This is a genomic window from Geothermobacter ehrlichii (assembly GCF_008124615.1).
Lineage (GTDB): Bacteria > Desulfobacterota > Desulfuromonadia > Desulfuromonadales > Geothermobacteraceae > Geothermobacter > Geothermobacter ehrlichii.
Genome location: NZ_VNIB01000004.1, coordinates 55,977 through 110,891, shown reverse-complemented (window position 1 = coordinate 110,891; position 54,915 = coordinate 55,977). Strand labels below are relative to the sequence as shown.

Genomic DNA, 54,915 nt, shown 5'->3' with positions numbered 1-54,915 from the left:
TCGCCAGATCGAAGGAGTCGGGACAGCCGTAGCCGTTGCAGTAGACCAGAATCGGCCTGTCCGGCGCCACCTCGGCCTGCAGTTCGGGCAGACGCCGGTCCGCTTCCGACAGCGGCAGCGAGACGGCATGCGGCAGGTGTCCCTGCTCGTAGAGCTCGCCGATGCGGGCATCGACGATCAGGGCCGCTTTGTCGGCGATCAGCTGCTTCGTCTGCTGCAGGCTGACCGGTTCCGGGTAGCTGTCGTTTCGTTCCGCCGTTTCGCTTTCGGACAGCAGCGGCACGCCCTGGCCGCTCAGCACCCGCTGCAGCAGGCCGACGTTGGCGCTCAGGCCCACGACAACACCCAGGGCGACGATCAGCACCAGCTCGCACAGGATGCGCTTGATGTCCGAGTAGTCGAGGCTGAGCATGGCTATTCGTCCGGCGAGTGGGGAGATTCCGGCTCCAGTCGCTGCAGCATCTGGCGCAGGATGCGCACTTCCCGCTGCAGCTCGGCCAGCCGGCGGTTGTCGTCGAGAATGACCTCGTTCAGCTCGTCGATCAGGCGCTGCTGGTGGGTGAAGCGGATTTCGAGTTCGGTAAGACGTTCTTCCAGTTCGTTCATGGCGCGGCCATGCTAGCAGAAGCCGGGTTCGGCGACAAGAAAGGCGCGAATCGCGAGCCTCGAATCGAGAATCGAGGCTCGCGATTCGATGAGTTATACCCCGCAACGGGAACGGCCGCGGATGGCAGGCCATCCGCGGCCGGGGGGACTGCTCGGGTCGCGTTCCCGGTTGCGGTTCAGACGACCTTGACCTCGACGGTGCCTTCCCAGACTCCGTGCAGGTTGCAGCGCTCGAAGGCGCGCAGGGTCAGTTTGTCGATGCCGTGCGGGATGGTGACCGGAATCTTCAGCGTCGGCTGGGTGGTGACGGCACTCAGGTCGAGGCGGGCCAGAAAGACCCAGTTTGCGTAGAGATCGATCCACTCGATGAAATGCCCGGGCTCGTTCGGGTGGGCCAGCAGCTTGCCGACCTCGACCGTGACCTCGACGGTTTCGCCGGCCCTGATTTCGCTCGGTACGCTGATCACCGGGGTGTGCTTCTTTTCGAGATCGGTCATGTTGGCGGGGTCTTTGGCCTTGTTGACCTGGCAGAAAAGACTCGGTTCCTGACTCATGGGGTCCACTCCTTTGCATGCGTCGAATTGATTTCACCGGCTGTGGTCGGATTGACTTTATCCATGATTTAACACCCGGCGGGAAGATTGCAAGAAAAAAAATGATAAAAATGGTCATTAATTCGTCCGGGTGACGAGGGCACGGGTTCCGGTCGTGATTTCCGCCGGTTGCGGTTTTCCGGCGGCAGGATATGCTTGAGAGCATCATGGCTGGATTGCACTGGATCATCCTGTTGTGGCTGGTGGCCGCAAGCGGAGCGTCGGTTGTCCGGGCGTCCACCTCCGGGGAGCCGCGAAGGCCGCCGAAGGTCGGCATCGAGGAGCGGCTCGGCGAGCAGGTGCCGCCCGATATTATGGTGCGCGACGAACTCGGCCGGCAGCTGCGGCTCGGCGACCTGTTCGACCGGCCGGTCCTGCTGGCGCCGGTCTACTATCGCTGCAGCAATGTCTGCAACGCCCTGCAGGCGAGCCTGGCCCAGTCGCTGCCGAAACTGGGTCGGGAGTTGCGGCGGGAAATCCGGGTTCTTTCCTTCAGCTTCGACCCGGATGAGACGCCGGCGGTGGCGCGGGGGAGCAAGAAGATCTATCGCGCCGCGGTGCGGGAGCGGTTTCCCATGGACAGCTGGCTTTTTCTGACCGCCGACGCCGGGGCCATCCGCCGGCTGACGACGGCCATCGGTTACCGTTTCTACAAGGAGGGCAGCGAATTCGTTCATCCGGTGGCCGTGGTGGTCCTGGCGCCGGGCGGCCGGATCGTCCGCTACCTCGAAGGAACCCGTTTTCTCGCAACCGACCTGTCGCTGGCGCTGCTGGAGGCCTCGGAAGGGCGCATCGGCAGCACCATCAGCCGCTTGGCCAGTCTCTGCTACAGTTACGACCCCGAACGGCGGGGCTATGTGTTCAATATCCTTCGCGTCACCGGCATCGTCGTTTTCCTGTGCGCCGTCATCCTCTTTCTGGTGCTGATGTTCGGCGGACGCGGGCGGCGGAAGAAGAATTGAGGCGTTTATGAACCAGGCGGCATCGGTCAGTGGGCAACGCGGCTTCTGGGACGCTTCGGGCGGGCGGCGCGGCATCGGCACCTGGGTCTTCTCCACCGACCACAAGCGGATCGGCCTGCTCTATTTCTATTCCACCCTGGCATTCTTCTGCGTCGGGGTGCTGCTCGGCCTGGCCCTGCGGCTCGAATTGTTTGCGCCGGGGGCCGACCTCTTCACTCCCCAGCAGTACAACGCGCTGTTCACCCTGCACGGGGTGGTGATGATCTTCCTCTTCATCATTCCCGGTATTCCGGCCGCCTTCGGCAACCTGGTGATGCCGATCCAGATCGGTGCCGAGGATGTCGCCTTTCCCCGGCTGAACCTGCTCTCCTGGTGGCTCTACGCCATCGGCGCGATCATGGCGCTGACATCGCTCTTTACCGCCGGCGGGGCGCCGGACACCGGCTGGACCTTCTACGTTCCCTTTTCGGTGCGGACCACCACCAACGTCTCGCTGGCCACCCTGGCGGTCTTCATCATCGGTTTTTCCGGCATCCTCACCGGCCTGAACTTTCTGGTCACCATCCACCGCCTGCGCGCCCCGGGGATGACCTGGATGCGCATTCCGCTGTTCACCTGGGCGCTCTATGCCACCGCCTGGGTGCAGGTGCTGGCGACTCCGGTGCTCGGCATCACCGTACTGCTGATCTTTGCCGAGCGGGTGATCGGCACCGGCCTGTTCGATCCGACCCGCGGCGGCGATCCGATCATGTACCAGCACCTGTTCTGGATCTACTCCCACCCCGCGGTCTACATCATGATCCTGCCGGCGATGGGGGTGGTTACCGACATCATTCCGGTCTTCGCCCGCAAGCCGGTGTTCGGCTACAAGGCGATCGCCATCTCCTCGCTGGCGATCGCCGGCGCCGGTTCGGTGGTCTGGGCGCACCACATGGTCACCAGCGGCATGTCCGACACTGCGGTGATGGTTTTCTCGCTGCTGACCTTTCTGGTCGCCATCCCCTCGGCGATCAAGGTCTTCAACTGGGTGGCGACCCTCTACAAGGGGTCGATCGCCCTCGATCCGCCGCTGCTGTTCGCCCTCTCCTTCATCTTTCTCTTCTCCATTGGCGGCCTGACCGGGCTGGTGCTCGGCGCGGCGGCGACCGACGTGCACGTGCACGACACCTATTTCGTGGTCGGACATTTCCATTTCGTCATGTTCGGCGGCACCGGCTTCGCCTATTTCGCCGCCATGCACTACTGGCTGCCGAAGATCTACGGCCGGATGTATAGCAGGAAGGCGGCGGTCTGGGGCTGGGCATTGCTGACCTTCGGTTTCATCGTGCTCTACATGTCGATGATGATCGTCGGCGTCGAAGGGATGCCGCGCCGCTACTACGACTATCTGCCGAAGTTCACCTTCTGGAACCAGCTTTCGACCATCGGTTCCTGGATTCTGGTGCTGGGGCTGGTCATCATGTTCGTCAACATCTTCCGCGGTCTGCTGCGCGGCGAGCCGGCCGGCGCCAATCCCTGGGGCGGCGCCAGTCTCGAATGGCAGACCAGTTCGCCGCCGCCGCTGGAGAATTTCGACCATGAGCCGGAAGTGACCCACGGGCCCTATGACTTCAGGAAGGCGGGGTTGTAGATGAGTGAATCGTCACCTGCGACGCAGGCCGCGCATCCGAAGGACTACACCGGCGCCAAGCTCGGCATGTGGCTGTTTCTGTTCACCGAGGTGCTGCTGTTCGGTGGCCTGTTCATCCTCTACGCCGTCTATCTGCAGCGCTACCCGGAGGGATTCCGGCTAGGTGGCGAGCAGCTCAATGTCTGGTTCGGCGGCGGTAACACCCTGGTACTGCTGACCAGCAGCCTGAGCGTGGCGATGGCGATCACCGCCCTGCAGCGCGGCCGGGTCCGCCAGACGATGGGCCTGGTCGGGGTGACCGTCGCCATGGCCTTCTGTTTTCTGGTCAACAAGTATTTCGAATGGAGTGCCAAGATCCACCACGGCATCTACCCCAGCTCGCCGCAGCTGAAGGAGCTGCCGGCCGGCGAGCAGGTCTTTTTCAGCATCTACTACCTGACCACCGGTCTGCACGGCATTCACGTACTGGTCGGGATGGTGATGATGGGCTGGGTGCTGCTGCTGATCCGCCGGGGCAAGGTCAATCCCGAGGACTACGTCACTCTGGAGAACGCCGGGCTCTACTGGCATCTGGTCGATCTGATCTGGATTTTCATCTTTCCACTCTACTATCTCATCCTTTGATGAGGCCGGGAGCGGGAGAAAGATGTGGCGATGAACGAACATGACAAGGGACATATTGTCCCCTATGCGACTCTGGTGGCCGTCTGGGCGGCGCTGCTGACCCTGACCATCATGACGGTGGCCGCTTCGCGCATTGATCTCGGCGCTCTGAATATCTGGGTGGCGCTGGTGATCGCCTGCAGCAAGTCGGTGCTGGTGATCGGGTTCTTCATGCACATGAAATACGAGAACCGGCTGTTCAGGCTCTTTCTGCTGGTCGCCGTCGTCACCCTGACCGTGTTCATCGGCTTTACCTTTTTCGATGTGTTGTACCGCTAGCCGGAGAAGCTGGATTTCTGTGGCCGGAACTCAGTATTCAGAATTTCCGGAATTGATCCATCTTCACGCAAAGGGACGAGAAACGTGAATCCGGCCTTGATCACGACCCAGGAAGCCGTCGATCCCGTGTTCTGGTTCATACTCGGGATTTCCGCAGTGATGCTGCTGGGTATTACCGCGACCATGATCTGGTTCGTCATCCGCTACCGGCGTTCGCGCTGTCCCGAGCCGACTTCGCAGGTCGACAGCAACCTGACCCTCGAAGTCATCTGGATCGTGGTGCCGACCGTCATCGTCATGGCGATGTTCTATTTCGGCTGGGCCGGCTATCTGGCCCTGCGCAATGTGCCGCCGGACGCCATGGAGGTGACCGCCACCGCCCGCATGTGGTCCTGGGATTTCGAATATCCCGGTGGCCGGCACAGCGACCGTCTGTTCGTTCCGGCGGGCAGGCCGGTCAAGGTCAGGCTGCTCTCTGCCGATGTGCTGCACGCCTTCTATGTCCCGGCCTTCCGCATCAAGCGCGACACGGTGCCGGGGATGGAAAACTACGTCTGGTTCGTTGCCGGGGAGGAGGGCTCCTACGACATCTTCTGCGCCGAATACTGCGGCATCGGCCATGCCGACATGCACACTACAGTTGAGGCGGTGTCGCCGGCCGAATTCGAGGAGTGGCTGGCCGGCATGGACGGGGCGAAGGAGACGGAGAAGGGGCGCGAGCTGCTGGCCCGGTACGGCTGCCTCAGCTGTCACAGCCTCGATGGCAGCAAGCTGGTCGGGCCGAGTTTCAAGGGGATCGGCGGCCGGCAGGTGAGGGTGATCACCGAGGGCAAGGAGCGGACTCTGACCAGTGACGACGGCTACCTGGAGCGGTCGATCCTCACACCCGGCGCCGATGTCGTTGTCGGCTATCCGCCGGTGATGCCCGGCTACGAAGGGAAGATATCCGCGCGGGAGCTGCGGGAGATCATCGGCTACCTGTCGCGCATCGGCCGGCCGGGCAATCCCCCGGCCGACTCCGGAACGAAGCCCCGCCTCGACGGGGCCGCAATCGTCCGCCGGCAGGGGTGTCTCGGCTGTCATTCGACGGACGGCAGCCGCAAGGTCGGACCGAGCTTCAAGGGGCTTTACGGTAGCGAACGCCGGCTCGAGGGCGGGCGGACCCTGCGGGCCGACGAGGACTATGTCACCCGCGCCCTGAGAGAACCGAATGCCGATGTCGCCGAGGGCTATCCGCCGGTGATGCCGCCCTATCCGCGGCTCTCGGCCGAAGAGATCGAGGCGATTGTCGAATGGCTCGAAAACCTGCAATGAGCGAAAAAAGCAGAGCGCAGCCGGAGACGGCACCTGTCGGTCTCTTTCGTCTTACGGCGGCCGAATGGCGTTTGCTGCTGCGGCCGCGGCTGCTGGCGATGGTCTGTGCCTCGGCCCTGACCGGAGCCCTGCTGGCGCCGGGAGTGCAGCAGGCGGCGCCGGTGCTGTGGGCGAGCCTGGCGGTGGGGCTGCTCGGCATCGCCGGCACCCTGCTCAACCAGGTCCAGGAACGTCATCTCGACGCGAGGATGGAGCGGACCCGCGACAGGCCCTTGGCGACGGGACGGGTGACCCCGGCGCCGGCTCTGCTGCTGGCGGTTCTTGCGCTGCTGGCCGGCGTGTCGCTCCTGCTGCCGTCGCCTGCGGCTCTGGGGTTGGGGTTGCTGGCACTTCTGCTCTACAACGGCATCTACACTCCCCTGAAGCCGAAAACCGCGTTCGCTATCCTTCCGGGCGCCCTGTGCGGCGCCCTGCCACCGCTGATCGGCTGGCTGGTTGCCGGCGGATCACTCGAACAGGGCGGCATACTGTTGCTGGCGGCCCTGCTGGCCATCTGGCAGATTCCGCACTTTCTGCTTCTGTCCCTCCGTTGCCGGCAGGACTATCGCCGGGCGGGACTGCCCGTGCTGGCCGACCGGCTCGACGCGGCCGGGATGCGACGGGTTGTCGCCGCCTGGGTTCTTGCCGCCACCGTCGGAACGGCCATCCTTGCCGGGTTCGGTCCCGTCCGGGGGGCTTTGGTCCGGGCGCTGCTGCCGGTTCTCGGCAGCTGGCTGCTGTACGGTCTCTGGCGTCAGATCCGGCGTGGCGAGCTGAGGCCGCTCTTTGTGCGGGTGAACATGTTCATGGCGCTGGTTTTGGCCTGCCTGCTGGCCGATCGGCTGTTTGGCTGATCTCTGTTTGGTAATTTGCCCTGATCCGGTTGCGTCATATGGCGTTGATCACTTCCTTTCATGCCGCCGTCGGCCCGGAGAGTCCGGCAAAAAGGGGGCGTATATGGAAATTTCCGTGACGATACCGCTCTTTCTTCTCTTGGCCCGTTTACTGCAAGCCGGCAGAGCGGAGGGGGGATGAGGAATCGCATGTCGGAACAGCAGAATTTCCAGGATTATCTCAAGGGCGCTCTGGCCGGTACCTTCATCGGTCGGGGGAGCAGGCCTCTCGACCAGGGCGACCCCTTCACCGACAGCCGGTGGGCGCCGGTACTCGAACTGAACGTTCCGCTGCAGCTGCCGGTGAAGGGAACCGTCGATCTCTGCGTGCGGCTGCGCAACATCGGCGGCAAAAGCGGCCAGGGTATGCTGCTGCTGCGGGGGGAGGATGTTCGCAGCGGCATGACCTATGAGTTCGAGGCGCCCGTCAGGTCCGATCTCGGCGAAAAGGGTTGCCTCTTTGTCTTCAGCTGGAAGGCTCCGGCCAGCGCTACCCGCATCGAGTGGTCGGCGACGGTGCAGATGGAGGGGCGCATGGGCATCAGCATCCCTGCCTGTTGCGCCGCGACCATTGTCACCGCCTCTACTTCCGAATCGACCAATAGGCAGGTCTGAATCTCCCACCAGCTTCGATCGCGACAGTTACCGGACCTGTATCCTTTTCAGCCTTCGGCAGGCACGGCTGCTGGCAATTGACCTGCCGGCATGCTAGAAAGGGACAGCAGAAGCATGTCCGGGCGACCGGAGCCGTCCGGCCGATTCTTCATGATCCCTTTTGCCGCACAGGAGGAGTCCGATGCATCACTTTGCCCTGACCATTATTGGCCGGGACCGTCCCGGCATCGTTTCCCGCGTCACCGAAATCCTCTATCACATGGGTTGCAACATCGCCGATTCGAGCTGTTCCATCCTCGGTGGCCAGTTCGCCATGCAGCTGATCATCTCCCACCCGGAATACGATCGTGGCGAGCAGCTTCGTGGCTTTTTTTCACCACTTGAAGAGGAGAACCTGTCGGTTTTTCTGCGCACCCTGCGCCCCGGTGGCGAAAAACGCTCCGAGCTGAAGGGCGATCTGTGCATGGTTTCGGTCTACGGCTCGGACCGGCCGGGGATCGTCTACCGGGTGGCCCGCGAGCTCGGAGAGCGCGGCATCAACATCACCGACCTGAACACCAAGCTGATCGGCAGCGAGCAGCGGCCGGTCTACGTGATGATGCTGGAAGCGACCTTGCCGCCCGAGATCAGCGTCGAGGAACTAGACCGGATCATGGCCCGGGTCAGGGAGGACCTCGGGGTCGACGTCTCCGTGCGCAGCATCAATCCGGTGGAGCTCTGATCCATGGCGGTCAGAGAGATTCTGCTCTACCCGGACCCGCGGCTGAAGCAGGTCTGCCGATCGGTCGAACGTCTCGACGACGAGGTCAGGGGGCTGGTTCGCGATCTGCTCGACACCATGTACGATGCCGGCCATTCGGTCGGGGTGGCGGCCCCTCAGATCGGCGTCGATCTGAGGGTGGTGGTGGTCGACGTGTCGCACAGCAAGCTGGGGCGTGACGACAACCACGGCTGTCTGGTGATGATCAATCCGGTGATTCTCGAAACCGAGGGGTCGAAAACCATGCGCGAGGGGTGCATGAGCGTCCCCGATTACACCGGCAACGTCACCCGCGCCGAGAAGATTCTGGTGCAGTTCACCGATGGTGGCGGCACCGACCGGGTCGTGCGGGCCCGCGGCTTCGAGGCGGTCGCCATCCAGCATGAAATCGACCATCTCGACGGTCTGCTCTTTCTCGACCGGGTATCGAGCCTGAAGACCGACGTCTTCAGGCGCAAGAACCGCTGACGCCGCCGTCAGCGCGGCGCCCGGTAGCCGCCGGGGATGCCGTTCTTGCTCAGCACGATCTGCCAGAGCTGGTTGGAGCGGGCCCGGAAGGCGCCGGCGCTGATGAGGAGATAGTAGCGCCACATGCGACGGAAGCGTTCGTCGTAGGTTGCCTTCAGCTCCGGCCAGGCGGCTTCGAAATTCCGGTGCCAGGCCATCAGGGTGCGGTCGTAGTCGGGGCCGAAGTTGTGCCAGTCCTCGAGGATCAGCAGCCCCTCCCAGGCTTCGCTGACCTGGCGGGCGGAGGGAAGCATGCCGTTGGGAAAGATGTAACGTTCGATCCAGGGGTCGGTCTTGACGGCGGCGGTGTTGCCGGCGATGGTATGCAGCAGGAAAATGCCGTCTTCGGTGAGCAGTTCGCGGACCTTGCGGAAATAGGTGCGGTAGTTCTTGTAGCCGACATGCTCGAACATGCCGATGGAGATGATCCGGTCGAAGGTCCCCTCAACGTTGCGGTAGTCGCAAACCCGGATATCGACCGGCAGGCCGCGGCACATCTCGCGGGCCAGTTCGGCCTGGGCGGTGGAGACGGTGATGCCGACCACTTCAACCCCGTAGCGTTCGGCCATGAACCGGGCCGTTCCGCCCCAGCCGCAGCCGATGTCGAGAACCCGCATCCCCCTGTGCAGCTGCAGCTTGCGGCACGAAAGGTCGAGCTTGTTCTCCTGGGCCTGCTCCAGGGTTTCGGCGCTGTTCCAGTAGCCGCAGGAGTAGATCATCCGCGAGTCGAGCATCCGGCAGTAGAGATCGTTGCCGATGTTGTAGTGGTGCTCCCCCACCTGGAAGGCGCGGCGGCGGGATTGCCGGTTGAGCAGGCGGGCCTTCAGGCTGTCGATGACGGCTGCAGGAGAGGTCACCTTCTCATCGAGGTGAGCCCGCAGCAGGTGGCAGATCAGCTCGTCAATCGCCTCGCAGTCCCACCAGCCGTCCATGTACGATTCGCCCAGACCCAGCGATCCGTCGGCAAGCAGTCGGCGGAAGAAGCGTTCGTCGTGGACCCGGATGTCCCAGGGCCGATCGCCGTCGATCCTGACGTCGGCCAGTTCGAGAAGATCACAGACGGTCTTGCGAAAACCTTCCTTGGTCATGACGATCCCTCCCCCTGAAGGATGTCCCGGACCGCGGAGTTGTCAGCCGTGCCGGGATGTTCTCAGCCGTGACTGCGGGACTTGAGCCATTGGACGATACGGTCGGCAACCTGGTTGCCGGCATGGACGCAATCGTTCAGTCCGACGCCGTAAAAGGCGTTGCCGCTGACAAAGAGGCCCGGCAGCTCCGTCAGGCGCTCCTCCAGCGCCGCCACCCGCCGGCGGTGCTCCAGCAGGTACATGGGAATCGCCCGCCGGTGCCGGAAGACCCGGATGAAGTCCGGTTCGGCCTTGATGCCCATGATGCGTTCGAGATCGGCCCGTACTGCCGCCACCACCTGGTTTTCGGACAGCTCGATCGCTTCGGTAAAAGTGGCGCCGCCCATCATCGAACGCAGAAGGACCATTCCTTCCGGCGCCCGGTGGGTGAAAATGCTCGAATCCCAGAGGGTGCCAAGGATGTGGCAGCCCTCGTTGCGGGGAATCAGATAGCCGAAGCCGTTCAGATCCAGCGGGATTTTCTCCCGCTGGTAGCCGAAGCAGACGACGTTCATCGGCGAGTAGGGGATCTGTTCGAGCAGCTCATCGATGTCGGCCCCCAGGGGCTCGGCCATTGTTTTCAGGGCCCAGGCGGGGGCGCAGCTGAGGACGACCTCGGCCTCGAGGCTGTCGCCGTCGGCCAGCTCGACGCGGAAGCCGTCGGCCAGTTTCCGGATGGCGGTTACCTCGATTCCCAGCCGGATGTCGCCGCGTACGGCCCCGCCCAGAGAGTCGGTCAGCTCCTGGATGCCGCCGGCGAAGGAGGTCAGAATGCCTCCCGGACCGGCGGCGCCGGCCACCTGCTTGCCCTCTTTGCGCTCCTGCCGCTTCTTGCGGGCCAGCTTGATCATGGCCTTGAGCAGACCGCCGAATTCCCGTTCCAGTTCGCAGATCCGGGGGAAGCAGCTCTGCAGGCTCATCTGCTCGGGGTCGCCGGCGAAAATGCCGGAAACCATGGGGGCGATCAGCTTGTCGAGAGCCTCGCGGCCCAGCCGCCGGCGGGCGAAATCGGCCAGGCTCTCGTCATCGTCGCTGCGGCGGCGCGGCACGAAGAGTTCTCCGGCCAGCCGGAACTTGCCCGGCCAGCTGATCAGTTGCGAACGGAGAAAGGCCGGACCCGATTCCGGCAGCCGGTGCAGCCGGCCTTCGCTGTAGATGAAGCGCTTGCGGGCGTTGTCACTCGAACGCAGCAGTCGCTCGCCGATGCCGATGTTCTCGCACAGTTCGAGGGTCATCGGCTTGTTGTCGAGAAAACCGTTCGGTCCCCATTCGCAGAGGAAGCCCTGGTCCCGGATACTCCAGATCTTGCCGCCCAGACGCTGTTCCTTTTCGAGGACTGTCGTCGTGATCTTCAGACCGGCCTTTTCGGCCTGCTGCTCTATGGCATGGGCGGCTGCCAGTCCGGAAATGCCGCCCCCGATGACGATGACGTTGGTCATGCAGGTATCCTGTTCGTTTCGAGGCTGTTCCGATGTTAGCCCGAGGATTGTGGATCAGGCAAGTAAAGAACCGCTCAGGGAACGCAGGCGGGCAAAAAAGTCGGGATCGGTGCGCTTCATCTCCGCGACGCTGGCCGCCAGCCCTTCTTCGAGGGTCGGATAGCGCAACCGGACGCCGAGCCGTTCACGCATTCTGCTGTTGTCCATGCGGCGGGATTCCTGAAAATAGGAGAGCATCAGCGGATTCATCGATTTTTTCGCTTCTTCCATCGATACCTGGGGCGGCCGTGGCAGTCCGAAGGCGTCGGCCACGGCGTTGAAATAGTGGGTCATGGTGCTTTCCTGGCCGTCGCAGACATTGAAAATCTCGCCATCCTTTCCCTTTTCCAGGGCGGCCAGGCAGACCTGCGCCAGGTCGTCGGCGTGAATGCGGTTGGTGCAGGGGGCTTCCCGTTCATCGAGCAGGGGGTGCCCCTCGACAATCCGGTGCAGGGCGAAGCGGAAGGGGCCGTAGATGCCGGTCACCCTAAGAATGACGGTCGGAACGCTTCTTTCCTCGCCAAAGCGGCGAATCGTCGTTTCGGCGTCGAATCGCCGCCTGGCCCTGGCCGTCTGCGGGTTGACGGGGGTCTCTTCCGTCACTCGGGCTCCGCCGCAGTCGCCATAGACGCCGCTGGTGCTCAGGTAGACCAGTTTGGTTGGCTCTTCGCCGCTTGTTACGGCCTGGCAGAAATGGCGGACCTTGGGATCTGTCATGCCGCCGCCGGGGGGAGGGGCGGCGTAGAGAACCAGGCTTCCGGCCGTCGGCAGACCGTCCAGACTGTCGCTGTCCATGAGATCGGCGACGATCGGACGGATGCCCATGGCTTCGGCCAGCCGGGCGCTTTTTTCGCTGCGCACCACGCCGGTGACACTCATGCCCTGTTCCATGGCCAGCCGGGCTGTCCGGCGGCCGATGTCGCCGCAACCGACGATAAACAGATGTTTCAAGTTGCTCTCTCCTTGCCGTGGCAGATACGTCATCCTGTTATACCCTCGCCGCGCCGAAGCCGCAACTTTTGTCGGCTGCACATTCGCACAGTCGTACGGCGGACAAACGCCCTCCAAAGGGTACGTAAATTCACGTGGTGAGGTTCCGTTGCCTGCGCTAGGCTGCAGACAACATCGGAAATGTTGTGGCAGGCATTTCCGATACGAGTTCCCAACTCGTTTCCTTACCCACCTTGCAAGCAACACCAGCGTCACAACCCTTCTGTTTGGCGCGCCGCGTTTCCCTCCTGTGCGGCGCGTCTTTTTTTTCACATCTCCCTAAAGTTCTTTCGGCCGGTGTCGATAAGAAAGGCAAAGGCAACGGACAGGGCGCCGTTGCCGACAATTCACCTCCATTGGCGCGCCGCGTTCTCCCTCCTGACCGGCGCGTCTTTTTTATTTTTGTCTCCGCTGTCGATGGTTGTCAGCTGTCGCCGGACGCTTCGCGATCGGCCGCGGGCGAGCTTTTGCCGAGCCATTTGCGAAAGACCTGCTGCAGCTGGCTCTGCTTGAACGGCTTGGCCAGGTAGTCGTCCATGCCGGCGGCGAGACACTGCTCGGCATCTCCCTTCAGGGCCTTCGCCGTCAGGGCGATGATCGGGCGGGCATAGCCGCGCTGCCGCAATCTTCGGGTCGTTTCGAAACCGTCCATGATCGGCATCTGGCAGTCCATGAAGATGATGTCGTAATCGATTCCCTCCGTCAGGGTCAGGGCCGCTTCGCCGTTCTGGGCGACCCTGACCTGGCAGCCGTGGGCTTCCAGCATCATCTTGATCAGATTCTGGGTCTGAAGATTGTCTTCCACCAGCAGAACCCTGCCGGAGAACTGGGGCATGTCGCTGAATTCGGTCGGGGAGGGTTTGGGGGTGGCAGGCCGTTCGGGCAGCAGCGACGACAGCAGGGCGGCCAGCCGGCTGGACGGGACCGGCTTGCGCAGGCGGTTGACATGAAGGGCCGCATTCGCTGCCGTCGCCTGTTTTTCGGGCCCGGTGAGCAGTACGACCCGGGTGTCACGGAAGGCCGGATCGTTCTTGATCACCGCGAGAAGGTTGTCGCCGGTCGTGGCGAGCAGGCTGTCGGCGATCAGCGCTACCCTGTAGGGCCTGTTGTCGCCGGCCGCTGTTCTCAGCAGATCGAGGGCCGTTTCGGCGTCGGCGGCGATGGAAGCCCGCAGCCCCATGGTGATGAACTGCTCGTTCATGGCTTCCCGGACTTCAGGTTGCGGTTCGACCAGCAGGGTTTTCAGTCCGGCCAGGGTGCCGTCCCGCACCGGCAGCGCCGACAGGTCGGAGGTCTTGCCCAGGGGGAGGCAGACACTGAAGGTGCTCCCCTTGCCGGGTGTGCTTTCCAGGGAAATGTCGCCGCCCATGGAGAGGACCAGCTGGCGGACGATGGTCAGGCCGAGGCCGGTTCCGTCGTATTTGCGGGTGTTCGAGTCGTCGACCTGGGTGAAAGGCTCGAAGATGATCTTCTGATCCTCTTCCGGGATGCCGATGCCGGTGTCGCTGACGCTGATCGCGAGCCATATCCGGTTGTCCTTTTCTTTCTTCCGTACCGCCCTGAGTATGACCTTGCCCTCGGAAGTGAACTTGACGGCGTTGCCGACCAGGTTGAGGACGATCTGGCGTAATCTGCCGGGATCACCTTTGAGGCGGGGCTCGATATGGCGGTCGATGTGGCAGCTCAGTTCGATGTTTTTCCTGTGGGCCTTTTCCGCCAGCAGGAAGACGGCGTCTTCGATGATCTCTCGGGGATCGATCTCTTCCTGTGCCAGAGTCAGTTTGCCGGCCTCGATGCGGGAAAAATCGAGCAGTTCGTCGAGAATCTTCAGCAGGGCCTCGGACGAGTTGCGGATCGCTTCGGCCATCGACCGCTGCTGCTCGTCGAGACGGCTGGCCAGCAGCAGGTCGTTCATGCCGAGAATGCCGACCATGGGGGTGCGGATTTCGTGGCTCATGTTGGCCAGGAACTGGCTCTTGGCCCGGCTGGCGATTTCGGCCTGCTGCTTGGCCTTCTCCAGTTCCCGGACGGTGCGTTCGAGCCTGCTGTTGGCGGTTTCGAGTTCGGTGGTGCGCCGGCGGACCTCGTCTTCCAGGTTGTTGCGGTGGGCTTCGAGCTGCCGGTCCCTTTCCTCGATCTGGTCGAGCATGTCGTTGAAGCCGGCGACCAGCTCGGAGAACTCGTCGTCCGACTCGATGGCGGCCCGTCGTGAATAGTTCTGCTGGCTGCCGACGGCGCGCATGGTTGCCAGCAGGGCGTCGAGCGGTTTCGACAGCCGGTTGACCAGGCGTTTCGACAGACCGTAGGCCACGACCAGTCCGAGAAGGAGAACTCCGATGCTGGAGACCACCAGCCGGAAGATGCTCATGCGCAGCGGGGTCAGGTCGGCCTTGAGCAGGACGGTGCCGATGCGTTCGTTGTCGAGGATGATCGGCTGATAGAGCTGAAGTTCGGCGTCGATCTCGCGGAAGAAGCCGGGATATTTGAGAATCTCCGGAGCGAGTCTGAGGGGGATGGCGCTTTGAGGATGTTCAGCCGAGATGAACCGGGCGAAGAGACGGCCTTTGCGGTCGTAGATGGCGCCGCCGAGAATCAGCGGTTCGACCGTCAGGGGAGCCAGGTTTTCCCTGGCGGCGGCCTCGTCTTCGAAGGTCAGGGGAGCGCGGCTGTTGCTGGCCAGGATTTCGGCCAGCAGTTTGACCTTGCCGATCATCGAGGCCTTCTTGTCCGCCAGTTCCCTGACCGTTGTGGTGGCGATGGTCAGGGTCAGGGTCAGCACACTGGTCAGCATGATGACCGTGATCAGTTTTCGGCGGAACCGGCCGCGTTGTTTTTCAGTCATGTCGGTCTTCCTCGGGCATGATCACGTAGCGTGCGAGTTCGAGCAGGTTTGATCGGAGAATCAATCCCGCAGAACGGCAACGGTCCAGGTTGACGGCGAAACGGATATGATGATCGATCTGCATCAGTTCGATGCAGCCTCCCCGTTCGAGAAAACCCTGCATGTCGCTGACGGTCAGCACCGGACTCTCCTGCAACAGCCCGACGAGGGCTCTTGTCCGGTGTTTCAGCGAGGGGCTCAGGTAGAGGATGTGGCAACGTCTGGCCTCCTCTGGAGTCGAAATCCTGCGGATGCGGACCGGAACCCCGCCGACCGTTTTGCCACGAAAACGCCGCAGGGCCGGACCGAAAGGGTCTTTTCCCATGATACCGATGACCAGCTCGCCGCGGGCAACCGGCGCTGTTGCCGGTGGCCACTCGGTGAAATGGGCGAAGTTGAACAGGAAGGCGGCCTTGACCTCGATCTCGCTGAAGCCGGCATGAACCGGCGGCGGGCCCGGAAAAAGGACCAGGGCCAGCAAAAGCAGCCATCCTGTACGGTACCGAACGAACATGGACGCTCCCGGTCTGTCGCTAGAATCGCCGGCTGATCCGCACCATGTAGCTGCGATCGATTTCGACCACCGAAGCGTTGAGGGCGTCGGATTCATACTCCGGGTGCTGCGGGTCGAGAAGATTCTGACCGATCAGCTCGAGGTACCAGCCGGATTTCGGCGTCCATGCCAGTCGGGTATCCAGGGCGCCGTAGCCGTCGATGCCGCTGGCCGGCAGGTTGTCGACCAGCCGCAGCCAGAGATCCCACTCCCAGTTGCGCCCCAGGTCCATTTTGGACCGGAGAGAGAGCTGGTGGTGCGGGTTGTTGTCGGCGCCGTCGCGAAACCCGGTGAAAATCGCACCGGGGTCGAGTTCGGGCAGAACGTTGATGTAGGTGTAGGCGCTCTGCAGTTTCCACCATGGACGGACGATCCAGTCTGCGGACGCTTCGACGCCCCAGGTTTTCGCGTCCAGCCGGTTGTTGCCGACCAGCGGCAGCAGCCAGCGGTCTCCCTCGTTGACGGGAGCGGCCAGTTCGACGTTGCGCAGTCCGTCGTAGTCGGCATGAAAGAGGACCAGTTCCAGGTAGAGGTCGGGGCGGGGCTGACAGCGGCCACCCACCTCGTAGCTCCAGGCGGTTTCGGCGCCGAAGTTCGGATTGCCGATCAGGGAGTACTGGGCGATGGCCGGTCCGCCCAGGCCGTTCAGTGGCGCAGGCAGGGAGGCGACGGGCACGATCTGCTGCCGCAGGTCGATGGCGGTTTCCGCCCGGCTCGGCGTCCGTACCGAGCGGCTGATGCTGGCCCAGAAGCTGAAAAAGGGGCGCGGCGTCCAGAGCAGCCGTAGCGTCGGCTGCCATTCGAAGCCGGTAAAGTCGTTGTGTTCGGCCTGGCTGCCGACGATCAGGGCCAGATCATCCGGAATCAGGGTGATGCGGTCGTTGAAGAAGGCGGTCCACAGGTCGAGGTCTTCCTTGCGCGGGTCGAAGGAGATGATGATCCCTTCCTTGGTCCGGTCGTGGTAGTGGCGATAGCCGAGTCCCCAGACGATTTTCTGCCTGTTGCCGAGACTGAAGCGGTGCTGAAGATCGATATCGTAGGTCTGCCGCTTCTGACCGGCGCCGATGTCGTTGTTGCTGGCGCGGTCGTAGAAGGTCTGCAGCAGAAGGTCGGAGCCGGCCGAATAGGTCCGCTGCCAGCGCGCCAGCAGGTTGCCGCCGCTGATTTCGGTATCATCGGTCAGGCTGGTGGTGTATGGAGGTGTGATGGTGCCGACCCTGAAGGTTTCGCCGGCGGTTCCCTGGTAGATGTCGCCCTGCACGGTCAGGGTGTCGGTGACCGCAAGCGTCTGGTCGAAGCGGAAGCCGGCCCGGCCTACCCGCCAGTCGTCCGAATCGTTCATCCCTCCCGGCAGGCTGCCGCTGTCGCGCTCGAAAGCCTTGGCGTACAGGCGCAGGTAACAGCCTTCTCCCAGCTTCATTCCCCGCCGGGCTTCGGCTATGAACCGTTCCTCGTTGCCGGCGGTCAGGGCCAGCAGGGTTCCCTGGGTTTCGGCCGCCGGTCGGGTAATGATGTTGATGACGCCGTTGACGGCGTTCGCCCCCCAGAGAGCGGCGCCGGCGCCGCGAATGACCTCGATGCGGTCGATGTCGGACAGGATGGTGTCCTGGGCGTTCCAGTAGACGCCGGAGAAGAGATGGTTGTAGAGCGTACGGCCGTCCTGCAGAACCAGCAGTTCGTTGGCATAGCGGCTGTTCAGGCCGCGGGCGGTAACCGCCCAGACGTTGTTGTTGATCCGGGCGACCTGAAGCCCCGGCACCATGCGCAGCAGCTCGGGCAGGCTGGTAGCGCCTGAGCGACGGATATCCTCCCTGGTGATGACGAAGACCGCGGCCGCGGTGTCGTAGAGCCCCTCCGGCTGTCGGGCTGCCGTGGTTACCTCGACCTTCAGCAGATCCTTGAGATTCAGTTCGGTGACATCGTCGACCGCCATGGCCGGCGAAGCGAAGAATAGAAGGAGAACGAGAAAGCCGAGACAGGCGGCCGCCCGGCCGCAATCTCGGACATGACTCCACGATGGCATCTGCAACCCTCCCCAACAGAATCCGGACCCGGGCGGAAAAGCCGCCGAAAGCCTTTCGCCGATGAGGGGGCGTATTTGACCGTCTCTTCTCTGGTGTGGTTGCCGTGGATGGATGTGTCGGTGGAACGGGCCCCCTCCGCCTGTCTCCGGGTACGGCCCGGATTCAGCCCGGAAAATTAAACCATTCTATAAGCATGGCGGGGGCATGTCAAATCAATTGCTACCGGTTGGCGGACGATTTCAGCGTTTTCAGCGCCGCTTCTTCCAGGGCGATACGGTGTCGCAGGACGACGAGATTGGCCAGGCTGAACAGCAGGAGGGTGACGGGAGCCCTCAGCAACAGGGGAACGATGGCGAATTCGAGGGTGATGACCAGGTAATTGGGGTGCTGCAGCCAGCGATAGGGGCCTTTGCGGATCAGGGTCGTGCCCGGCACGACAACGATGCGCGTGGTCCAGAAAACCCCCAGGGAGGCAATGACCCAGTAGCGTCCGATCTGGACCAGAAACCACAGGCCCAGCATGGACCAGGTGAGCAGATCGGCGGGGACGGCGAAGGGAAAGGCTTCGAAGAGCAGGGTGAGATAGAAGCCGGCGTGCAGGATGACCATGGCCCGGTAGCTTTCCGGGGCGTGCTCGGAGCCGCCACGGGCCAGCAGTTTTCGCCTGTTGCGGGCGCACAGCAGAAGTTCTCCGCCGCGCTGGGCCAGCAGGAGCGGGTAGAACCACCAGAGGGAGAGGATACCGTTTTCCATCGTCGACTCCGGGTGGAAGGGTGGAACAAAAAAGCCCCCCGGCCGGAGTCGGGGGGCGGAAGTTCGGTTCAAGAGGTCTGCTATTCAACCTTGACGTCGGCGTCCTCGATGATCAGGGCGTATTTGTAGCCATAGCCGAAATCCTTGTCGGCGACCAGTACCCCGGTGACGACGACGGTGTCACCGACCTTGGCGGTGGCCGAGGTGGTGACGGTCAGGTCGTTGGTCCCCTCGGCGCCGGTGCCGTCCTGGATGTGGATCCAGTTCTTGCCCATGATGTTTTCGTTGTATTTGACCACCTTGCCGCGCAGGGTCACTTTCTTGCCGGCCAGCTCGTCGGTCTGCTTGTAGAGCTGTTCGATGGTCTGACCGCCCTCGACCGGCTTGATGCCGCTCAGGTCGACGTCGGCCGACGGGGTTGCCGAAACCCTGGGATGGTCCTTCGGCATCTGGCCCTGCGGCTCCGCTGCGACCTGCTCGGTGCCGCCGACCATGACGCCGTCGACGAAGTAGACGACCGGGAAGTCGCGATCGAGGGTCTTGCTGTGGTAGTTCTTCATGGCCATGCCCTGGGGGACGACCACGGGGTCACCGACCTTGACGTTGAACTTGGGGGCGGCGGCCCAGACCTTTTCACTGCCGGTGTCGACCTGCACGTAGGTGTAGCCGCCGGCGTCCATGGTCTCCACCACCTTGCCCGTCCAGCCGGCCTGCTGCTGCTTGGCCTCGGACTGGACCGGGGCCTTTTCGGCCGCCTGTTTCTCGCTCTTCTGCGGCGCGGGTGTTTCGTTTTTGCATCCGGCGACGAGCGCGAGGGTGAAAATGCCGGCAAGAAGGATTGGGAAAAGCTTCTTCACGATGTGCCTCCAGTCTGGATTCCTGGTGCGACCAGGTTGTTGGGTAGGTTAAACAGTCCCAACTCTACCATGGCGGGCGGTTGCAGACAAGTCTTGTCGGGGCCGCACGACGTGCTTTGCCGCCCTGTTCCGCCTGCCTGCATGAAGGACTCCGCCGACCGGAAAGGGGGAGGTTCAGGCGAGGCGGCCGTAGCGCTCGGTCAGCCGGCGCAGTTCGGACGCCAGCGCATCGGTCAGGGCATCGTCCGGCAGCCGCCAGGTCCAGTTGCCGCTTGGTGCACCGGGTCGGTTCATGCGTGCCGTCGACGGAAGGGCCAGGATGTCCTGTACCGGCAGGATGCAGAGGCGGGCGACACTGGCCATCGCTTCGCGGATCAGCTCCCGCGGCATGTCGCGGCAGGAGCGCATCAGGTAGGACCGGACCCGGTTTCTGGCATGCCCGTCCAGTTTTTGCCACCAGCCGAGGGTTGTGTCGTTGTCGTGAGTGCCGGTGTAGACAACGCAGTTTTCCTCATGGTTGTGCGGCAGGTAGGGGTTGTCGGGACCGGAATCGAAGGCGAACTGCAGGACTTTCATTCCCGGCCAGCCCCAGCGTCTTTTCAGCGCCGTTACATCGTCGGTGATGATCCCCAGATCCTCGGCGACCAGGGGCAGGACGCCCAGTTCGTCGGTCAGGGAGCGGAAGAGCCGGTCGCCGGGCACCTGTTCCCAGGCGCCGCCGGTGGCGTCTTCGCTGTCGGCCGGGATGACCCAGCAGGCGGCGAAACCGCGGAAATGATCGATGCGCAGCAGTTCGAAAAGCTGCAGGTTCCAGCGCAGGCGGGCCTTCCACCAGGAGAAGTCCTGGGCCTGGTGCGCCGGCCAGTCGTAGAGGGGGGTGCCCCAGCGCTGTCCCCGCTCGCTGAAATAGTCGGGCGGCACGCCGGCGACGGCGGTCGGTTGCCCCTGTCCGTCAAGACGGAAGAGAGGCCGGTTGCACCAGACGTCGGCGGAATCGAGCGCGACGAAGATGGGCATGTCGCCGAACAGGCCGATACCGTGCCGGCCGGCATGTTTCTTCAGTTTTCGCCACTGTTCGAAGAAGACGAACTGTTCGTATTTCAGCTGCAGGATGCGCCCGGCCAGCCGTTCTCCCCAATTGCGCAGCGCTTCTTCCCGCCGGTCGCGAATCGGTTCCGGCCAGCGTGTCCAGTCACGGTTGCCGAAATGTTCGCGCAGGGCCTGGAACAGGGCGTAGTCGTTGAGCCAGAAGGCCTGTTCGGCGCAGAAGGTGTCGAAAGTTGCTTTTCTTGCCTTTCCGGCCTGCCGGAAGAAACGGCCCGCCGCCTGTGGCAGCAGCTGCCGCCGGCAGCGCCAGGCATGGCCGTAGTCGGTATGTTCCGGAGCCAGCCGCCAGGCGGCCAGATCGTCTTCGTCCAGGTCGCCGGCCGCAGCCAGCTCGTCGGGCGATATGAGCAGAGGGTTGCCGGCAAAGGCGGAGAAGGCGCTGTAGGGAGAATTGCCGTAGCCGGTCGGATTGATAGGCAGCAGTTGCCACCAGCGCTGCCCTGCTGCGGCGAGAAAGTCGATGAAGCGCCGGGATTCTGCGCCGAGATCGCCGATACCGAACCGGCCGGGCAGTGATGTCAGGTGCAGCAGCAGGCCGCTCGTACGTTGCACGGCTGTTCTCCTCGCGTATTTTCCGCAAAGTCAGTATGCCACAAATTGCCTAATTGCAAAGCTTGTGACAAACTGTTTGCTGAATCCGTATGGTTTCATTGCCGCCGTCTGGCACGAGGCCGCTGTTCCGCGCTCGTTCGGTCCGGCGTATGAATTTCCTGTTTTTATGTGTACTGGTCAAGGACGCGTCGATGTTCAGGATCGCCTTTCTGCGCAACATGCTGATCATCTCTTTGCTGCTGGTCACCATGTTGCCGCTCTACCAGCTGGTTTTCATCCATCCGTCCTACCGTGACCTGTTGACGCGGGAAACGGAGGTGGAGGCGGCGCGGCTGGTTTCGTTCCTGGTGCGGTCGCTCGGGCTGGATGACAAGCGGCTTGGAAGCGAGCTGATGACGCCCGATGTTCTGCGGCAGATCGAACTGGCGGTGCAGGACCCGAAACTGATCAAGCTGCGAGTCTTTTCCCCGACCGGAAAGATCGTCTATTCCACCCTGCCGGAAGAGATCGGCCGGGTGAACCAGCGCCCCTATTTTCTGCAGGAGGTCGCCCGCGGACACATCTTTTCCAAAGTTGTACGCAAGGATCACTACACCGCCGACGGTCAGCATATCGACCAGGACGTGGTCGAGACCTATGTGCCGGTAATGACCCCGCACGGTTTCGGCGGTGCCATGGAAGTCTATTACGACATCACCGAAAGCCAGCAGCGGCTCGGTCGCCTGACGCGGCACTCGGTGATGATCCTTTTCGGGCTTGGCAGCAGCCTTTTACTGATCATCCTCATCCTGCTGGTGCGGGCCAGGCGTTTCTGGTTCGATCGCCAGAAGGCCGAGGAAGAGCTGAAGCAGAGTCACCAGATTCTCGAATTGCGGGTGCAGGAGCGCACGGGGCAGCTGCTCATGGCCAACCAGAAGCTGGCCGAGGAAGTGGCGGAAAAGACGCGGGCACAGACCGCCCTCAGGCAGGCCCTGGCCGAGACCGAGGCGGAGCGGGAGAAGATCGACGGTATTCTCAGCTCGGTGGCCGACGGCCTGCTGGTGGTTGACGACGAGCGTCGCCTGGTGCACATGAATCGACCGGCGGAGGAGATCTTTTCGCTGAGCGCCGCGTCTTCGCTGGGTCTGAAGCTGGAGGAAGTGCTCCCCGATACCCGGTTGCTTTCGCCGTTGCTCGACTGCCTGCAGAAAAAAAGCGGCATCGGGCATTTCGATTTTCCCCGGCCCGCTCCCCAGGGGCAGTTGCACGGAAAAATTTACCAGGCCCGCTGTTCGCCCCTGCGCAACCGGCAGGGGGAGACGATCGGCCACATCATCCTGGTGCAGGACGTGTCCCGCGAACGCGAAGTCGAACGGATGAAGAGCGAATTTCTCGCCATGGCGGCGCACGAGCTGCATACGCCGATCACCACCATCATGGGGTACTCGGAGCTGCTCGCCAGCCGGCCGCTGGAGGAGTTTTCGCCGGAGCAGAGCCGGGAGTTCATCGGCTACATCCACCAGAAGGCCGAGGCCCTGGCGCGGATGGTCGATGACCTGCTCGATATCAGCCGCCGGGAGGCGGGACACCCGCTGGTGCTGCACTTGGACCGGTTCGATGTCTGTGAGCTTCTGGATCGCATAGCCGAAATCTTTCCCCGCGACGAGGGACACCGTTTGCACCTGGAGGTTGCGTCCCGCCCCCTGATATGGCCGGTCGACCGGGTCCGCTTCGAGCAGCTGGTCGGCAACCTGCTGAGCAACGCCGTCAAGTATTCGCCCAACGGTGGCGACATCCACGTTCGGGCGCGCATCGAGGGCGATTGCCTGCGGCTCGAGGTCGAGGATCAGGGGATCGGCATGACGCCGGAGGAGCAGAACCATGTGTTCGAACGGTTCTACCGCGCCGACAGTTCGACCACGGCGGTCGCCGGAGTCGGGTTGGGCATGAGCGTGGCGCAGATGATCGTCGACGCCCACGGCGGCGAGATCCGGATCGAAAGCGAAAAGGGGAAGGGGACCCTGGTGATCGTCCTGCTGCCGCAGCGTCCGCCCGGGGAAGAGGACGATTGACCCGACCCCGTCCCCTGCGTTAACATCCACCAGTTTCGGGCCATGCGGCCCGTTTTTTTCGTTTGCGAGGAAAATCAAGGTGAGCCAGAAACTGAAGAGCGAAATCGCCCGCCGGAGAACTTTCGGCATCATCAGCCATCCCGACGCCGGCAAGACCACCCTGACCGAAAAGCTGCTGCTGTTCGGCGGCGCCATCAACCTCGCCGGGGCGGTCAAGGCCCGCAAGGCAGCCCGGCACGCCACCAGCGACTGGATGAAGATGGAGCAGGAACGCGGTATTTCCGTCACCACCTCGGTGATGAAGTTCAACTACCGCGACTACGAGGTCAACCTGCTCGATACGCCGGGGCATCAGGATTTCTCCGAGGACACCTACCGGGTGCTGACCGCTGTCGATTCGGCCCTGATGGTGATCGATTCGGCCAAGGGGGTCGAGACCCAGACCGAGAAGCTGATGGCGATCTGCCGGATGCGCAACACTCCGGTGATCACCTTCATCAACAAGCTCGATCGCGAGGGGATGAGTCCCCTCGACCTGATGGCCGACATCGAGGAGAAGCTGCAGATCGAGTGCGCACCTCTGGCCTGGCCGATCGGCATGGGCAAGCGGTTCAAGGGGGTCTACAATCTTTATCGCCGGCAGCTCAATCTCTTTACCCCGGGCCAGGAAACCCGGAACCAGGACATTCTGACCATCGAAAGTCTCGACGATCCGCGTCTTGATGAGTTGCTCGGCAGTCAGGCGGACGAGCTGCGCGAGGATATCGAGCTGCTCGAGGGGGCGGCCAACCCATTCTGTCTGGAAGACTTTCTCAAGGCACACCAGACGCCGGTCTTTTTCGGCAGCGCCATCAACAACTTCGGCGTGCGCGAGCTGCTCGACGCCTTCGTCGAGCTGGCGCCGCCCCCCGGACCGCGGATGACCGAAACCCGCGAGGTCAGGCCGGACGAGGAACAGTTTTCCGGCTTCGTCTTCAAGATCCAGGCGAACATGGACCCGATGCATCGCGACCGGATCGCCTTTTTACGCATCTGTTCCGGCCGCTTCCAGCGCGGGATGAAGGTACGCCATCACCGTATCGGCAAGGAGATCGGCCTGAACAACGCCATCATCTTCATGGCGCAGGACCGTTCCAACGTCGAGGAGGCCTGGCCCGGTGACATCATCGGCCTGCACAACCACGGCACCATCAAGATCGGTGACACCTTCACCAGCAAGGAGCCGCTCCGCTTCACCGGCATCCCCAGTTTTGCTCCCGAACATTTCCGCCGGGTGCGGCTGAAGAATCCGCTCAAGGTCAAGCAGCTCGACAAAGGGTTGACCCAGCTGGCCGAAGAGGGGGCGGTGCAGGTCTTCCGGCCGCTCATCGGCTCCGACTGGATTCTCGGCGCCGTTGGCGTGCTGCAGTTCGACGTCACCATGGAACGGCTGAAGAACGAGTACGGCGTCGAGGCCGTCTACGAGGGGATCGATTTCGCCGCCGCTCGCTGGGTCGACTGCGACGACCGGAAAAAGCTGGAGGAATTCGAGAGGAAAAACCAGGCCAACCTGGCGCGCGACGCCGAGGGGAACCTGACCTACCTCGCCTCGAGCGAGTGGCGTCTCGGCTATGTGCAGGAACAGTGGCCGGAGATCGTCTTTCACAAGACGAAGGAGCACTGCTGAGGGTTCTGGCGCGAACAGTCAACAAACACAGGGGCCTGTCGTGATGACAGGCCCCTGATTGTCTAGCCGCTGCGGATGTAGTTTTCGAGCTGGGCGATGATGAATTCCTTTTCGGCTACCTGCGCCTTGACCAGATCGCCGATTGAAACCAGACCGATCATTTCGCCCTTTTCCAGGACCGGCAGGTGCCGGCAGCGCTTGTCGGTCATCAGCGCCAGGCCTTCCTCGACCGTGTTGTCCGGCGTGATGTAGCAGACGTCGGTGGTCATGATCTTCTCCACCGGCGTGTTCAGCGAGGAGAGCCCCCGCAAGATCACCTTGCGGGCGTAGTCCCGTTCCGAGATGATGCCGACAACCTCATCGCTCCCCTTGACCACCAGGGCGCCGACGTTGTTTTCCGCCATCTTCTCCAGCGCCTGGTAGACCGTCGCACCGGACGAAATGCCGAGTACCCTGTTGCCCTTGCTGCTGATGACATCCCTGATTGTCTTGGTCATGGCGCCTCCTCATGGCATACTTTTGTGTGGCAGGGCGAAAAAGGCCTTTTTTCAAATCTAGCCGAGGCGTTCCGCTTGTCAAACGGCCGGTGGCCCGGATTGGTCGCCCGCAACCGGGCCGGAGGGTGGGACGGCCGGATGTGAAATCCGCAGAAGGAGAAGATTGCGTATGGTTCATTCACACAAGGATTCGCGCCGACGGATTGTCGAATTGTTGCGGACGGCGAAGCCCGAAGCCGGGGTCACCGTCCGGGGCTGGATCCGAACCGTCCGCCGCGGCAAGGAAGTCAGCTTTCTGGCGGTGAATGACGGCAGCTGCTTTGCCAGCCTGCAGGTTGTGGCCGACAGTGCCGGCCCCCTCGCCGGGGTTCTCGAAAAACTGTCGACCGGCGCTTGCATCGTCGCCAGCGGCGACCTGGTCGAATCGCCCGCCAGCGGTCAGGCGGTGGAGCTGAAGGCCGAGACGATCGACCTGCTCGGCGAGGCCGGTCCCGACTATCCGCTGCAGAAAAAGCGGCACAGTTTCGAGTTTCTGCGCTCAATCGCCCATCTGCGGCCGCGCACCAACAGTTTCGGCGCCGTCTTCCGGGTCCGCAGCCGCCTGGCCTTCGCCGTGCACCGCTTCTTTCAGGAGCGCGGCTTCCTCTACGTGCAGACCCCCATCATCACCGCCAGCGACTGCGAGGGTGCCGGGGAGCTCTTTCGGGTTACCACCCTCGATGCCGACAATCCGCCGCGGGAGCGGGGACGGGTCGATTTTCGCCGCGATTTCTTCGGCCAGCGAACCGGGCTGACCGTTTCCGGGCAGCTGGAGGCGGAACTGTTCGCCACCGCCTTCACCGATGTCTACACCTTCGGCCCGACCTTTCGGGCGGAAAACTCCAACACCAGCCGTCACGCCGCTGAATTCTGGATGATCGAACCGGAGATGGCCTTCTGCGACCTGGCGGCCGACTGTGACCTGGCCGAGGCGTTTCTGCGCTACCTGGTGAAGTCGGTGCTCGAGGAGTGCGCCGACGATCTCGACTTTTTCGACCAGCGCATCGAGAGGGGGCTGATCGACAGGCTGCAGGCTCTGGCCGACGCCCGTTTCGAGCGCATGAGCTATACCCGGGCCATCGAGCTGTTGCAGAAGTCGGGGCAGAGCTTCGAATTCCCGGTCGAGTGGGGCTGCGACCTGCAGTCGGAGCACGAGCGCTGGCTGACCGAACAGTTGGTCGGCGGTCCGGTCTTCGTTACCGACTATCCGAAGGAGATCAAGGCCTTCTACATGCGCCAGAACGACGACGGCAGAACCGTCGCCGCCATGGACCTGCTGGTACCGCGCGTCGGCGAGATCATCGGCGGTTCTCAGCGCGAGGAGCGTTTGGAGCGGCTCGACGCGCGTATGGCCGAGCTCGGCATGGATGCGGCGCCGCTATGGTGGTATCGTGACATTCGCCGCTGGGGCAGCTGCCCCCACGCCGGCTTCGGTCTCGGCTTTGAACGTCTGCTGATGTATGTCACCGGCATGGAGAACATCCGCGACGTCATCCCCTTCCCCCGCACGCCCGGCCACGCCGAATTCTGACCGGCCGCAGCGGACTTTCTTTCGTCGCCGGATGCGGCGAAGCCGATTCGGGTTAAACTGGAGGAGCGGCCAACTGGCCGCTCCCGGACTGCTGAAAAAGACTTGTCTGGCGGCGTTATCCATATTTCTCGGCATTCGACGTACCGTGCCAACAAGTTCGCCTTCTGCCTCGCGATTTCGGATACCTTGCCTCCCGCCTCTTTCAGCAGCCTGGCTTGTCAACCGGCTACTGAAAGAGGTTCGAAATGCTGAAAAGAATTCTGACAACTGAAAATGATGTCGCAGCCCTGGTGATGCGTCTGGCGCTGGGGCTGGTCATGCTGCCGCACGGCCTGCAAAAGACCTTCGGCCTGTTCGGCGGTCACGGTTTTGTCGGCACCTACCGGTATTTCACCGCCACCATGGGATTGCCCGGCGTGCTGGCGGTGCTGGTGATCCTCGCCGAATCCCTTGGCGCTCTGGGGCTGATCGCCGGTTTTCTCACCCGTGTTGGCGCCCTCGGCGTAGCGGCGGTGATGACCGGCGCCATCGTCATGGTCCACTGGCGCAACGGTTTCTTCATGAATTGGTTCGGCAGCCAGCAGGGGGAAGGCTTCGAGTACCATCTGCTGGCCCTGGGCCTGGCCGTTGCCCTGATGATCAAGGGGGGCGGCGCCCTGTCGGTCGATCGCGGCATCTCCAACCGGGATTGAAAAAACAGGGACAGTTCCCGTTTTTTCTGCCGCTCGACCTGACCTGAAACCAGAAGGAGAGAAACGATGACGACCCAAGTTCAGGTAGTTTTCTACAGCACCTATGGTCATGTCTACCGGATGGCCGAAGCGGTGGCCGAAGGGGCACGGCTGGTCGAAAAAACCGAGGTACGCCTGTTGCAGGTGCCCGAACTGATGTCCCAAGAGGCGCTGGAAAAATCGGGAGCCGTGGCCCCGCGCCAGGGTTTCGCCCATGTCCCGTTCGCCGACCCGGCCGATCTGGCCGAGGCGGATGCCATCATCTTTGGCACCCCGACCCGTTTTGGCAACATGGCCGCGCAGATGCGCAATTTCCTCGACCAGACCGGCGACCTGTGGATGCAGGGCAGACTGGTCGGCAAGGTCGGTAGCGTTTTCGCCTCCACCGCCACTCAGCATGGTGGCCAGGAGACGACCCTGACCAGTTTTCACACCACCCTGCTGCATCAAGGCATGATCGTGGTCGGGGTTCCCTATGCCGAACAGCGCCTGCTGAACATGGACGAGATTACCGGTGGGACCCCCTATGGGGCCACCACCCTGGCCGGAATCGACGGTTCGCGCATGCCGAGCGAAAACGAGCTGGCCATCGCCCGTTACCAGGGGCGGCATGTGGCCGAGATCGCAGCCCGGCTCAAGCGTGGTACGTCATGATCAAAAAAATGGTTGTTCAGCGATAGGAACGGTCGGGGAGAATGCCGGTCTTGCGGGGGCGGGTCACTTTCGGCCCGGGTTCGTCGAGGCGGGCCAGGTTTTCGAAATCCTTCTGGATTTCCGGCACTTCGAACAGTTCCTTCTCCAGCAGAAAGAGCATCCGTCGCTGTATGTCCATGCCCGACTTGACCAGTCGGTAGATGATCCGGACGCCGTCGCGGCGGTCGTCCACCCAGCCGGCGGCGCGCAGGTAGGCCAGATGGCGCGAGACGGTCGACTGCGGCAGCTTCAGCGCCCGGGTCAGGTCGCCGACCGAAAGTTCACCCCGGGTCAGCAGCAGCAGGATGCGCAGCCTGGTGGGATCGGACAGGGCTTTGAAAAAACGGGCGAATTCGCGCATGAACCGAATTCTATCCGTTTATCCGGATGTTTCAACCGAATTTTTCCCTTTCGTGGATTTCTCTTCCGCGTTCAGCGCCTCGTACAGGGCGATCTGCTCCGCCAGCGAGAGCTTTTTCCGGCAGCTGCCGGTGCGCAGACAGATGCGGCAGCGGTCGTCCGAACACCATTGACACATGCGGCAGTCGGGGCAGGGATGCTTTTTGTGTTCCATGCCTTTCATTCTACCCCAACCGGCAAATCGCCGTATTTTCCGGTCAAGAAATAGCGGTTCTATGGGGTCGCTTGGCAGCCGACTGTCGGGTTGAGCTGGTGGGCGGTACGGGGGGAACAGAAGGCGGTTGTTTTGTCAGCCGTTAGCGCGGCACCAGCTGTTGCAACTCAGGCGGCAGTTTCTGGCGCTGCAGGCGCAGGTAGGAGAGTTCCACCCCTTCGGCGGCCAGCAGCAGCAGAATCCCGACCAGAATGCCGGTGACGGGTAGTGGCCATCGGGTCAGCAGCGGCCAGCAGAGCAGCATGAAAAGGCATTTGACCAGGGTCGAGCGGCCGAGCTGACCGGTGCGGCGGGCGCCGGCGAACCAGCCGCGCAGCAGGTTGCTGCCGCCGTAGAGCAGCGGAAAGACGGCGCAGCAGGCCAGGGCCGGAGCCAGGTAGCGCCGCAGGTCGGGGGCAACGCCGAGCAGATCGCCCAGCACCGGCTGCGACAGGGGGCCGGCCACTACCAGCAACAGCAGACCCATGCCGCTGGCGACCCGGAAGTGGAAGCGTACCAGCGCCCGGTAATCGTCGTCCTGCCGAACAAGGGTCAGGTAGGCCTGCTGCAGGTTGCGCATGGGACCGGCGAGGAGAAAGAGCAGGCCGCGGATGACGCCGAAGGCGGCCAGGGCCATGGCGGCGTCGGGCAGCCGGCCGAGAATGGCGTTGATCAGCAGCGGAATGGTCTGCTGCAGGCACGACGACCAGGCCAGGGGAAAGGCGTAGCGCAGAATGGCGCCGGTCGATTCTTCCGCATCGTCGGCCGGCAGCGGCTGGTGGATGCGCCAGGCGAGAAAGATCATCACCAGGGTCTCGATGATCACGCAGCCGACCAGGGCGAAGGCCCCCAGGGCGGCGCCGGAGAAGTGATCGTCGCCCCAGGCGAGCAGCATGAAGAGTCCTCCCACCCGGACGCCGGTGGCCAGGGAGACCAGACCGGTGCGCCGGGCCCGGATCACCAACCCCTGGCAGAAGCCGCGCAGGCCGGTGAAGAAGGGGAGGATGAAAAGGATGCCGAGGGCCCGTCGCGCTTCCTTCACCACCTCCGGCGGAGCGCCGAGCAGCCGTTCGAGCACCCAGATGCCCACCGGCGTGAAGGCCATGAGGCCGAGCATGGCGGCGACATAGGCGGCGACCAGCAGCACGAAGAGGAGCACGCCCCGCCACGACCGGCGGCCGCGGACCATGGCGATGGTGACCGTGTGGTTCTGGTAGGAGGGAGAGGCGACGAAGAGGTGCACCACCATGGCGACGGAAAAGCCGGCCAGGGCGGTGACGTAGTCCTCGAGTCGCGCCAGTCCGCCGTTGATGACGGTATGGGAGACGCTCATCAGCTGCACATTGAGCAGCAGGGGAAAGAAGAAAAGGGCGATCTCCTTCTGTCCCAGCCGGGTTCGGGTCACGGCCCGACCCCCATCAGATCGGCCAGCTCGGCGACCGAGGCGGCCCGCAAATCGGGCGTTTCTCCGTCTTCATGGCCGTAGCCCCAGCCACAGAAGCAGCTTTTGATTCCGGCGGCCTTGGCCGCCCGCAGGTCGGTGTGGTGGTCGCCGATCATCAAAGTCCGTTCCGGCGGGATGTCGAGAACGCGCAGAACCTCGTGGATCGGTCGGGGGTGAGGTTTCTTTTCCGGGAAGCTGTCGCCGCCGACGATGATGCGGAAATGGCGGGCCAGATCGAGCCGTTGCAGGATTTCGTGGGCCATCCGGTCGGGCTTGTTGGTGACCACGGCCAGCGGACGGGGCTGCAGCCGGACGAGCAGTTCCGGAACTCCGTCAAAGGGAAGGGTGCTGTCGGTCAGGTGCTGCCGGTAGATGGCGAGGAACCGTGCCAGCCGGGTTTCGCTGAACAACCCTTCCGGCAACAGCCGCTGCAGCAAAAGCCGGGAGCCGTCGCCGATACAGGTCCTGACCCGCCCGGCGCTGACCGGCGGCAGCCCCAGCTCGCCTCGCAACTCGTTGGCGGCGATGGTCAGGTCGGGCAGGGAGTCGATCAGGGTGCCGTCGAGATCGAAGATGAAGGCCTGAAAATCCATGCCGTTATCGTCAGTTCCTCGCGCCGAAGATGGCGGTGCCGATGCGGATCAGGGTGGCACCCTCTTCGATGGCGGTTTCGAAGTCGTGGCTCATGCCCATGGAAAGTTCCCGCATCTCGACGCCGGGCAGGCCGGCCGCCGCGATCTGCTCCGCCAGCCGGCGCAGCCGGCGGAAGTAGGGGCGGACATCCTCCGGATTCTCCGCGTAGGGCGGCAGGGTCATCAGGCCGCGGATGCGGACCCCCGGCAGCTCGGCGATCTGCGGGACCAGTTCCAGCACCTCGTCCTCGGCGGCGCCGCGCTTGCTCTCCTCGCGCGCCAGGTTCACCTGCAGCAGAATGTCGGCGACGCTCGCCTCTTTCTGCCACTGGCGACTGATCTCGCGCGCCAGGCTCAGGCGGTCGACCGAGTGGATCAGCGTCACCCGTCCGCGCAGGTACTTGACCTTGTTGCTCTGCAGGCCGCCGATGAAGTGCCATTCGACCGGCGCGGCGACCAGCGGCGCCTTCTCCATCAGTTCCTGCACGTAGCTTTCGCCGAACAGCTGCTGGCCGGCCCGGTGGGCCTGTTCGATGTCGGCGGCGGGTTTTTTCTTGCTCACCGCGACCAGTCGCACATCGTTCGGATCGCGGTCGCAGCGGGCGCAGGCGTTTTCGATTCTCCGCCGGATGGCGGCAAGGCGTTCGCTGATGGTCATCTTTGCCTCCCCGGATTGGCCAGCGGACGGGCGGCTCCCATCCGCTGCAGAGTGTCGAGCAGTTCGCACAGCGGCAGGCCGACGACGTTGGTGTAGCTGCCTTCGATGCGGCGGACCATGAAGGTGCCGATGCCCTGGATGGCGTAGGCGCCGGCCTTGTCGGCCGGTTCGCCGGTGGCGATGTAGGCGGCGATGTCCGCCTCGGAAAGCTCGCGGAAAAAGACCTCGGTGCAGACCGCCTCGGCTTCGCAGCGATTCCGCTCGCGGTCGTAGACGGCATAGCCGGACCAGACCTGGTGTTGCCGGCCCGACAGACTGCGCAGCATGGCCGCCGCCTCGATCTCGTCGGCCGGTTTGCCGAGGATGCGGTCGTCAAGCACCACGACCGTGTCGCTGCCGATAAAAAACCGGCCCGGCTGCCCGGGCCGGCCGGCGACTTCGCGGGCCTTGGCCTCGCTCAGTCGCCTGACATGTCCGGCCGGGGACTCCCCGGCGATTTCGTCTTCGCTGATGTTGGAGGGCACCACCGAAAAGGAGATGCCGACCCGTTCGAGCAGTTCGCTCCGCCGCGGCGACGCCGAGGCGAGAACCAGTTGCGATGCGCTGTCTGTCATGCGTGAGATTCCCCGCTGAGGTGGTCTGGATGAAACCTGAATCAGCGAGCTCATCACCGGCGGATAGCGCAAGTCATTGACCTGTCTGTGTTTCCCAAGAATCGCCGGCGAACCTGTGGGTGCACATGTGATTTTTGGGAAACCCATTCAGGCCAGGCACTTGCACTCTCCATCCGGCATGAACCCACTGATTCAGGTGAGAAACTGATTGTAGTTGGAAGTGCCGCGGATGACAAGACGGCGGGCAACGGAGGGTCAGATGAAGACGATCTTCTCCCGTCCGATGGCGGCGTCGAAGACCTGCACCTGGTTGCGGCCCTTCTCCTTGGCCTTGTAGAGGGCCCGGTCGGCGGCGTCGAGCAGGGCTTCGGCGGAATCGCCGTCGTGGGGATAGCTGGCCAGGCCGATGCTGACGGTCAGGCGTCCGCCGGGCAGGTAGTCCTCCTGGTAGAAGGACTCGCGTTCGATGCTGTGCCGGATGCGCTCGGCCGCCAGTCGGGCCGGTTCGGAGCCGGTTTCGGGCAGCAGGATGCAGAATTCTTCGCCGCCGTAGCGGGCGACGGTGTCCATCTCGCGCGCCGACCGGCGCAGCATCTGTCCCAGTTTTTTCAGCGCCTTGTCACCGGCGATGTGGCCGCAGCGGTCGTTGTAGAGCTTGAAGTGGTCGAGGTCGAGCATCAGCACCGAAAATTCCTGCTTCTGCCGGCTGCTGCGGTTCAGCTCCTCTTCCAGCCGCTGGTCGAGGAAGCGTCGGTTGTGCAGGCCGGTGAGGGCGTCGTTCCAGGAGAGCTTTTCCAGCAGGCTGGCGCGCTCCAGGGTGTCGGCCCGCTTGACCAGGCCGCCGGCATGTTCGAGGAACTGCTCGAGCACTTTCATGTCGGCGACGGTGAAGGCGCTTCGGTCCTGCTTGTCGCTCAGGTTGAGAACGCCGACGATCTTTCCCTCGCAGCAAAAGGGCAGGCTGATGAAGGAATGGGTTTCGAAACGGGGGCGTTTTTCCTGGATGAACCTCTTGTCCTGGTTGATGTCGTGCACCAGTATGGGGCTGCCGGTGGCGGCGACCTGTCCGGCGATGCCCTGGCCGCGTTGCAGTTTCAGGTTGCGCGCCAGCTGCTTGTTCAGCCCCAGGGAGGCGGTAATCACCAGTTTCTTCTGGCTGTCGTCGAACAGCATCAGCGATCCCTTGCCGGCGTCGCACAGCTCGGCTGCCATTTCCACCACCCCCTGGTAGAAGTGTTGTGAATTTTCCAGCTGGGCCAGGCGGCTGATCATGCCGACCAGTTTTTTCGACCGGTTGCTTTCTTCTTCCCGGTTCTGTCGCCGGCGCAGGCGCACCAGCTTGTCGGCCACCCGGCCGGCAAGCAGCTCGATGATCATCAGGTCACGGGTGGCCAGCTCGGTGTCGAACAGGGAGAGAAAACCGATCAGCCGGCCGTCGACTACCAGCGGCAGGCAGGTCAGGTGGTCGGTTTCGAGATAGGGAAAGAGTTTTTTCAGCTTTTCCCCGCGCAGCACCAGGATGCGGTGGTGTTGGTGGCGCAGCAGCTCGCTGCTGCGCTGTGGACCGAGGCGGATGGCCCCGTTGTCGAGACCGAGAATCCCCTTGAGCACCAGCTGTCGTTTCTTGCCCTGCGGATAGAGGATGGCGATGCGCGGAACGTTGAACAGGATGGTCAGGGTTTCGCTGAGCAGCTCCAGCACCAGGTCGACGCTGCTGGCCCGGTCGATTTCCGGACCGAGGTCGGAAACGGTGTTGATCAGGTCGATGGTCCGCTCGTAGGCGCGGACGTAGTAGTTGTCCCGGCCGAGCAGCGGCATGATGTTGTAGATGTTGTCGACGACCTTCTGGACGTCGAGGCGGGTGACGCAGGGCAGGCGTTCCCACTCTTCGAGAAAGTAGATGCCGTTGAGCCTGTGCTCGCGGATGAAGTTTTCGAGGTGCTCGAGGTCGACGAATTTTTCCCGCACGCCGCCGCCGAGCAGCAGACAGTCTTTCTGTTGCAGATCCTTGAAGGGGATGACGAAATTCAGCAGGCCGGTGGCGCAGCGGAAGATGCGCGATCGGCAGTTTTCGGCGGCGCGGGTGGTTTCGTCGATGTAGGTCTTGTGGCAGGAATCGACACAGAGCCAGCTTTCGCCGAACAGGCCGCACATGCGCGTTCGGTCGCCCCGTTTGGCGATCAGTTCCGATGCGCTGAAGACGGCGAGATTGTAGTCCCTGATGAAGGAGAATTCCCGCAGGGTGTCCAGCATCTCGACCGGGTCGGCAATGATACAGGCTTCGTTCGACATGTCTCCCCTGTGAACACGGCCCGGCGGTCCTGGTGGCGGTCGTTTCCCTCGTTTATGGAACGGGATCTTTCAGGACCGAATATATCAACAATAAAGGAAAGGGGCCGGTTCGACAAGAAGTTAGGGGACTTTCCCGGCGGGGGAGCAGCGAAAGCGGGTTCGGGATCAGCTGTCGGCCGGGGGGCGGCCGGCCCAGGCGTCCAGGTCGCGCAGGGCCCGCTCGGCCAGAGCCAGACGCTTTTCGCTGCGCTTGCGGATCTTCCTCTCCAGCGGAGGAAAGAGACCGTAGGTGACGTTCATTGGCTGGAAGTCGGCCGGATCGCTTTCTTGCAGGTGGGTCAGCAGGGCTCCGAGGGCGGTGGTCGGCGGTGGCGGCAACGGCTGGCGGTCGCGGGCCAGGTCGCTGACGAAACAGCCGGCGAGATAGCCGCAGGCCGCCGATTCGACGTAACCTTCGACGCCGGTGATCTGGCCGGCGAAGAGCAGGTGCGGTGCTTCGTTCAGCTGCAGCCAGCGGTTCAGGCAGCGCGGAGCGTTGATGAAGGTGTTGCGGTGCATGCTGCCGAGGCGGGCGAAGCGGGCCTGTTCCAGGCCGGGGATCATGCGGAAGATGCGCCGCTGTTCCGGCCAGGTCAGCTTGGTCTGGCAGCCGACCATGTTGTAGAGCTCGCCGCTGCGGTCGTCCTGCCGCAGCTGAACGACGGCGAAGGGCTCGCGGCCGGTGCGCGGGTCGGGCAGGCCGACCGGCTTGAAGGGGCCGAAGGCGAGGGTCATCTCGCCCCGTTCGGCGAGCACCTCGATCGGCATGCAACCTTCGAAATGAACGGCCTTTTCGAAATCGCGGGTCGGTACCTTTTCGGCGGCGACCAGTTCCGCGACCAGCTTCAGGTAGGTGTCCCGGTCGAGGGGGCAGTTGATGTAGTCCTTGCCGCCCCGGTCGTGGCGCGAGGCGCGCCAGGCGATGGTCAGGTCGATGGATTCGGCTTCGACGATGGGTGCGATGGCGTCGTAGAAGTAGAGATGTCGCTCGCCGGTGAGCCGGCGGATGTCCTCGGCCAGCGCGTCGCTGGTCAGCGGACCGCTGGCGACGACGGTCCAGCCCTGCCGCGGCAGTTGCCTCACCTCGCCGCGCACGACGTCGATCAGCGGATGGTGCTCGACGGCTTCGGTGACGGCGGCGGCGAATTCCTCCCTGGCCACGGCCAGGGCGCCGCCGGCGGGAATGGCGGTCTTGTCGGCACAAGCGATAAAAAGGCTGCCCAGCCGGCGCAGCTCTTCCTTGAGCAGGCCGACGGCATTGTTCAGACCGGCGCCGCGCAGGCTGTTGGAGCAGACCAGCTCCGCCATCTGGTCGGAGTGGTGGGCTGGACTCTTGCGCTCCGGTTTCATTTCGCACAGCACCACGGGAATGCCGCGCCGGGCGATCTGCCAGGCGGCCTCGGTACCGGCGAGACCGCCGCCGATGACGGTTATCGGGGTGTCGGGCATGGAAAAAAAAGGCGATTTCCGCTCATTTTTTGGCGGCCGGTTTTTCCGGTGGCACCAGGGTTTCCTGGAAATCGCAGTCCTCCCTGGGACATTTGCGCACCGTGCCGTAGCGCTTGGTGGTCTTTTCAGTGGTGATGGCGAAGCCGCACTTCGGGCAGGGCTCGGCCTTCGGCAGATCCCAGAGGGCGTACTTGCACTTGGGATAGTCGCCGCAGGAATAGAAAACCTTGCCCCGCTTGCTGGTCTTCTCCATCAGCTCGCCGTTGCCGCACTCGGGACAGGTGATGCCGAGCCCCTTCGGCTTGACCAGAGGCTGGATGTTGCGGCAGTCGGGATAGGCGCTGCAGGCCAGATACTTGCCGTAGCGGCCCTGCTTGATCAGCATCTTCGCGCCGCATTTGTCGCAGCTCTGGTCGGAATAGACCGGTTCTTCCGGCTCCTGCTTCTGGTCGGCGGCCAGCGGTTCGGTATGTCGGCAGTCGGGAAAGCCGCTGCAGGCGAGAAACTTGCCGCGCCGCCCGAGCTTGATGACCAGGCCGCGGCCGCACTCCGGGCAGTCGCGATCGGTCTTTTCGGTGGTGACCTCCGCCTTGCTGACCTCCTGCTCCTTTTGCCGCAGCAGGTTGATGAACGGCTCCCAGAATTCGCGCAGCACCTGGCGCCACTGCTGTTCGCCGCGGGAGATGGCGTCGAGGCGCTCCTCCATGCGGGCGGTGAAGTCGTAGTCGACGTACTGGGTGAAATGCCTGGTCAGCAGGTCGCTGACCACCATGCCGGTGTCTTCGGGGTAGAAGGTTCTTTTCTCCAGCCGGACATACTTGCGGTTGACCAAAGTCTGGATGATGGAGGCGTAGGTCGAGGGACGGCCGATGCCGTTCTCCTCCAGGGTCTTGACCAGGCTCGCTTCCGTGTAGCGCGGCGGCGGCTGGGTGAAGTGCTGTTCGGGCAGCAGCTGCTGCAGTTCGAGGGTCTCGTCCTGCTGCAGGGGAGGCAGCAGACCGCTTTCTTCATCCTGCGGCTCGTCGGTCCCCTCGGTATAGAGCTGCATGAAGCCGGGGAAGCGGATCACCTGGCCGGTCGCCCGCAGGGTGAAGCGGTCGGCGGCGATGTCGACGGTGGTGGCGTCGAGCACGGCGGCGGCCATCTGCGAAGCCACCGTGCGCATCCAGATCAGGCGATAGAGCTTGTACTGGTCGGGTGAGAGGAATTTCTTCACCTCCTCCGGGGTGCGCCGCAGGCTGGTGGGGCGGATGGCCTCGTGCGCTTCCTGGGCGTTCTTGGCCTTGTTGCGGAAGGCCCGCGGCCGGGCGAGGGCGTATTCGTCCCCGAACCGCTCCCGGATCAGTTCCCGGGCCTCGTCGGTGGCGACCCTGGAGAGGACCACCGAGTCGGTTCGCATGTAGGTGATCAGGCCGACCGGGCCTTCGCCGATATCGATCCCCTCGTAGAGCTTTTGCGCCAGCTGCATGGTCTTGCGGGCTGAAAAGCCGAGTTTGCGGCTGGCTTCCTGCTGCAGGGTGCTGGTGGTGAAAGGCGGTGCCGGATTGCGCTTTTTCTGTTTTGTTTCCAGGCTGGCAACCCGGTAGGTCTGGCCAGAGAGCTGCTGCACCAGCTGTTCCGCCTCCTGCCGGCTGCCGATGGCCAGCTTGTCGAGCTTCTTGCCGTCGACGGCGTGCAGCCTGGCCTTGAATACCTTTTTCGACTGGCCGCTCAGCTCGGCTTCGATGCTCCAGTATTCCCGGCTTTCAAAGGCATTGATCTCTTTTTCCCGTTCGCAGATCAGACGCAGGGCGACCGACTGCACCCGTCCGGCGGACAGGCCGTAGCGGATCTTCTTCCATAGAAAGGGAGAGAGGTTGAAGCCGACCAGGTAGTCGAGGATCGAGCGTGCCTGCTGAGCGTCGACCAGCGGCGCGGAAATGCTGCCGGGATGGGCCAGGGCCTCGCGGATGGCGTCGCGGGTGATTTCGTGAAAGGTCACCCGGCTGACTCGGGGGCTGCCGGTGTCCGGATCGATGCCGAGCGCCTGCAGCAGATGCCAGGCGATGGCCTCGCCTTCGCGGTCGGGGTCGGTTGCCAGGATCAGTTCGTCGGCGTTTTTCGCCTTTTTTTTCAGGCTGGCAATATGCTTGCGGCTTTCGGGCAGGATCTGGTAGCGCGGTTCGAAATCGTTGTCGACATCGACCGATCCCTGCTTGCTCGGCAGGGCCCGGACATGACCGTAGGACGCCAGGACCTTGTAGCCGGGACCGAGGAATTTCTCGATGGTTTTCGCCTTGGCGGGCGATTCGACGATGACCAGTGATTTAGCCATGGGCTGTTCGGTTCTCTTTGCCGGAAAGTCGGGTCAAAATCAAAAAGGCTGCGGACAGGTCCGCAGCCCGGTGTCGACGGCGTCAGTGATAGAGACGCGACCAGTCGTCCTTCATGAAGCAGTCGACCTCCCTCTGCCAGTGCTCCTGGGTGTGTGAGAAGAGGACCAGCGCCGTCAGCGACTTGATCTCCTCCAGGCTGATCTCCTCGTCGTGCAGGCGTGAGGCCCGGTCGATGATCTCTTCCTGCAGCTCGTCGTCGAGGATGCCCAGAGAGCGCAGCCGCACGAGAAAGCCCCGCGCTTCCAGGGAAAGCAGCTGCTCCTCGTCGAAGGTGTAGACGCGGCTGGTTGGCTGCTTCAGCTCGACGGCGCCGTTCTGGCGGCGGTTTTCGATGGAGATCCGCTCCATCCAGGTGAAGGCTGCGTCAATCTCTTCGGCGTCGAATCCTTCGCCGAGCAGTTCCTCGACGATATCGCTTTCACTGAAGAACTCGCGTTCTTCCATGACATACTGGGCGATCAGACTGACGATGGCCAGAACCCTGTCACGCACGTAGGCAGCTCGCTTCCTGGTGTGCCGCGCCCGGTTTCAGCAGGAGCGGACGTAATAGCCTCCGGGCTGCTGGACGACCAGCCCGGCAAGTTCCAAGTGCAGTAAAATATCGGAAACCTCGGGGGGTGTCAAGCCGCTTTTCCGGATGATCTCGTCGCCGTGAACTGGATCAAAGCTTAATAATTTCAACATGTTGCGTTCTTGCTCCGATAGGTTGGCGGTGGCTGTTTCCCCGGTTTGGACCTGGCGTCCCGCAAGTCGGCCCCGCCACAGAACCTCGAGAATGTCGCGACTTTCGGTGACGACGCGGGCGCCGTCCTTCAGCAACTGGTTGACGCCGTCGCCTGTTGCCTGGCCGACCGGGTTGGGGACGGCGAAGACTTCGCGGCCGGTTTCCAGGGCGAATTCGGCGGTGTGCAGCGAGCCGCTGCCCTTGGCCGCCTCGACGATGAGCACGCCGCGCGCCAGGCCGCTGATCAGGCGGTTACGTCCGGGGAAATGGCCGGCCAGCGGAGGCGTCCCGGGGGCATATTCGGAAAGCAGGGCTCCCCGGCTTTCGATCTGGTGAAAGAGGCGGGTGTTCTCAGGTGGATAGACCCGGTCGATGCCGCAGCCGAGAACGGCGACGGTGGTGCCGGTGGCCAGAGCGCCCCTGTGGGCGGCGGTGTCGATGCCGCGCGCCAGACCGCTGACGATGCAGATACCGCAGGCGGCCAGTTCGCCGGCGATCTCTTCTGTAAAGGCCAGCCCCCGCGCGCTTGCCCGGCGGGAGCCGACAATGGCGAACATCTCCTGGTCGGGAAGGCGGCCGCGCAGATAGAGCAGGGCCGGCGGATCGGGTATCTGGCGCAGCAACGGCGGGTAGTTGTGGTCGTCCCAGTAGGTGAGCAGGTCGACCTGCAGCTGTTCCAGCCGTTCAAGGATCTTTTCCAGACGGGAATCGTCGTTGGCGGGGCGCCCGGCGGCGACGTCGGCGCGGATGCCGCAGCGCTGGCACCAGTCGGCAGCCGGCGCCTGCAGGGCATCTTCGGGGCTGCCGTAGGTTTCGATCAGGCGGAAAATGCTTTTGCGGCCCAGGCCGGGGGTCAGGTGCAGGCGCAGCCAGGCTCTTTTCATCCACGCGTCCATGCGCAAGCCCTCAATAGCATCCTGATGGTCAAGAAAAAAGGATTGGTCCGTAACAGACCAACCCTTTTCTTTTCAGCATTTCAATTGATCGTCATTCGTCGATGGTGACGACCCTGTCGCCCCGCAGCAGGGGTTCCACCGCCTTGAGGATCAGGGCGGTGGCGGTGTCAGGGGTGGTTTCCAGAATCAGGATCGAGCCGAGCAGCATGTCGGGCAGCTTCAGTTCGGTTTTCACGAGTGCATGCTTGGAGGGCTTGCGTTCGCGGGTGACATAGAGCATGTTGCCCGCTTCGATTCCCTGGTTGCTGCCCAGATCGATGTAGATGATATCGTTCTGCCCCAGGCCGATCTTGTCCTGTTTGGCGGCGACGATGACGCCGCTGGCGGGGCGGGTCGATTTTTTCAGGCTGATCTCCGTCTGCGGCGGCATGAAGGGAACCATCAGGTGCGAGCGGTGGATCTCGCGCGAGGCGCTGAGAATGCGGCCGGTGGCGACCTGCTCGTTGACGGCGACGATTTCCACCGTTCCGACCTCGTTGACCATGCGGCCGAAGGGCTCGCCGGTCACCGGGTGCGTGATCTCCTTGCCGACCTCGACCAGGGAGAAGACGTTGCCGACCGTCACGTCGTCCAGGTTCTTCATCTGGCAGAAGACGGTATCACCGGTGGCCATCATCAGCCTGTCGTCGGTGGCGTCGACGATGGTGCCCGCGCTGTCGATCTGATCCAGGGTGATGAAGCCGGCTGCCGTGTCCATGGTCCGGATGACCACTTCTTCTACCGGTTCGGGCGCCGGTTCCTTCTTGGCCGGTTCGGGGACGGCGGGCTGTTCGGCCGGCTTCTCCTTTTCGACGACCTCGGGGACGATTTCGATCCGGCCGTCGTAGATGCGCACTTTCTGACCGGGATAGATCAGGTGCGGATTGGCGATGAACGGATTGTTCGACCAGAGATTGGGCCAGTAGTAGGGATCCTTGAGAAATCTCTGGGAAATGCCCCAGAGGGTGTCCCCCTTCTTGATGACATAGGTTCTGGCCGCCGGTTCGTCCCCGGCGAGGGCGGTGGAAGCGACCAGCAGCGACAGGGCCAGAAACAGCAGTAATGTCCTTTTCATGCAAACCCCCTAGGCATGGACCTGAGCAGGTGGGCCGCTTTCCCCGCCCGTGTCAGGGCGAAGTGAGCTTGCGGGCGGCCGCGCTGTCAGGAAAGTTCAGCCGAAGCTTTTGCAAAGCCTGTTCCGCCAGGACCGGCTGACCGAGTTGTCGATAGATGTCCACCAGGCGCAGCAGGGCGTCCGGGGTCCTGCCCGGATTGCCGGACCGGGTCAGCCCGGCCACTTTCTCGAATTCCACCGCCGCACGGCTCAGCAGATGTTGCCGGTAGAAGGATTCGGCCAGCCAGTACTGGGCGTTGCCCGCGAAGGCGTTTTCCGGATAGCGGCTGACGAACGTCCGGAAGGCGTCGGCCGCCTCGGCGTAATGTCCGGAGGCGTGCAGGGAAAAGGCCTGCAGGTAGAGCCGGTTGGGCGACAGGTCTTCCGGAGCCTGCGGTTCTGCGACCTGGCGGTTCGGCCGGCCGGCTTCAGGGCTGGCGATTTGGCGGCTTGGGGTGCCCATTTGCGGGGGCTGATCCGCGGGCCGGGGCTGGCTCGGCCGTTCTTCGAGCTGTTTCTGCAGCAGGGCGAGGCGGCTTTCGAGCACCTGCAGCCTGCGGCTCGTCTCCTCCTGCGCCTGCCGCAGCTCGGCCAGTTCCCGGTTCGGCGCCGGAGCCGGGCCGGGTGTCGTCGCCGGCACGGGAGCGCAGGCGGCCAGCAGCAGGGCCGGCAGTATCCATTTCCAGCTGTTCATGGGGGTGATCGCCATGCCTTTCCCGGGGGGACCGCAGACCCCTCTTAAGCGAAATTCACTAAAAAGTATAAGGTTTTATGCTTCCTGTCAAGCGACACAACAAGACTGCCATCTTCGCCGGCGGCTGTGCTAAGCTCGAGACCGGATGCCGGTCGGGCGCGCTGCCTTCGCCGGTGGTGGAAGACACGGTTGCTGGGAGATGTTTGCCGATGGCACAGATCGAACTGCTGGCCCCGGCCGGCGACATGGAAAAACTCGAAACAGCTCTCGATTTCGGCGCCGACGCCGTCTATGTCGGCGGCGCCGAGTTCGGTTTGCGGGCCCAGGCGGGCAATTTCGACCTGGAGGCCCTGCGTCGCGCCGGAGCGCTCTGCCGCGAGCGCGGCCGGCGCCTCTATCTGACACTCAACGCCTTTCTGCGCCAGGAAGAGCTGCCGCGGCTGCAGGATTTTCTCGAGGAGCTCAGGCCGCTGGAGCTGGATGCCTACATCGTTTCCGATCCCGGCGTGCTGGCGCTGGTGCGAACGATCGATCCCGAACGGGAGATCCATCTGTCCACCCAGGCCAACACCACCAACGCCGCGGCGGTCGCCTTCTGGCGACAGGCCGGAGTCAGGCGGGTCAACCTGGCGCGAGAACTTTCGCTCGAGGAGATCCGCCAGCTGGCGGCCGCCACCGATGTCGAGCTGGAGGTTTTCGTCCACGGCGCCATGTGCGTCGCCTGGTCCGGCCGCTGCCTCATCTCCTCGGCACTGACCGGCCGCAGCGCCAACCGGGGCAACTGCGCCCAGCCGTGCCGCTGGTCGTGGACATTGCAGGAGACGACCCGCCCGGGCGAGCACTTCACCCTGGAGGAGGATGCACGCGGCAGCTACCTGTTCAACAGCCGTGATTTGCGGCTGCTCGAGCATCTGCCGCAGCTGCTGGCCTGCGGGGTGAAGAGCCTGAAGATCGAGGGGCGGATGAAGAGCCGTTACTATGTAGCGGCGGTCACCCGGGTCTACCGGGCTGCCATCGATGCCTGGCGGCGGGAACCGGAGAACTGGCGCTGCGATCCGCTCTGGCTGGAGGAGCTGGACAAGGTCAGTCACCGTCCCTATGACAGCGGTTTTCTCTTCCCCCGTCCGGATGCGGCCACCGAGACGGTATCGAGTCGCTATCTGCGCAGCTGCGACTTTGTCGGTGTGGTGCTGCAGGTCGATGACGCCGGCGGCCTGGTTGAGGGGCGCAACCGTTTTCTTGCCGGCGAAACCCTGGAGCTGATCGGACCCGCCATGCGCACCTCGGCCTTCCGGGTGGAGGCGATGACCGCCGCTGACGGGCGGCCGCTGACCGCGGCCCATGCCGGCTACCGGGTGCGGATGGCCCTTCCGGCCGGCGCCCGGCCGGGCGATCTGCTGCGCCGGCCGGCGGCCGGCGGCTAGCCGACCGACCAGGTCCGGCCGCTGAGCACGTCGCAGCAGCTGAGGAGGCCGCCGTAGACGGCGCCGGTATCGAGGCCGATGCGGCCGGTACGCAGCAGGGGAGCCGTCTGTGGGGTGTGCCCGAAGACCACGGTGGCGCCGAAGTCCTCGTCGCTGGCGATGAATTCCTGCCGGATCCAGAGCAGATCCTCCTCGCGCTGCTCCGCGACAGGGATACCTGGACGCAGGCCGGCGTGAACGAAGATGAAGCCCGCTTCCCGGTGCAGGCAGGGCAGGGCGCGGAAGAAGTCCCGGTGCGACTGCGGAATCTGCGGGACGCCCCGGTGCCGGTAGGAAGCGAGAGTCGTCGCGCCGCCGTTGGCGAGAAACAGCAGCCGCTCGTGGCCGTCCAGGTAATCGAGCAGCATCTGTTCGTGATTGCCGCGAAGAAAGACAGTGGCGGGCAGCCGTTTCCGCAGTTCGAGCAGCGTCTCGATCACCTGGCGGCTGTCGCGGCCGCGGTCGATGTAGTCGCCGAGAAAGATCAGGCGGTCGTCCGGACGGGGGCGCACTTCGGCGAGCAGGCGCAACAGCAGTTCGTGGCAGCCGTGAATGTCGCCGACCGCCAGCAGGCGGCCGCCCTGGAACCTCAGGCCAACATCCTTTTGCTCCATGGTCATACTCAATTATAGCCGAGGGAGGGAAGAACGGACGCGGAGATAACGGAACGCCTCGGGATGATTTGACAAAAGCGAAATCTGCTCCGACAATAACAATCTAGACGCCCGGTCGGGAGGGCCGACGTCTGCTATGATTGACAGAAGATGGACGAGCGAATTTACAGCGGCCGCATTCTGAGTCTGCACCGGGAAAGACACCGTCTGCCCGACGGTCGGCAGGCCGATTTCGAGATCGTGCGTCATCCCGGAGGCGCCGGTGTGCTGCCGGTGACCGCCGACGGCGAGCTGGTGCTGCTGCGGCAGTTTCGGCCGGTGGCGGGCGGCGAAGTGATCGAGATACCCGCCGGCCGGCTCGAGGCGGAGGAATCCCCCCGCGCCTGCGCCGAACGGGAACTGCGCGAGGAAGCGGGACTGGCGGCCGGATGGCTGAAGCCGCTGGGCTGGTACTGGAGCAGCGTCGGGTTCTGTGACGAGCGGATTCATCTTTTCGTTGCCGGCGATTTGCGGCAGGTCGGGCAGCGGACGGAGAGCGACGAGTTCATCGAACCCTTCCGGGTCGGTCTCGACCGGGCGCTGGCGATGATCGCCGAAGGCCGTATTCGCGACGGCAAGACCATGCTCGCCATGCTGCGTCTGGCGCAGGAAGGCGGCGTGCCATGAACGTGCGGGCCAGGGTGGTGCGCCGGTCCCGTGTGCGGGCGGCCGTCTTTTACTGGCTGGTGCTGCCGGGCCTGGTCGTCGTCGTCGGTCTGCTGCTCGACCGGCTCTTCGGCTGGCGTGCCTGGCCCTGGAGTCTGTCGGTCCTGATCGCGGCCGTGCTGCTGGTGATTGGCGGCAGTCTGCTGGTGCAACGGGCGACAGCCGATTTCGCCTTTTACGGCCAGGGGACGCCGGCGCCCCAGGACCCGCCGAAGCGACTGGTGACCGACGGTGTCTATGCCTGGTGCCGGCATCCGATGTGGCTCGGCTACGATCTGGCTGCCCTGGGTGTAGTGCTGCTCTGGCGGTCGCCGGCGATGCTGCTGATCTGCTATCCGCTCTTTCTGCTGCTGCAGCTGCGGTTCCTGTTGCGGCGGGAGGAGCCGAGACTGTTGCGCCGCTTCGGCGCAGAATACCAGCGGTACCGCCAGCAGGTTCCGCTGCTGCTCCCCCGGCCGGGTCGGGGCAAGGAAAAGGGATGAGCCTGTTCAGCCTGCGACATCTGCTGCCCTCGGTCCGCGAACACCGGAAGGTGGAAGCCGAAATCTACCGGCTGCTCGGCGAGACCCTGGACAAGGACTACGTCAAGCCGCCGCCGCCGCCGGCCGGCCTGTTGCGCTACGCCCAGCGTCACATTTTCTCCATTCTCTTTCTCGCCGTCTATCGGGCCATCGGCATTCCCGAAGAGCGGCGTCTGCTCTACGGAACCATCAATCACGCCATTCGCGGCATCGTCACCGGCACCGACAATCTGCTCGACGACGAATACAAGGAGATGCTCCCCCTGCGTTTTCCGGAGCGGGCGACCCGCTTCAAGAGCGTCATGCACATCCTGCTGTTCGACCGCTTTCTCTTCCGGGTGCTCGACGAGGCCGCAGCCCGGGGGCTGCTGCCCGAGGGCCGGCGGCAGCTGGTGCAGCAGAAGATCTTTCAGGCGATGGTTCCCATCGGCGAAGAGGAGTCGACGGAGGAAGGCGGAGTGCACGAGATCCTCACTCCGGCGCAGATTCTGCGTTCGATCCATGTTCACAAGGGAGGAAACCTGCTGCGGCTGGCCTTCGTCGCCCCGCGGCTGATCGAGAAGGACCTTTTCGCTCCGCTGGAGATCGCCGACCAGGGGATCTTCCGCATCGGCATGGCGCTGCAGGTGATCGACGACCTGACCGATTTTTACGAGGATATCCGCGACCGGCGGCACAACTACCTGGTTTCCTTCATCCGTTTCGAGGGGGAAGCGGCCGAACGCGAGCGGCTGCAGCAACTGCTCGACGGCGAGGGCGAGCCGGAACCGGTTGACCGGGCCTTCCGCGCCTCGGTGGAGCGGGTCTTGGCCCGGGCCATCGGTGAGGCCCTGGCCGGCTTTGCCGAGCTGGAGGAGGCCGGCTTCTGGCTTTCGGCTTCCGACGCCATGAGGCTGATCCGCTACCTCTTCCGGCTGCGCGGGGTCGGCGAGCTGCTGGCCCTCTGGCCTCGGGGGAAGGAACCGACGGAGACGCTGGGAGGACTGCATGGCACGGCGGCCTGAGACCCGCGGCCGCGACCTGAATCATGTCGCCTGGCTCTACGATCCGATCATCGAGGGGTTCTCCTTCGGCCGGGAGAGGCGCTTTCGTGAAAAGACCCTCGAACACATGGCCTTCGCCCCGGGCGACCGGATTCTCGATGTCGGATGCGGCACCGGCAGCCTGACCCTGCTCATCGCGGAGAGGCTGCAGCCGCCCGGCGAGGTGATCGGCATCGACGCGGCGCCCAGAATGATCGACATCGCCTGCCGCAAGGCGGCCCGGCGGAAGGTGCCGGCGCGCTTTTTTGCAGGCGTGGCGGAAAAGCTCGAATTTGCCGATGCCTCCTTCGACCTGGTGGTCAATTCCATGTTCACCCATCATATCGACACCGAGCTCAAGCAGCGGGCTTTTGCCGAAATGCACCGCGTGCTTCGTCCCGGCGGCCGCCTGGTCACCGCCGATGTCGACCGGCCGACGACCCTGACCGGCCGGCTGATGGGCTGGGGCGCCCGCTGGCTGCTGGTGCAGAGGGAGCTGGTCGACAATCTGCGCGGCGATCTGCCGGAGCTGATGCGTCAGGCGGGGTTCGTCGACGTGCGGCGGGTCGACCACGTCTACGGACTGGTCTCCTTCTTCACCGCCCGCCGACCCGGAGTTGGCGAATGATGGGGGGCTTGCTGTTGCGCATGGCCGTTCGCGGCCTGGCCCGGCAGCCGCGGCGGTCGCTGCTGACCGCCGGTGCCATAGGCTTCGGCCTGGCCTGCCTGGTTATCTTTGTTGCCCTGAAGACGGGGCTGCACCGGGAGATGGTGGCCAGCACCGTCCGGCTTGATCTCGGCTCGCTGCAGGTGCATGCTGCCGGCTACCAGCCCAACAGCATGGCATTGAAGCCGCTGCCGGACGCCGCCGGCCTGCAGAAGCGTCTGGCGGCGGAGGGGCTTGTCGTCGCACCGCGGCTGAAGGTGCCGGCGCTGGCAATCGGTCCCGCCGGCAGCGCCTCCGTCGTTCTGTCCGGCGTCGACCCGGAGCGGGAGCGGCGGCTGACCATCGTTGCCCGGCGGCTGGTGCGGGGCGACTACCTGGCCGGACCGGAAAGTCTGCTCATCGGCGAACAGCTGGCCGCCAGTCTCGGGGTCAAGCTCGGCGACGAGGTGAACCTGATGGTGCGCACCCTCTTCGGACGGCCCGCCGCCCGCCGCTTTGTCGTCGACGGTGTCTTCCGCACCGACCTGGCCAGTTTCAACCGCGGCCAGCTCTTCATCCCGCTGCCATCGGCGCAGAAACTGGTCGGCGGCAACGGCCTGGTGAGCGAGCTGGCGGTCCTGACGCCGGAGGGGGAGGAAGGGCTCTGGGTCGACCGGCTCGCCGCCCGGCTCGACGCCGCCCGCTACCGGGTTGACGGCTGGCGGGATCTGGCCGTCGATGTCGCCCAGCTGATCGAACTGAACGACGGCACCATGAACCTGCTGATGCTCATCATCTTCTTCATCGTCGCGCTCGGCATTGCCAACACCATGACCATGTCGGTCTACGAGCGTTACCGGGAATTCGGCATCATCGCCGCCCTCGGTCTGCGTCCCGGCGGCATCGTCCGGCTGGTACTGGGCGAGACCCTGCTGCTGGGCCTGTTTGGCGGCCTGCTCGGCAGCCTGGCCGGCGCCCTGGCCTGCCTCTACCTGGGGCGTTACGGCATCGACCTGACCGCCCTGACCAGCGCCAACCGCTATTTCGCAACCAGCCATGTGCTGCACGCGGTGCTGCGTGGTGAGGACGTGCTGCTGGCCAACCTGGTCACCCTGACGACGGCTTTTCTGGCGGGGCTGCTGCCGGCCTGGCGTGCCTCGAAGCTGGAGCCGGTGGAAGCCCTGCGCCACATCTAGCCATCGAGCGGACTGTGCCCATGCTGCCCGACCGTTATCCGTCTCCCCTGCACCTGCCCTTCAACCGCAGCTGCCTGCAGCGGCGCTTTCACCTGGCGCCGCCCGACGCCGATCCCGGCGGGCCGGGCCGGCTGCTGGTTTTGCAGCGTGGCGCCATGGTCGTTTCGGTCGCCGATTCCCATCTGCCGGCAGGGGACGACGCCGTGCCGCAGGGTGTTGCCCCCGACCGTTTCATCGGCTACTGGGACGACAGTCCCTGCCGTTTGCGGGTGCTCTCCGGTTCCGTGGAGCTGCCCGCCGGACTGCAGGCGCAGTCGCTGCTAGCCTCCGATCCCCGTTTGCCCCTCGACCTGCTCAGCCTCGGCGGGGTGGGCATGCAGCTGGCGCGCTGGCTGAAGACCAGCCGGTTCTGTGGTGGCTGCGGCGGCGAAACCTGTTTTCTGCCCGGCGAATGGGGCCGGTCGTGCCCGGCGTGCGGCGATGTCCGTTTTCCGCAGGTAGCGCCCTGCGTCATCGTGCTGGTGCGCCGGGCGAACCAGGTGCTGCTGACGCGCAAGGCTGACTGGGCGCCGGGCCGCTACAGCCTGGTGGCCGGCTTTGTCGATGTCGGGGAGTGCCTGGAGGAGGCGGTGATGCGCGAGGTGGCCGAGGAGACCGGCGTACGAGTGGCGAACATACGCTATGTCGGCAGCCAGTCCTGGCCCTTCCCGAGCCAGCTGATGGTCGGTTTTGTCGCCGACTGGACCGCGGGCGAACTGCGGGTCGACCGAAACGAGCTGGAGGACGCGCGCTGGTTCGACGTCGACCGGCTGCCCGTTCTGCCGCCGAAGCGCTCCATCGCCCGTTACATTCTCGATACCTGCCTGCCTTCTGTCGGCGGCTGACGACGGCCGCTTTCGAGGCAGACAAAAAAATCCCCCGATTGGGGAGAATCGGGGGGTCGCCAGGTGATCTCTTTTTTTGGGGAACCAGCCAGCTCTGGAGGAGGTTTCATGGCTGAAAAAGAGATACCGCGAGCAAGTCGGTTGAATCCTGGGCCGAATCTAGGCAGGTTGATGAAAAACTATTGCGGTTGGCGATACGACGTTGAAAACAGCCTCCAAATGCTCATTTGCCGGTTTGGTAAACTGCGCTTTTTCGGCTGTTTTCGCCTTGTCTCGCCTGCCCTCATGCCATTTTCAGCACCCTGCCCGGGTGGCGTTGGTCCGGATTTTTATTCAGGCTAAAAAACTTCAGCAAAAATAACGATAGATGGTGCGCAGGTCAAGGGAAAAGAACCGGGAAACGAGTGGCGGCGATCGGGAATTCGCGCGCTGCTATCTGCGGGTCGACAGGAGCCGGATCGCCGGTATCCGTTTTCTGCTCGAGGCGTACGACGGTGTCGGCTTCATCCGCACCATCGATGCCGGGCCGGCGGTGATCGAGTTCAGCTATCCACCGTCGCAGGGGGCGCTGGCCGCCCGCCTGCTGGAGGTGCTGCGGCGGGAGTTCGGCGCCGACAGGGTGCCGGCGCCGTTTGCAGTCGGGGCTGTGGGCAAGCCGGCAGAGGAACTTACTCGGTGACCACCTCGAAGGCGGGCGGATCGAGGATGGCCCGCTTGACCGCGCACTGGTCGGTTGCCTTGATGATGGCCTGGCGGTACTTGTCCGGAAAGCCGTCCGGCAGATGGATGGTGATGGCGATCTTTTCCAGCCGTTTGCGTTCTGGGTCGCGCTCGGTCTTCAGAGTCAGGTGCAGGCCGTCGGTGGCGATCTGCCGCTGCTGGCAGAAACGCAGGGCGAAAAAACCGGCGCACTGGCCGATGCTGGCCAGGAACAGGTCGAAGGGGGAGGGGGCCTGGTTCCGGCCGCCGTTGCTCTCCGGCTGGTCGCTGAGCACGGTGAATCCCTTGTACTCGGCCTGGACGGCGACGCCGCCGGGAAAACTGATCTTCATTTCCATGGTCTGAACACTCCTTCCGGTTGTTTCCTGCTGGGCCGGATGCTAGAATCCGGCGAAAATCAGGCTGTCTGCGACACAACTGCCGTCTTGCCACCCCAGGGGGGCTGGACTTTCAACAGACTGTTTATAGCACAGCCTTCACTTTTCGACAGCCATTCGATGCTCAAACGCCTGCTCGACAGCCTCGCCTCGCTCAAACTGACCATGGTTCTGCTCCTAGGCCTGGCGACGGTCGCCGTTTTCGGCACCATCTGGCCTTCGCGCGACAGCGAACTGCCGGTGCTGCGCTACGAGCTCTTCTATCAGACGCCCTGGTTCCGCCTGCTGCTTGGCCTGCTGGCGCTCAACCTGACGGTCTGTTCGCTGCGCCTGCTGCGCCGCCGGTTTGCCGAGTCGGAGCGGTTTTTCGCCTTGTCGCCGGCGACGGAACGGGGCGTGCCGCTGCCCGCCGCGACGGCGGAAGAGCTGGCGGCGGCGCTGGCGGCGGCGGGGTATCGAACGCAGGTGCGGAACGAGCGGCTCCTGGGCTGGCGGGGACGCTGGCGGCGCTTCGCCGTGCTGGCGGTGCACGGGGCGCTGCTGGTGGTGATGGCCGGCGCCCTGATCGGCGGTCTCGGCTATGTCGCCACCCTCAATATCTACGTCGGCGACAGCAGCTCCGTCGCCTTCGACTGGGATCTGCAGCGGGACCGTCCCCTCGGCTTCACCTTGCGTCTCGATGCAGCCGATCTCGTCTTCTATCCCATCGATCTGCGGATCGGCCTCATCGATCCGGCCACCGGCGGCGTGGTGCGCGAGTACACCACCCGGGAGGGAGAATCCCTGGAGTTGCCGGTCGCCGGTTACCGCGCCGAGGTGGCGCGTTTCGATCCCTTCAGCCAGACCCTGACCCTGAAGATCTACCGGCACGATCGCTTCCTGCGCGACTACGTCGTTACCGCCGGCGTGCGGAACCCCGACAACCGGGTCGCCGGTTACGTCCTCTATCCGCTGGCGTTTCGCGATCCCGTGCTCAAGCAGTACCGCAGCCGGGTGTCGATCCTGGAAGGGGGGAAGCTGGTGCGGCAGGGGACGATCGCGGTCAACCATCCCCTGGTCCACCGCGGTGTCGCCATCTACCAGACGGCCTACAACCGGGACCGGGACGGCCGGCCCTACGCCGGTTTCCAGTTTTCCCGCGATCCGGGAGAGCCGCTGGTCTGGGCGGGCTGCATTCTTTTCATCCTGGCGCTGCTGGCCCACTTCTCAGGCCGGCCGCGCGCCGTGCTGGTGGTGCGCGGCGCCGAAGGCTGGCGGCTGTTGCCGCTGCTGGGATTCTCCGGCCCGGCGGGCGACGACATCGCCCGGCTGGCCGAACGTCTGTGCCAGCGCTGAGCTCCGGCGTCACCGGCAGGTCGGGTCCGTTCTCCAATCCCCTTACCAGTCCTTTCCCTTGGGCGCCAGCTGCTCCAGCCTGTAGGCGCGCTGTCCCAGCCCCACCTTTTCGGCGTGTTCGAGGGTGATTTCCCAGTCGATCTCCGGATGCAGGCCGCGGAACTTGTCCTCTCCCGGTTTCAGGTTGCAGCTCAGGGCCGTGCCCGGCAGGGCCTCGGCCTGGTTGACCAGGTCGGCACAGGCCTGGTCGAGGGCCACCGGGTCGTCGCTTATCAGGATGCCCTGGTCGGGGACGATGGGGGCGTCCGTATGCCCGTAACAGTCGCACAGGGGTGAGACCTGGGTGACGAAGTTGATGTAGAGGGTCTTGTCGCGCTTGTCCTGCACGGCCGCCAGGGCGTATTCAGCCATCTTGCGCATGACGGTGGCCGATTCCGAACCCCAGTTGACGCGGATGGCCGTCTCCGGACAGACGGTGATGCAGCGGGCGCAGCCGACGCATTTGTCGGCGTCGATGCGCGCCTTGCCCTTGATCGAACGAATCGCCTCGTGGGCGCAGCCCCGGATGCAGGCGCCGCAGGAGACGCATGCCTCTTCCTTCACCGTCGGGGCCAGATTGCAGTGCTGTTCCATTTTGCCGCTGCGGCTCGAGCAGCCCATGCCGAGATTCTTGATGGCGCCGCCGAAGCCGGTCAGTTCGTGGCATTTGAAATGGCTGACCACCAGCATACCGTCGGCGTCGAGGATGCCGCTGGCGATGTCCGCCTCCCTGAGCAGCTCGCCCTCGATCGCCACCTTGCGGGCGCTGTGGCCGCGCAGCCCGTCGCACATGATCAGTGGCGCGCCGACCACGGCGAAGTCGAAACCGTTTTCGATGGCGCACTTCAGGGCCGAAACCGCCTCTTTGCGTTCTCCCGGATAGAGGGTGCACGAATCGGTCAGAAAGGGTGTGCCGCCGCATTTTCTGACCGTGTCGACGATGCGGCGCAGAAAGGTCGGCCGGATGTAGGCGTGGCCGCCCTTCTCTCCGAAATGGACCTTGACGGCAATCAGGTCTCCGCGGCTGACCCGTTCGCCGCAGCCGGCGGTTTCGAGCAGCCGCTCAAGCTTGTCAAACAGGTTTTCCCGGTAGCCGGCGCGAATGTTGGCGAAGTAAACCGTGCTGGACATGGCTCCTCCTGTGTGGTCGAGGGAGTGGTCGCTTCACATTAGCACAGCTGCAATCTGCTTTGAACCGGCAATTCCATAACGATGTTTTGTGTGGTTGTCGAAGACGTCACGCGCCGGGCGGCGCCAGCCGCAAGACAGTCCCCGGATGTTGGTTTGCCGGTTGGCGGGCACTCCTTTTTCGGTGCGGGAGGGAAGGCGGCCATAAAGGTGTTATAATTTTTTTCAAATGTCGGGGAGGTGATGACGTGCAGGAGGAACAGCGCTACCGCTTCTTGCAGCGGGTCCGGGTGAAGCGATATCTGAAACAGGGCCTTTTGCTCCTTTTTCTCGGTGTGGTGCTCTACGGTCTTTTCGCCCTGGTCTACGCCACCCGAACCTTCTACAAGGTGCGCCGCAACTACGCCGTGATCCTCGAGGACCTTTCCGGCGAGCGTCGGGTGGTGAGCGAGGTCGGCTGGCACGGGCGGCTGCCCTTTTTCACCCGCATCGAACTGGAAGTGCCGCTGATGAACCAGGAGCTCTACCTTGGCGGCACGGCGGAGCCTCAGCGGATCATCTCGCGGGGGAACGTGGCGCTGTGGACCAGCGCCATGCTCACCTACCGGATTCGTGACCTCGAGCGCTGGGGGATTGAGAACAAGACGGCGCAGGTGCTGCTGCAGACCGATTTCGACGGCATCGTCAAGGACGTCATGCAGGGACATCCGGTCGATGACCTGATTTCGAGCCGGGAACGGATCAAGGAAGAGATCTTCCGGGCGCTCAAGGAACGGGCCATCAACCGCGGCGGACCGACCCTGGAGGAGAAATACGGCATCGAGGTGGTTTCCTTCGTGCTGCGTGACACCCGCTTCGGCGAGAAGCTGGCCCAGGCCAGTGAGGAGAAGAAGCGGCGGGAGCTGATCGCCGAGGCGGAGAACTACGCCGCCGACCAGGAGGCGAGTCGCACCCGCAAGCTCTACGCCGCCTATTCCGAGGCGATCCGGCAGATGCGCGACAGTCTCGGGCTCCAGGAGAAGGACACCGCCGCCCTGTTCGCCTTTCTCAACCAGCAGAAGTGGGCCACGGCCTACGAGAAGAACCAGACCGGGCAGAACACCTTCGTACTCAACAACGCGAACTTCACGCCGTCGCTGGCGCTGCCGCCGCCGGCGGCGCCAGCTGCCGGCGGCAAGGGTGAGTGATGGGACGCTTCCGCAAGACCCGCAGTCCGGTCTACGTCAAGCTGTCCGAGACGCGCATCCGGCAGATCGAGGAGCTGATCGGTCACTGGAGTTTCGAAACCCGCCTTTTCGTCCTGCGCCGCCTGCGCCAGTTCCACCCCTCGCATTCTCTCTTCCGTCTGCTGGCCGACTGGTGGCGACGCACCTTCTGGCCGCGCGAGCGGCGCTTCGTCCATTTGCGCGATCCGGAAAAGCTCTCCGACTGGCGGCGGCGCATCGAGGTCTCCGGTTCGCAGAATGCCGCCGCCACCTGGGCGAAGATCCTCGAGCGGGAACTCGATCTGCACGACTACCGCTACCTGCGGCACCGACTCGAGGAGCTGACCGCTGACATCTACGTGCCTCCGGCGCTGCGGGAGCTGTTCGAAAAGATCTATCACGTGCACGTGCTCAAGGAGTACAGCGAGGATCCGTCGGTGCCGCGCAATCCACTGGTGCTGGTGATCGGCCCCTCCGGCAGCGGCAAGAGCGTCACCGTGCAGGAGGCGATGGAGCAGGCGATCTTCCGCAAGGAGGCGAGGCCGGTGGTCGACCTCAAGGCGAAGAAGGAGGAGGTCATGGCCGACCAGCCGGTCTGGGCCCGGCTGGAGGATGTCGACTTCGAGCTGGCGGTGGCCATCGAGCGGCACCGCAAGGTCGAACTGCTGCGCTTCCTTTCCCGCCTGCCGCTGGTCAAGTATCTCTACCGCAAACGGATCAGCCGGGCGCTTTCGACCCTGGCGGAAGAAGGGGTGCTGGTCGACTACGCCATGATCACTCCCAACGACTACCAGACCGCCTGGGCCGGCGAGCCGGGCAACTACCTGCGCAAGGCGATGGGCGATCCGTGGCGGCTCTGTATCCGGCACCTGGAGGAGGCGCACAGCGCCTTCGGCCGTCCCGACCAGACCAGCCCGGTGAAGGCGCAGCAGTCGACCCTGGTCGACGCCGCCAACATCATTCTCGATGAAATCGCCCACGGCCGCCGCGATTGCCTGGTCATCGCCACCACCGACCAGCCCGAGTCGCTCGATCCGACCATCTACCGGCGTTTCGTCGAGGGCGGCCTGGTCATCGACATCGACG

Annotated in this window: 55 protein-coding genes (2 of these 55 running past the window's edge); 26 read left to right on the top strand and 29 right to left on the bottom strand. The window is 63.9% G+C overall.

Going from position 1 to position 54,915, the window contains the following annotated elements:
• The 3 genes from EDC39_RS05855 to EDC39_RS05845 form a co-directional block, all read right to left on the bottom strand.
• Positions 1-412, bottom strand: partial view of a rhodanese-like domain-containing protein gene (locus tag EDC39_RS05855; protein ID WP_148895448.1) — the 5' portion only. The gene continues 107 nt to the left of window position 1, outside the view; only the first 412 of its 519 coding nucleotides appear in the window; its start codon is at positions 410-412; its stop codon lies beyond the left edge, outside the window.
• 2 nt (positions 413-414) lie between these two features.
• Positions 415-606 carry a SlyX family protein gene (locus EDC39_RS05850; protein ID WP_148895447.1) on the bottom strand — a complete coding sequence of 64 codons (192 nt, stop codon included), beginning with the start codon at positions 604-606 and terminating at the stop codon, positions 415-417.
• 176 nt (positions 607-782) lie between these two features.
• Entirely contained in the window at positions 783-1,160 is a 378-nt protein-coding gene (locus EDC39_RS05845) for a class II SORL domain-containing protein (protein ID WP_148895446.1), read from the bottom strand.
• A 191-nt stretch (positions 1,161-1,351) separates the two neighbouring features.
• Between EDC39_RS05845 and EDC39_RS05840 the strand changes: the two genes are divergently transcribed.
• The 9 genes from EDC39_RS05840 to def all read left to right on the top strand — a co-directional run bounded on the left by EDC39_RS05840 (position 1,352) and on the right by def (position 8,822).
• Positions 1,352-2,161, top strand: a complete 810-nt coding sequence (locus tag EDC39_RS05840) for an SCO family protein (RefSeq protein ID WP_148895445.1) — start codon at positions 1,352-1,354, stop codon at positions 2,159-2,161.
• A 7-nt stretch (positions 2,162-2,168) separates the two neighbouring features.
• Positions 2,169-3,791, top strand: coding sequence for a cytochrome c oxidase subunit I (locus EDC39_RS05835; RefSeq protein WP_148895444.1), 1,623 nt, complete (start codon positions 2,169-2,171; stop codon positions 3,789-3,791).
• The gene (locus EDC39_RS05830) at positions 3,792-4,415 is read left to right on the top strand and encodes a cytochrome c oxidase subunit 3 family protein (RefSeq protein ID WP_148895443.1); all 624 of its coding nucleotides are present in this window, start codon (positions 3,792-3,794) and stop codon (positions 4,413-4,415) included.
• Positions 4,416-4,445: 30 nt separating this feature from the next.
• Positions 4,446-4,733, top strand: coding sequence for a cytochrome C oxidase subunit IV family protein (locus tag EDC39_RS05825; protein WP_148895442.1), 288 nt, complete (start codon positions 4,446-4,448; stop codon positions 4,731-4,733).
• Positions 4,734-4,817: 84 nt separating this feature from the next.
• Positions 4,818-6,047, top strand: a complete 1,230-nt coding sequence (coxB, locus tag EDC39_RS05820) for a cytochrome c oxidase subunit II (protein ID WP_148895441.1) — start codon at positions 4,818-4,820, stop codon at positions 6,045-6,047.
• Positions 6,044-6,940: a UbiA family prenyltransferase gene (locus EDC39_RS05815; RefSeq protein WP_187426663.1), complete on the top strand. Its 897-nt coding sequence runs from the start codon at positions 6,044-6,046 to the stop codon at positions 6,938-6,940. Before coxB ends, EDC39_RS05815 begins: the two co-directional genes overlap by 4 nt.
• Positions 6,941-7,117: 177 nt before the next feature.
• Entirely contained in the window at positions 7,118-7,594 is a 477-nt protein-coding gene (locus tag EDC39_RS05810) for a hypothetical protein (RefSeq protein WP_148895439.1), read from the top strand.
• A 181-nt stretch (positions 7,595-7,775) separates the two neighbouring features.
• A complete protein-coding gene (locus tag EDC39_RS05805; RefSeq protein WP_148895438.1) occupies positions 7,776-8,315 on the top strand; it encodes a glycine cleavage system protein R in 540 nt (179 codons plus the stop codon).
• A gap of 3 nt (positions 8,316-8,318) precedes the next feature.
• The gene (gene def, locus EDC39_RS05800) at positions 8,319-8,822 is read left to right on the top strand and encodes a peptide deformylase (protein ID WP_148895437.1); all 504 of its coding nucleotides are present in this window, start codon (positions 8,319-8,321) and stop codon (positions 8,820-8,822) included.
• A gap of 8 nt (positions 8,823-8,830) precedes the next feature.
• On the opposite strand, the gene cfa is transcribed toward def, so the two are convergent.
• From cfa to malQ, 9 genes are all read right to left on the bottom strand, one after another.
• The gene (gene cfa / locus EDC39_RS05795; protein WP_148895436.1) at positions 8,831-9,949 is read right to left on the bottom strand and encodes a cyclopropane fatty acyl phospholipid synthase; all 1,119 of its coding nucleotides are present in this window, start codon (positions 9,947-9,949) and stop codon (positions 8,831-8,833) included.
• 62 nt (positions 9,950-10,011) lie between these two features.
• Positions 10,012-11,427, bottom strand: coding sequence for a protoporphyrinogen oxidase (gene hemG / locus EDC39_RS05790; protein ID WP_148895435.1), 1,416 nt, complete (start codon positions 11,425-11,427; stop codon positions 10,012-10,014).
• 54 nt (positions 11,428-11,481) lie between these two features.
• Entirely contained in the window at positions 11,482-12,417 is a 936-nt protein-coding gene (locus tag EDC39_RS05785) for an SDR family oxidoreductase (RefSeq protein WP_148895434.1), read from the bottom strand.
• A 463-nt stretch (positions 12,418-12,880) separates the two neighbouring features.
• Positions 12,881-15,298, bottom strand: a complete 2,418-nt coding sequence (locus EDC39_RS05780) for a response regulator (protein ID WP_148895433.1) — start codon at positions 15,296-15,298, stop codon at positions 12,881-12,883.
• Positions 15,291-15,851 (bottom strand): YfiR family protein, encoded by a 561-nt coding sequence (locus EDC39_RS05775; RefSeq protein WP_187426662.1) that lies wholly within the window; start codon positions 15,849-15,851, stop codon positions 15,291-15,293. Before EDC39_RS05775 ends, EDC39_RS05780 begins: the two co-directional genes overlap by 8 nt.
• Positions 15,852-15,870: 19 nt before the next feature.
• A complete protein-coding gene (locus EDC39_RS05770) occupies positions 15,871-17,913 on the bottom strand; it encodes a TonB-dependent receptor plug domain-containing protein (protein WP_148895431.1) in 2,043 nt (680 codons plus the stop codon).
• Between the two features lie 220 nt (positions 17,914-18,133).
• Complete coding sequence (locus EDC39_RS05765; protein ID WP_148895430.1) at positions 18,134-18,667, bottom strand: isoprenylcysteine carboxyl methyltransferase family protein; 534 nt, start codon at positions 18,665-18,667, stop codon at positions 18,134-18,136.
• Between the two features lie 80 nt (positions 18,668-18,747).
• On the bottom strand, positions 18,748-19,524 hold the full coding sequence (locus EDC39_RS15305) for a DNA-binding protein (RefSeq protein WP_187426661.1): 777 nt from the start codon (positions 19,522-19,524) through the stop codon (positions 18,748-18,750).
• 174 nt (positions 19,525-19,698) lie between these two features.
• Entirely contained in the window at positions 19,699-21,183 is a 1,485-nt protein-coding gene (gene malQ / locus EDC39_RS05755; RefSeq protein WP_148895429.1) for a 4-alpha-glucanotransferase, read from the bottom strand.
• Positions 21,184-21,374: 191 nt separating this feature from the next.
• Between malQ and EDC39_RS05750 the strand changes: the two genes are divergently transcribed.
• Together EDC39_RS05750 and EDC39_RS05745 are read left to right on the top strand one after the other, a co-directional pair.
• Entirely contained in the window at positions 21,375-23,234 is a 1,860-nt protein-coding gene (locus EDC39_RS05750) for a sensor histidine kinase (protein ID WP_187426660.1), read from the top strand.
• Positions 23,235-23,313: 79 nt separating this feature from the next.
• Positions 23,314-24,900 carry a peptide chain release factor 3 gene (locus EDC39_RS05745; protein WP_148895427.1) on the top strand — a complete coding sequence of 529 codons (1,587 nt, stop codon included), beginning with the start codon at positions 23,314-23,316 and terminating at the stop codon, positions 24,898-24,900.
• A gap of 62 nt (positions 24,901-24,962) precedes the next feature.
• Here the strand turns inward: EDC39_RS05745 and EDC39_RS05740 are convergent, their stop codons facing one another.
• Positions 24,963-25,397, bottom strand: a complete 435-nt coding sequence (locus EDC39_RS05740; RefSeq protein ID WP_148895426.1) for a CBS domain-containing protein — start codon at positions 25,395-25,397, stop codon at positions 24,963-24,965.
• A gap of 169 nt (positions 25,398-25,566) precedes the next feature.
• Between EDC39_RS05740 and asnS the strand changes: the two genes are divergently transcribed.
• The 3 genes from asnS to wrbA all read left to right on the top strand — a co-directional run bounded on the left by asnS (position 25,567) and on the right by wrbA (position 28,352).
• A complete protein-coding gene (asnS, locus tag EDC39_RS05735) occupies positions 25,567-26,967 on the top strand; it encodes an asparagine--tRNA ligase (protein WP_148895425.1) in 1,401 nt (466 codons plus the stop codon).
• A gap of 245 nt (positions 26,968-27,212) precedes the next feature.
• The gene (locus tag EDC39_RS05730; RefSeq protein ID WP_148895424.1) at positions 27,213-27,659 is read left to right on the top strand and encodes a DoxX family protein; all 447 of its coding nucleotides are present in this window, start codon (positions 27,213-27,215) and stop codon (positions 27,657-27,659) included.
• Positions 27,660-27,725: 66 nt separating this feature from the next.
• Positions 27,726-28,352, top strand: a complete 627-nt coding sequence (wrbA, locus tag EDC39_RS05725; protein WP_148895423.1) for an NAD(P)H:quinone oxidoreductase — start codon at positions 27,726-27,728, stop codon at positions 28,350-28,352.
• Positions 28,353-28,368: 16 nt separating this feature from the next.
• On the opposite strand, the gene EDC39_RS05720 is transcribed toward wrbA, so the two are convergent.
• From EDC39_RS05720 to EDC39_RS05660, 13 genes are all read right to left on the bottom strand, one after another.
• A complete protein-coding gene (locus EDC39_RS05720; protein WP_148895422.1) occupies positions 28,369-28,752 on the bottom strand; it encodes an ArsR/SmtB family transcription factor in 384 nt (127 codons plus the stop codon).
• An 18-nt stretch (positions 28,753-28,770) separates the two neighbouring features.
• Positions 28,771-28,965 carry a hypothetical protein gene (locus EDC39_RS05715; protein ID WP_281289730.1) on the bottom strand — a complete coding sequence of 65 codons (195 nt, stop codon included), beginning with the start codon at positions 28,963-28,965 and terminating at the stop codon, positions 28,771-28,773.
• A gap of 142 nt (positions 28,966-29,107) precedes the next feature.
• Positions 29,108-30,409 carry a hypothetical protein gene (locus EDC39_RS05710; RefSeq protein WP_246140188.1) on the bottom strand — a complete coding sequence of 434 codons (1,302 nt, stop codon included), beginning with the start codon at positions 30,407-30,409 and terminating at the stop codon, positions 29,108-29,110.
• Positions 30,406-31,041 carry an HAD family hydrolase gene (locus EDC39_RS05705; RefSeq protein ID WP_148895420.1) on the bottom strand — a complete coding sequence of 212 codons (636 nt, stop codon included), beginning with the start codon at positions 31,039-31,041 and terminating at the stop codon, positions 30,406-30,408. Before EDC39_RS05705 ends, EDC39_RS05710 begins: the two co-directional genes overlap by 4 nt.
• A gap of 10 nt (positions 31,042-31,051) precedes the next feature.
• Positions 31,052-31,738: a YggS family pyridoxal phosphate-dependent enzyme gene (locus EDC39_RS05700; RefSeq protein ID WP_148895419.1), complete on the bottom strand. Its 687-nt coding sequence runs from the start codon at positions 31,736-31,738 to the stop codon at positions 31,052-31,054.
• The gene (locus EDC39_RS05695; RefSeq protein WP_148895418.1) at positions 31,735-32,352 is read right to left on the bottom strand and encodes a Maf family protein; all 618 of its coding nucleotides are present in this window, start codon (positions 32,350-32,352) and stop codon (positions 31,735-31,737) included. The genes EDC39_RS05700 and EDC39_RS05695 overlap by 4 nt, the downstream gene beginning before the upstream one ends.
• A 255-nt stretch (positions 32,353-32,607) precedes the next feature.
• On the bottom strand, positions 32,608-34,644 hold the full coding sequence (locus EDC39_RS05690; RefSeq protein WP_148895417.1) for a sensor domain-containing diguanylate cyclase: 2,037 nt from the start codon (positions 34,642-34,644) through the stop codon (positions 32,608-32,610).
• Between the two features lie 165 nt (positions 34,645-34,809).
• Positions 34,810-36,132 (bottom strand): methylenetetrahydrofolate--tRNA-(uracil(54)-C(5))-methyltransferase (FADH(2)-oxidizing) TrmFO, encoded by a 1,323-nt coding sequence (gene trmFO, locus EDC39_RS05685; RefSeq protein WP_148895416.1) that lies wholly within the window; start codon positions 36,130-36,132, stop codon positions 34,810-34,812.
• Positions 36,133-36,154: 22 nt separating this feature from the next.
• On the bottom strand, positions 36,155-38,446 hold the full coding sequence (topA, locus tag EDC39_RS05680; RefSeq protein ID WP_148895415.1) for a type I DNA topoisomerase: 2,292 nt from the start codon (positions 38,444-38,446) through the stop codon (positions 36,155-36,157).
• An 82-nt stretch (positions 38,447-38,528) separates the two neighbouring features.
• A complete protein-coding gene (locus tag EDC39_RS05675; RefSeq protein WP_148895414.1) occupies positions 38,529-38,999 on the bottom strand; it encodes a DUF494 family protein in 471 nt (156 codons plus the stop codon).
• 36 nt (positions 39,000-39,035) lie between these two features.
• The gene (gene dprA, locus EDC39_RS05670; protein WP_187426659.1) at positions 39,036-40,115 is read right to left on the bottom strand and encodes a DNA-processing protein DprA; all 1,080 of its coding nucleotides are present in this window, start codon (positions 40,113-40,115) and stop codon (positions 39,036-39,038) included.
• Between the two features lie 103 nt (positions 40,116-40,218).
• Positions 40,219-41,241 (bottom strand): LysM peptidoglycan-binding domain-containing protein, encoded by a 1,023-nt coding sequence (locus EDC39_RS05665; protein WP_148895412.1) that lies wholly within the window; start codon positions 41,239-41,241, stop codon positions 40,219-40,221.
• A 52-nt stretch (positions 41,242-41,293) separates the two neighbouring features.
• On the bottom strand, positions 41,294-41,989 hold the full coding sequence (locus EDC39_RS05660) for a tetratricopeptide repeat protein (RefSeq protein ID WP_148895411.1): 696 nt from the start codon (positions 41,987-41,989) through the stop codon (positions 41,294-41,296).
• Between the two features lie 194 nt (positions 41,990-42,183).
• On the opposite strand from EDC39_RS05660, the gene EDC39_RS05655 reads away from it, so the two are divergent.
• Positions 42,184-43,398 (top strand): peptidase U32 family protein, encoded by a 1,215-nt coding sequence (locus tag EDC39_RS05655; RefSeq protein ID WP_148895410.1) that lies wholly within the window; start codon positions 42,184-42,186, stop codon positions 43,396-43,398.
• Here EDC39_RS05655 and EDC39_RS05650 read toward each other — a convergent pair.
• On the bottom strand, positions 43,395-44,051 hold the full coding sequence (locus EDC39_RS05650; protein ID WP_148895409.1) for a metallophosphoesterase family protein: 657 nt from the start codon (positions 44,049-44,051) through the stop codon (positions 43,395-43,397). The genes EDC39_RS05655 and EDC39_RS05650 overlap by 4 nt on opposite strands.
• Before the next feature lie 150 nt (positions 44,052-44,201).
• Between EDC39_RS05650 and EDC39_RS05645 the strand changes: the two genes are divergently transcribed.
• The 8 genes from EDC39_RS05645 to EDC39_RS05610 all read left to right on the top strand — a co-directional run bounded on the left by EDC39_RS05645 (position 44,202) and on the right by EDC39_RS05610 (position 49,704).
• Positions 44,202-44,717: an NUDIX hydrolase gene (locus EDC39_RS05645; RefSeq protein ID WP_148895408.1), complete on the top strand. Its 516-nt coding sequence runs from the start codon at positions 44,202-44,204 to the stop codon at positions 44,715-44,717.
• Positions 44,714-45,238 carry a methyltransferase family protein gene (locus EDC39_RS05640; RefSeq protein ID WP_148895407.1) on the top strand — a complete coding sequence of 175 codons (525 nt, stop codon included), beginning with the start codon at positions 44,714-44,716 and terminating at the stop codon, positions 45,236-45,238. Before EDC39_RS05645 ends, EDC39_RS05640 begins: the two co-directional genes overlap by 4 nt.
• Positions 45,235-46,281: an isoprenoid biosynthesis enzyme family protein gene (locus EDC39_RS05635; protein ID WP_148895406.1), complete on the top strand. Its 1,047-nt coding sequence runs from the start codon at positions 45,235-45,237 to the stop codon at positions 46,279-46,281. The genes EDC39_RS05640 and EDC39_RS05635 overlap by 4 nt, the downstream gene beginning before the upstream one ends.
• A complete protein-coding gene (locus tag EDC39_RS05630) occupies positions 46,265-46,927 on the top strand; it encodes a class I SAM-dependent methyltransferase (protein ID WP_148895405.1) in 663 nt (220 codons plus the stop codon). The genes EDC39_RS05635 and EDC39_RS05630 overlap by 17 nt, the downstream gene beginning before the upstream one ends.
• Entirely contained in the window at positions 46,924-48,141 is a 1,218-nt protein-coding gene (locus tag EDC39_RS05625) for an ABC transporter permease (protein WP_148895404.1), read from the top strand. The genes EDC39_RS05630 and EDC39_RS05625 overlap by 4 nt, the downstream gene beginning before the upstream one ends.
• Positions 48,142-48,161: 20 nt before the next feature.
• Positions 48,162-49,025 carry an NAD(+) diphosphatase gene (gene nudC, locus EDC39_RS05620; protein WP_148895403.1) on the top strand — a complete coding sequence of 288 codons (864 nt, stop codon included), beginning with the start codon at positions 48,162-48,164 and terminating at the stop codon, positions 49,023-49,025.
• A gap of 108 nt (positions 49,026-49,133) precedes the next feature.
• Positions 49,134-49,367, top strand: coding sequence for a hypothetical protein (locus EDC39_RS05615; protein WP_148895402.1), 234 nt, complete (start codon positions 49,134-49,136; stop codon positions 49,365-49,367).
• 25 nt (positions 49,368-49,392) lie between these two features.
• Entirely contained in the window at positions 49,393-49,704 is a 312-nt protein-coding gene (locus EDC39_RS05610; protein ID WP_148895401.1) for a DUF4911 domain-containing protein, read from the top strand.
• Here the strand turns inward: EDC39_RS05610 and EDC39_RS05605 are convergent.
• The gene (locus EDC39_RS05605; RefSeq protein WP_246140187.1) at positions 49,694-50,083 is read right to left on the bottom strand and encodes an OsmC family protein; all 390 of its coding nucleotides are present in this window, start codon (positions 50,081-50,083) and stop codon (positions 49,694-49,696) included. The two genes, EDC39_RS05610 and EDC39_RS05605, sit on opposite strands and share 11 nt — an antisense overlap.
• A 159-nt stretch (positions 50,084-50,242) precedes the next feature.
• Between EDC39_RS05605 and EDC39_RS05600 the strand changes: the two genes are divergently transcribed.
• The gene (locus tag EDC39_RS05600) at positions 50,243-51,457 is read left to right on the top strand and encodes a cytochrome c biogenesis protein ResB (protein WP_187426658.1); all 1,215 of its coding nucleotides are present in this window, start codon (positions 50,243-50,245) and stop codon (positions 51,455-51,457) included.
• Between the two features lie 42 nt (positions 51,458-51,499).
• Here EDC39_RS05600 and EDC39_RS05595 read toward each other — a convergent pair whose 3' ends face one another.
• The gene (locus EDC39_RS05595; protein ID WP_148895399.1) at positions 51,500-52,627 is read right to left on the bottom strand and encodes a DUF362 domain-containing protein; all 1,128 of its coding nucleotides are present in this window, start codon (positions 52,625-52,627) and stop codon (positions 51,500-51,502) included.
• 245 nt (positions 52,628-52,872) lie between these two features.
• Here EDC39_RS05595 and EDC39_RS05590 point away from each other — a divergent pair, with 245 nt between their 5' ends.
• Complete coding sequence (locus EDC39_RS05590) at positions 52,873-53,811, top strand: SPFH domain-containing protein (protein WP_148895398.1); 939 nt, start codon at positions 52,873-52,875, stop codon at positions 53,809-53,811.
• Positions 53,811-54,915, top strand: the start of a protein-coding gene (locus EDC39_RS05585) for an AAA family ATPase (RefSeq protein ID WP_148895576.1). The gene runs 2,231 nt beyond the window's last position; 1,105 of the gene's 3,336 nt are visible here — the first part of the coding sequence; it begins with the start codon at positions 53,811-53,813; its stop codon lies off the right edge, out of view. Before EDC39_RS05590 ends, EDC39_RS05585 begins: the two co-directional genes overlap by 1 nt.

Bases quoted from the DNA above. Each gene is read 5' to 3' on its own strand.
- EDC39_RS05850 (WP_148895447.1), bottom strand. From the start codon at position 606: ATGAACGAACTGGAAGAACGTCTTACCGAACTCGAAATCCGCTTCACC.
- EDC39_RS05845 (WP_148895446.1), bottom strand. From the start codon at position 1,160: ATGAGTCAGGAACCGAGTCTTTTCTGCCAGGTCAACAAGGCCAAAGAC.
- EDC39_RS05840 (WP_148895445.1), top strand. From the start codon at position 1,352: ATGCTTGAGAGCATCATGGCTGGATTGCACTGGATCATCCTGTTGTGG.
- EDC39_RS05835 (WP_148895444.1), top strand. From the start codon at position 2,169: ATGAACCAGGCGGCATCGGTCAGTGGGCAACGCGGCTTCTGGGACGCT.
- EDC39_RS05830 (WP_148895443.1), top strand. From the start codon at position 3,792: ATGAGTGAATCGTCACCTGCGACGCAGGCCGCGCATCCGAAGGACTAC.
- EDC39_RS05825 (WP_148895442.1), top strand. From the start codon at position 4,446: ATGAACGAACATGACAAGGGACATATTGTCCCCTATGCGACTCTGGTG.
- EDC39_RS05815 (WP_187426663.1), top strand. From the start codon at position 6,044: ATGAGCGAAAAAAGCAGAGCGCAGCCGGAGACGGCACCTGTCGGTCTC.
- EDC39_RS05810 (WP_148895439.1), top strand. From the start codon at position 7,118: ATGAGGAATCGCATGTCGGAACAGCAGAATTTCCAGGATTATCTCAAG.
- EDC39_RS05805 (WP_148895438.1), top strand. From the start codon at position 7,776: ATGCATCACTTTGCCCTGACCATTATTGGCCGGGACCGTCCCGGCATC.
- def (WP_148895437.1), top strand. From the start codon at position 8,319: ATGGCGGTCAGAGAGATTCTGCTCTACCCGGACCCGCGGCTGAAGCAG.
- cfa (WP_148895436.1), bottom strand. From the start codon at position 9,949: ATGACCAAGGAAGGTTTTCGCAAGACCGTCTGTGATCTTCTCGAACTG.
- hemG (WP_148895435.1), bottom strand. From the start codon at position 11,427: ATGACCAACGTCATCGTCATCGGGGGCGGCATTTCCGGACTGGCAGCC.
- EDC39_RS05780 (WP_148895433.1), bottom strand. From the start codon at position 15,298: ATGACTGAAAAACAACGCGGCCGGTTCCGCCGAAAACTGATCACGGTC.
- EDC39_RS05775 (WP_187426662.1), bottom strand. From the start codon at position 15,851: ATGTTCGTTCGGTACCGTACAGGATGGCTGCTTTTGCTGGCCCTGGTC.
- EDC39_RS05770 (WP_148895431.1), bottom strand. From the start codon at position 17,913: ATGCCATCGTGGAGTCATGTCCGAGATTGCGGCCGGGCGGCCGCCTGT.
- EDC39_RS05765 (WP_148895430.1), bottom strand. From the start codon at position 18,667: ATGGAAAACGGTATCCTCTCCCTCTGGTGGTTCTACCCGCTCCTGCTG.
- EDC39_RS05750 (WP_187426660.1), top strand. From the start codon at position 21,375: ATGTTCAGGATCGCCTTTCTGCGCAACATGCTGATCATCTCTTTGCTG.
- EDC39_RS05740 (WP_148895426.1), bottom strand. From the start codon at position 25,397: ATGACCAAGACAATCAGGGATGTCATCAGCAGCAAGGGCAACAGGGTA.
- asnS (WP_148895425.1), top strand. From the start codon at position 25,567: ATGGTTCATTCACACAAGGATTCGCGCCGACGGATTGTCGAATTGTTG.
- EDC39_RS05730 (WP_148895424.1), top strand. From the start codon at position 27,213: ATGCTGAAAAGAATTCTGACAACTGAAAATGATGTCGCAGCCCTGGTG.
- wrbA (WP_148895423.1), top strand. From the start codon at position 27,726: ATGACGACCCAAGTTCAGGTAGTTTTCTACAGCACCTATGGTCATGTC.
- EDC39_RS05720 (WP_148895422.1), bottom strand. From the start codon at position 28,752: ATGCGCGAATTCGCCCGTTTTTTCAAAGCCCTGTCCGATCCCACCAGG.
- EDC39_RS05715 (WP_281289730.1), bottom strand. From the start codon at position 28,965: ATGGAACACAAAAAGCATCCCTGCCCCGACTGCCGCATGTGTCAATGG.
- EDC39_RS05705 (WP_148895420.1), bottom strand. From the start codon at position 31,041: ATGGATTTTCAGGCCTTCATCTTCGATCTCGACGGCACCCTGATCGAC.
- EDC39_RS05700 (WP_148895419.1), bottom strand. From the start codon at position 31,738: ATGACCATCAGCGAACGCCTTGCCGCCATCCGGCGGAGAATCGAAAAC.
- EDC39_RS05695 (WP_148895418.1), bottom strand. From the start codon at position 32,352: ATGACAGACAGCGCATCGCAACTGGTTCTCGCCTCGGCGTCGCCGCGG.
- EDC39_RS05690 (WP_148895417.1), bottom strand. From the start codon at position 34,644: ATGTCGAACGAAGCCTGTATCATTGCCGACCCGGTCGAGATGCTGGAC.
- trmFO (WP_148895416.1), bottom strand. From the start codon at position 36,132: ATGCCCGACACCCCGATAACCGTCATCGGCGGCGGTCTCGCCGGTACC.
- topA (WP_148895415.1), bottom strand. From the start codon at position 38,446: ATGGCTAAATCACTGGTCATCGTCGAATCGCCCGCCAAGGCGAAAACC.
- dprA (WP_187426659.1), bottom strand. From the start codon at position 40,115: ATGAAAAGAGCCTGGCTGCGCCTGCACCTGACCCCCGGCCTGGGCCGC.
- EDC39_RS05665 (WP_148895412.1), bottom strand. From the start codon at position 41,241: ATGAAAAGGACATTACTGCTGTTTCTGGCCCTGTCGCTGCTGGTCGCT.
- EDC39_RS05660 (WP_148895411.1), bottom strand. From the start codon at position 41,989: ATGGCGATCACCCCCATGAACAGCTGGAAATGGATACTGCCGGCCCTG.
- EDC39_RS05655 (WP_148895410.1), top strand. From the start codon at position 42,184: ATGGCACAGATCGAACTGCTGGCCCCGGCCGGCGACATGGAAAAACTC.
- EDC39_RS05650 (WP_148895409.1), bottom strand. From the start codon at position 44,051: ATGGAGCAAAAGGATGTTGGCCTGAGGTTCCAGGGCGGCCGCCTGCTG.
- EDC39_RS05645 (WP_148895408.1), top strand. From the start codon at position 44,202: ATGGACGAGCGAATTTACAGCGGCCGCATTCTGAGTCTGCACCGGGAA.
- EDC39_RS05640 (WP_148895407.1), top strand. From the start codon at position 44,714: ATGAACGTGCGGGCCAGGGTGGTGCGCCGGTCCCGTGTGCGGGCGGCC.
- EDC39_RS05635 (WP_148895406.1), top strand. From the start codon at position 45,235: ATGAGCCTGTTCAGCCTGCGACATCTGCTGCCCTCGGTCCGCGAACAC.
- EDC39_RS05630 (WP_148895405.1), top strand. From the start codon at position 46,265: ATGGCACGGCGGCCTGAGACCCGCGGCCGCGACCTGAATCATGTCGCC.
- EDC39_RS05625 (WP_148895404.1), top strand. From the start codon at position 46,924: ATGATGGGGGGCTTGCTGTTGCGCATGGCCGTTCGCGGCCTGGCCCGG.
- nudC (WP_148895403.1), top strand. From the start codon at position 48,162: ATGCTGCCCGACCGTTATCCGTCTCCCCTGCACCTGCCCTTCAACCGC.
- EDC39_RS05615 (WP_148895402.1), top strand. From the start codon at position 49,134: ATGGCTGAAAAAGAGATACCGCGAGCAAGTCGGTTGAATCCTGGGCCG.
- EDC39_RS05610 (WP_148895401.1), top strand. From the start codon at position 49,393: ATGGTGCGCAGGTCAAGGGAAAAGAACCGGGAAACGAGTGGCGGCGAT.
- EDC39_RS05605 (WP_246140187.1), bottom strand. From the start codon at position 50,083: ATGGAAATGAAGATCAGTTTTCCCGGCGGCGTCGCCGTCCAGGCCGAG.
- EDC39_RS05600 (WP_187426658.1), top strand. From the start codon at position 50,243: ATGCTCAAACGCCTGCTCGACAGCCTCGCCTCGCTCAAACTGACCATG.
- EDC39_RS05595 (WP_148895399.1), bottom strand. From the start codon at position 52,627: ATGTCCAGCACGGTTTACTTCGCCAACATTCGCGCCGGCTACCGGGAA.